The organism is Massilia oculi, assembly GCF_017582745.1.
Lineage (GTDB): Bacteria > Pseudomonadota > Gammaproteobacteria > Burkholderiales > Burkholderiaceae_D > Telluria > Telluria oculi_A.
Map to the genome: position 1 here is coordinate 1 of NZ_JAFVIM010000010.1, position 54,487 is coordinate 54,487.

The 54,487-nt window shown below is 66.3% G+C and carries 53 protein-coding genes and 1 pseudogene (1 of these 54 cut by a window edge); 37 read left to right on the forward strand and 17 right to left on the reverse strand.

Annotated elements, in window-relative coordinates:
- Window positions 1-240 precede the first annotated feature (240 nt).
- The 4 genes from J3U95_RS13130 to J3U95_RS13145 all read left to right on the forward strand — a co-directional run bounded on the left by J3U95_RS13130 (window position 241) and on the right by J3U95_RS13145 (window position 7,284).
- Window positions 241-1,563, forward strand: coding sequence for an efflux RND transporter periplasmic adaptor subunit (locus J3U95_RS13130; RefSeq protein WP_208279029.1), 1,323 nt, complete (start codon window positions 241-243; stop codon window positions 1,561-1,563).
- Window positions 1,564-1,586: 23 nt separating this feature from the next.
- The gene (locus tag J3U95_RS13135; RefSeq protein WP_208279030.1) at window positions 1,587-4,745 is read left to right on the forward strand and encodes an efflux RND transporter permease subunit; all 3,159 of its coding nucleotides are present in this window, start codon (window positions 1,587-1,589) and stop codon (window positions 4,743-4,745) included.
- Window positions 4,742-6,190 carry an efflux transporter outer membrane subunit gene (locus tag J3U95_RS13140; protein WP_208279031.1) on the forward strand — a complete coding sequence of 483 codons (1,449 nt, stop codon included), beginning with the start codon at window positions 4,742-4,744 and terminating at the stop codon, window positions 6,188-6,190. Before J3U95_RS13135 ends, J3U95_RS13140 begins: the two co-directional genes overlap by 4 nt.
- 218 nt (window positions 6,191-6,408) lie before the next feature.
- Window positions 6,409-7,284, forward strand: a complete 876-nt coding sequence (locus tag J3U95_RS13145; protein ID WP_208279032.1) for a zinc-binding metallopeptidase family protein — start codon at window positions 6,409-6,411, stop codon at window positions 7,282-7,284.
- Between the two features lie 3 nt (window positions 7,285-7,287).
- Here J3U95_RS13145 and hemW read toward each other — a convergent pair whose 3' ends face one another.
- From hemW to J3U95_RS13170, 5 genes are all read right to left on the reverse strand, one after another.
- On the reverse strand, window positions 7,288-8,523 hold the full coding sequence (gene hemW, locus J3U95_RS13150) for a radical SAM family heme chaperone HemW (RefSeq protein ID WP_208279033.1): 1,236 nt from the start codon (window positions 8,521-8,523) through the stop codon (window positions 7,288-7,290).
- Window position 8,524: 1 nt separating this feature from the next.
- Complete coding sequence (gene rdgB / locus J3U95_RS13155) at window positions 8,525-9,115, reverse strand: RdgB/HAM1 family non-canonical purine NTP pyrophosphatase (protein WP_208279034.1); 591 nt, start codon at window positions 9,113-9,115, stop codon at window positions 8,525-8,527.
- A gap of 143 nt (window positions 9,116-9,258) precedes the next feature.
- Window positions 9,259-9,990, reverse strand: coding sequence for a ribonuclease PH (rph, locus tag J3U95_RS13160; protein ID WP_208279035.1), 732 nt, complete (start codon window positions 9,988-9,990; stop codon window positions 9,259-9,261).
- Between the two features lie 11 nt (window positions 9,991-10,001).
- Window positions 10,002-10,928 carry a PP2C family protein-serine/threonine phosphatase gene (locus J3U95_RS13165; protein WP_208279036.1) on the reverse strand — a complete coding sequence of 309 codons (927 nt, stop codon included), beginning with the start codon at window positions 10,926-10,928 and terminating at the stop codon, window positions 10,002-10,004.
- 2 nt (window positions 10,929-10,930) lie between these two features.
- On the reverse strand, window positions 10,931-11,938 hold the full coding sequence (locus J3U95_RS13170; RefSeq protein WP_208279037.1) for a serine/threonine protein kinase: 1,008 nt from the start codon (window positions 11,936-11,938) through the stop codon (window positions 10,931-10,933).
- A 94-nt stretch (window positions 11,939-12,032) separates the two neighbouring features.
- Here J3U95_RS13170 and J3U95_RS13175 point away from each other — a divergent pair, with 94 nt between their 5' ends.
- From J3U95_RS13175 to J3U95_RS13190, 4 genes are all read left to right on the forward strand, one after another.
- Window positions 12,033-12,920, forward strand: a complete 888-nt coding sequence (locus J3U95_RS13175) for a YicC/YloC family endoribonuclease (RefSeq protein ID WP_208279038.1) — start codon at window positions 12,033-12,035, stop codon at window positions 12,918-12,920.
- 182 nt (window positions 12,921-13,102) lie between these two features.
- Window positions 13,103-13,750 (forward strand): guanylate kinase, encoded by a 648-nt coding sequence (gmk, locus tag J3U95_RS13180; RefSeq protein ID WP_005665925.1) that lies wholly within the window; start codon window positions 13,103-13,105, stop codon window positions 13,748-13,750.
- 83 nt (window positions 13,751-13,833) lie between these two features.
- Complete coding sequence (gene rpoZ / locus J3U95_RS13185; protein ID WP_005665923.1) at window positions 13,834-14,037, forward strand: DNA-directed RNA polymerase subunit omega; 204 nt, start codon at window positions 13,834-13,836, stop codon at window positions 14,035-14,037.
- Window positions 14,038-14,115: 78 nt separating this feature from the next.
- Window positions 14,116-16,359: a RelA/SpoT family protein gene (locus tag J3U95_RS13190; protein ID WP_208279039.1), complete on the forward strand. Its 2,244-nt coding sequence runs from the start codon at window positions 14,116-14,118 to the stop codon at window positions 16,357-16,359.
- Here J3U95_RS13190 and J3U95_RS13195 read toward each other — a convergent pair whose 3' ends face one another.
- Entirely contained in the window at window positions 16,360-16,944 is a 585-nt protein-coding gene (locus tag J3U95_RS13195) for a biliverdin-producing heme oxygenase (protein WP_208279040.1), read from the reverse strand.
- 28 nt (window positions 16,945-16,972) lie between these two features.
- Window positions 16,973-17,539: a transcription elongation factor GreB gene (gene greB, locus J3U95_RS13200; RefSeq protein ID WP_208279041.1), complete on the reverse strand. Its 567-nt coding sequence runs from the start codon at window positions 17,537-17,539 to the stop codon at window positions 16,973-16,975.
- Between the two features lie 112 nt (window positions 17,540-17,651).
- Between greB and J3U95_RS13205 the strand changes: the two genes are divergently transcribed.
- The 12 genes from J3U95_RS13205 to J3U95_RS13260 all read left to right on the forward strand — a co-directional run bounded on the left by J3U95_RS13205 (window position 17,652) and on the right by J3U95_RS13260 (window position 30,443).
- Entirely contained in the window at window positions 17,652-18,758 is a 1,107-nt protein-coding gene (locus J3U95_RS13205) for a sensor histidine kinase (RefSeq protein ID WP_208279042.1), read from the forward strand.
- Window positions 18,755-19,402: a response regulator gene (locus J3U95_RS13210; protein WP_208279043.1), complete on the forward strand. Its 648-nt coding sequence runs from the start codon at window positions 18,755-18,757 to the stop codon at window positions 19,400-19,402. Before J3U95_RS13205 ends, J3U95_RS13210 begins: the two co-directional genes overlap by 4 nt.
- A gap of 133 nt (window positions 19,403-19,535) precedes the next feature.
- The gene (locus J3U95_RS13215; RefSeq protein WP_208279044.1) at window positions 19,536-21,125 is read left to right on the forward strand and encodes a GGDEF domain-containing protein; all 1,590 of its coding nucleotides are present in this window, start codon (window positions 19,536-19,538) and stop codon (window positions 21,123-21,125) included.
- A gap of 60 nt (window positions 21,126-21,185) precedes the next feature.
- A complete protein-coding gene (gene fliB / locus J3U95_RS13220) occupies window positions 21,186-22,415 on the forward strand; it encodes a flagellin lysine-N-methylase (RefSeq protein WP_208279045.1) in 1,230 nt (409 codons plus the stop codon).
- Between the two features lie 241 nt (window positions 22,416-22,656).
- Window positions 22,657-24,108, forward strand: a complete 1,452-nt coding sequence (locus J3U95_RS13225; protein ID WP_208279046.1) for a flagellin N-terminal helical domain-containing protein — start codon at window positions 22,657-22,659, stop codon at window positions 24,106-24,108.
- 87 nt (window positions 24,109-24,195) lie between these two features.
- Window positions 24,196-24,555 carry a flagellar protein FlaG gene (locus J3U95_RS13230; protein ID WP_208279047.1) on the forward strand — a complete coding sequence of 120 codons (360 nt, stop codon included), beginning with the start codon at window positions 24,196-24,198 and terminating at the stop codon, window positions 24,553-24,555.
- Window positions 24,556-24,735: 180 nt separating this feature from the next.
- Window positions 24,736-27,375: a flagellar filament capping protein FliD gene (gene fliD / locus J3U95_RS28730; protein ID WP_208279048.1), complete on the forward strand. Its 2,640-nt coding sequence runs from the start codon at window positions 24,736-24,738 to the stop codon at window positions 27,373-27,375.
- 22 nt (window positions 27,376-27,397) lie between these two features.
- On the forward strand, window positions 27,398-27,850 hold the full coding sequence (gene fliS, locus J3U95_RS13240) for a flagellar export chaperone FliS (protein WP_208279049.1): 453 nt from the start codon (window positions 27,398-27,400) through the stop codon (window positions 27,848-27,850).
- Between the two features lie 20 nt (window positions 27,851-27,870).
- Entirely contained in the window at window positions 27,871-28,194 is a 324-nt protein-coding gene (locus J3U95_RS13245) for a flagellar protein FliT (protein ID WP_370662069.1), read from the forward strand.
- An 18-nt stretch (window positions 28,195-28,212) separates the two neighbouring features.
- Window positions 28,213-29,349 carry a flagellar hook-length control protein FliK gene (gene fliK / locus J3U95_RS13250; RefSeq protein ID WP_208279051.1) on the forward strand — a complete coding sequence of 379 codons (1,137 nt, stop codon included), beginning with the start codon at window positions 28,213-28,215 and terminating at the stop codon, window positions 29,347-29,349.
- Entirely contained in the window at window positions 29,342-29,701 is a 360-nt protein-coding gene (locus tag J3U95_RS13255) for an EscU/YscU/HrcU family type III secretion system export apparatus switch protein (protein ID WP_208279052.1), read from the forward strand. The genes fliK and J3U95_RS13255 overlap by 8 nt, the downstream gene beginning before the upstream one ends.
- On the forward strand, window positions 29,694-30,443 hold the full coding sequence (locus tag J3U95_RS13260; RefSeq protein ID WP_208279053.1) for a flagellar brake protein: 750 nt from the start codon (window positions 29,694-29,696) through the stop codon (window positions 30,441-30,443). Before J3U95_RS13255 ends, J3U95_RS13260 begins: the two co-directional genes overlap by 8 nt.
- A 15-nt stretch (window positions 30,444-30,458) precedes the next feature.
- Here the strand turns inward: J3U95_RS13260 and J3U95_RS13265 are convergent, their stop codons facing one another.
- Window positions 30,459-31,271, reverse strand: a complete 813-nt coding sequence (locus tag J3U95_RS13265) for an SDR family NAD(P)-dependent oxidoreductase (RefSeq protein WP_208279054.1) — start codon at window positions 31,269-31,271, stop codon at window positions 30,459-30,461.
- A gap of 242 nt (window positions 31,272-31,513) precedes the next feature.
- Between J3U95_RS13265 and J3U95_RS13270 the strand changes: the two genes are divergently transcribed.
- Window positions 31,514-31,972 (forward strand): carboxymuconolactone decarboxylase family protein, encoded by a 459-nt coding sequence (locus tag J3U95_RS13270; RefSeq protein WP_208279055.1) that lies wholly within the window; start codon window positions 31,514-31,516, stop codon window positions 31,970-31,972.
- A 10-nt stretch (window positions 31,973-31,982) separates the two neighbouring features.
- Entirely contained in the window at window positions 31,983-33,506 is a 1,524-nt protein-coding gene (locus tag J3U95_RS13275; RefSeq protein ID WP_208279056.1) for an HD domain-containing phosphohydrolase, read from the forward strand.
- 39 nt (window positions 33,507-33,545) lie between these two features.
- Here the strand turns inward: J3U95_RS13275 and J3U95_RS13280 are convergent.
- Window positions 33,546-33,956 (reverse strand): annotated as a pseudogene (locus tag J3U95_RS13280) (winged helix-turn-helix domain-containing protein); the annotation flags it as partial.
- On the reverse strand, window positions 33,889-34,449 hold the full coding sequence (locus J3U95_RS13285) for an EF-hand domain-containing protein (protein WP_208279057.1): 561 nt from the start codon (window positions 34,447-34,449) through the stop codon (window positions 33,889-33,891). The pseudogene J3U95_RS13280 and the gene J3U95_RS13285, both read right to left, overlap by 68 nt.
- Window positions 34,450-34,691: 242 nt before the next feature.
- On the opposite strand from J3U95_RS13285, the gene pdxR reads away from it, so the two are divergent.
- The 6 genes from pdxR (at window position 34,692) to J3U95_RS13315 (ending at window position 40,347) form a co-directional block, all read left to right on the forward strand.
- Window positions 34,692-36,128: a MocR-like pyridoxine biosynthesis transcription factor PdxR gene (pdxR, locus tag J3U95_RS13290; protein ID WP_208279058.1), complete on the forward strand. Its 1,437-nt coding sequence runs from the start codon at window positions 34,692-34,694 to the stop codon at window positions 36,126-36,128.
- A gap of 174 nt (window positions 36,129-36,302) precedes the next feature.
- Window positions 36,303-37,961 carry a cbb3-type cytochrome c oxidase subunit I gene (locus J3U95_RS13295; RefSeq protein ID WP_208279059.1) on the forward strand — a complete coding sequence of 553 codons (1,659 nt, stop codon included), beginning with the start codon at window positions 36,303-36,305 and terminating at the stop codon, window positions 37,959-37,961.
- 10 nt (window positions 37,962-37,971) lie between these two features.
- Entirely contained in the window at window positions 37,972-38,574 is a 603-nt protein-coding gene (locus J3U95_RS13300) for a cbb3-type cytochrome c oxidase subunit II (RefSeq protein WP_208279060.1), read from the forward strand.
- Window positions 38,571-39,164 (forward strand): c-type cytochrome, encoded by a 594-nt coding sequence (locus tag J3U95_RS13305; RefSeq protein ID WP_208279061.1) that lies wholly within the window; start codon window positions 38,571-38,573, stop codon window positions 39,162-39,164. Before J3U95_RS13300 ends, J3U95_RS13305 begins: the two co-directional genes overlap by 4 nt.
- Window positions 39,142-39,786 carry an SCO family protein gene (locus J3U95_RS13310; protein ID WP_208279062.1) on the forward strand — a complete coding sequence of 215 codons (645 nt, stop codon included), beginning with the start codon at window positions 39,142-39,144 and terminating at the stop codon, window positions 39,784-39,786. Before J3U95_RS13305 ends, J3U95_RS13310 begins: the two co-directional genes overlap by 23 nt.
- A gap of 3 nt (window positions 39,787-39,789) precedes the next feature.
- On the forward strand, window positions 39,790-40,347 hold the full coding sequence (locus tag J3U95_RS13315; RefSeq protein ID WP_208279063.1) for a hypothetical protein: 558 nt from the start codon (window positions 39,790-39,792) through the stop codon (window positions 40,345-40,347).
- 116 nt (window positions 40,348-40,463) lie between these two features.
- Here J3U95_RS13315 and J3U95_RS13320 read toward each other — a convergent pair whose 3' ends face one another.
- The gene (locus J3U95_RS13320) at window positions 40,464-41,090 is read right to left on the reverse strand and encodes a LuxR C-terminal-related transcriptional regulator (protein WP_208279064.1); all 627 of its coding nucleotides are present in this window, start codon (window positions 41,088-41,090) and stop codon (window positions 40,464-40,466) included.
- Window positions 41,091-41,237: 147 nt separating this feature from the next.
- Here J3U95_RS13320 and J3U95_RS13325 point away from each other — a divergent pair, with 147 nt between their 5' ends.
- Complete coding sequence (locus tag J3U95_RS13325; RefSeq protein WP_208279065.1) at window positions 41,238-41,687, forward strand: RrF2 family transcriptional regulator; 450 nt, start codon at window positions 41,238-41,240, stop codon at window positions 41,685-41,687.
- 4 nt (window positions 41,688-41,691) lie between these two features.
- On the opposite strand, the gene J3U95_RS13330 is transcribed toward J3U95_RS13325, so the two are convergent.
- Both J3U95_RS13330 and J3U95_RS13335 read right to left on the reverse strand, forming a co-directional pair.
- On the reverse strand, window positions 41,692-42,111 hold the full coding sequence (locus J3U95_RS13330) for a hemerythrin domain-containing protein (protein ID WP_208279066.1): 420 nt from the start codon (window positions 42,109-42,111) through the stop codon (window positions 41,692-41,694).
- A gap of 136 nt (window positions 42,112-42,247) precedes the next feature.
- Entirely contained in the window at window positions 42,248-43,150 is a 903-nt protein-coding gene (locus tag J3U95_RS13335; protein ID WP_208279067.1) for a LysR family transcriptional regulator, read from the reverse strand.
- Window positions 43,151-43,256: 106 nt separating this feature from the next.
- Between J3U95_RS13335 and sugE the strand changes: the two genes are divergently transcribed.
- Window positions 43,257-43,577 carry a quaternary ammonium compound efflux SMR transporter SugE gene (gene sugE / locus J3U95_RS13340; RefSeq protein ID WP_208279068.1) on the forward strand — a complete coding sequence of 107 codons (321 nt, stop codon included), beginning with the start codon at window positions 43,257-43,259 and terminating at the stop codon, window positions 43,575-43,577.
- A 100-nt stretch (window positions 43,578-43,677) separates the two neighbouring features.
- Window positions 43,678-43,890 (forward strand): DUF4287 domain-containing protein, encoded by a 213-nt coding sequence (locus J3U95_RS13345; RefSeq protein ID WP_208279069.1) that lies wholly within the window; start codon window positions 43,678-43,680, stop codon window positions 43,888-43,890.
- Here the strand turns inward: J3U95_RS13345 and J3U95_RS13350 are convergent.
- Window positions 43,887-44,357, reverse strand: a complete 471-nt coding sequence (locus J3U95_RS13350) for a hypothetical protein (RefSeq protein WP_208279070.1) — start codon at window positions 44,355-44,357, stop codon at window positions 43,887-43,889. The two genes, J3U95_RS13345 and J3U95_RS13350, sit on opposite strands and share 4 nt — an antisense overlap.
- The gene (locus J3U95_RS13355; protein WP_208279071.1) at window positions 44,354-44,938 is read right to left on the reverse strand and encodes an RNA polymerase sigma factor; all 585 of its coding nucleotides are present in this window, start codon (window positions 44,936-44,938) and stop codon (window positions 44,354-44,356) included. The genes J3U95_RS13350 and J3U95_RS13355 overlap by 4 nt, the downstream gene beginning before the upstream one ends.
- A gap of 337 nt (window positions 44,939-45,275) precedes the next feature.
- Here J3U95_RS13355 and J3U95_RS13360 point away from each other — a divergent pair, with 337 nt between their 5' ends.
- Both J3U95_RS13360 and J3U95_RS13365 read left to right on the forward strand, forming a co-directional pair.
- Window positions 45,276-47,456, forward strand: coding sequence for a serine/threonine-protein kinase (locus J3U95_RS13360; protein WP_208279072.1), 2,181 nt, complete (start codon window positions 45,276-45,278; stop codon window positions 47,454-47,456).
- Between the two features lie 44 nt (window positions 47,457-47,500).
- The gene (locus J3U95_RS13365; protein WP_208279073.1) at window positions 47,501-47,908 is read left to right on the forward strand and encodes a hypothetical protein; all 408 of its coding nucleotides are present in this window, start codon (window positions 47,501-47,503) and stop codon (window positions 47,906-47,908) included.
- Here J3U95_RS13365 and J3U95_RS13370 read toward each other — a convergent pair.
- Complete coding sequence (locus tag J3U95_RS13370) at window positions 47,882-49,381, reverse strand: sigma 54-interacting transcriptional regulator (RefSeq protein WP_208279074.1); 1,500 nt, start codon at window positions 49,379-49,381, stop codon at window positions 47,882-47,884. The genes J3U95_RS13365 and J3U95_RS13370 overlap by 27 nt on opposite strands.
- A gap of 314 nt (window positions 49,382-49,695) precedes the next feature.
- Between J3U95_RS13370 and J3U95_RS13375 the strand changes: the two genes are divergently transcribed.
- The gene (locus J3U95_RS13375) at window positions 49,696-51,057 is read left to right on the forward strand and encodes a hypothetical protein (protein WP_208279075.1); all 1,362 of its coding nucleotides are present in this window, start codon (window positions 49,696-49,698) and stop codon (window positions 51,055-51,057) included.
- A 60-nt stretch (window positions 51,058-51,117) separates the two neighbouring features.
- Window positions 51,118-51,345 carry a hypothetical protein gene (locus J3U95_RS13380; RefSeq protein WP_208279076.1) on the forward strand — a complete coding sequence of 76 codons (228 nt, stop codon included), beginning with the start codon at window positions 51,118-51,120 and terminating at the stop codon, window positions 51,343-51,345.
- 60 nt (window positions 51,346-51,405) lie between these two features.
- Here the strand turns inward: J3U95_RS13380 and fliE are convergent, their stop codons facing one another.
- Window positions 51,406-51,783 carry a flagellar hook-basal body complex protein FliE gene (gene fliE, locus J3U95_RS13385; RefSeq protein ID WP_208279077.1) on the reverse strand — a complete coding sequence of 126 codons (378 nt, stop codon included), beginning with the start codon at window positions 51,781-51,783 and terminating at the stop codon, window positions 51,406-51,408.
- A 189-nt stretch (window positions 51,784-51,972) separates the two neighbouring features.
- On the opposite strand from fliE, the gene fliF reads away from it, so the two are divergent.
- Window positions 51,973-53,673, forward strand: a complete 1,701-nt coding sequence (gene fliF, locus J3U95_RS13390; RefSeq protein ID WP_208279078.1) for a flagellar basal-body MS-ring/collar protein FliF — start codon at window positions 51,973-51,975, stop codon at window positions 53,671-53,673.
- On the forward strand, window positions 53,666-54,487 hold the 5' portion of the coding sequence (gene fliG, locus J3U95_RS13395) for a flagellar motor switch protein FliG (protein WP_109346698.1). 183 nt of this gene lie beyond the right edge of the window; the window shows 822 of its 1,005 coding nt (coding positions 1-822); its start codon is at window positions 53,666-53,668; the stop codon falls past the right edge of the window. The genes fliF and fliG overlap by 8 nt, the downstream gene beginning before the upstream one ends.

Sequence of the window (54,487 nt, forward strand, 5' to 3'; positions counted from 1 at the left end):
CCGTGCCGCCATCCTCAATCGCTTCACGCGCTTGGGCACGCCCACGACCGTAGCGGTGACCATGCCGTAAATCCGTCTGGGGTTTGGGGTACTACGCGCTCAATTGATTTATGCAACAAAGCCTCGTGATAGTATATAAAACTATTTGCAAAAGCCAGTGTTGATCTCGCATCCCATGCATATGTTGTTGACCGGGGTGTGACATCGGCAAGTATTTCTAACTAGAAGGATGCACACGTAATGCGCTCTGCCAACTCCTCATCGATGTCCCTCACCCGGGTCGCGGCGGCCACCATGGCTGCGGTGGTCCTGCTGTCCGCCTGCGGCAAGAAAGACGAAGCGCCCAAGGCCGGCGCCCCTGCCGGCCAGCAGATGCCGGCGCCCGAAGTCGGCGTCATCACCGCCACCTTCCAGACCGTCGCGTTGCAAAACGAACTGCCGGCGCGCGTGGAACCGATCCGCACCGCCCAGGTTCGTGCCCGCGTCGACGGCGTGGTGCTCAAGCGCTCCTTCACCGAGGGCAGCATCGTCAAGCAGGGCCAATCGCTGTTCACCATCGATCCGGCGCCTTACCAGGCCCAGCTCGCCGCAGCACGCGCCGACGTCGCGCGCGCCGAAGCCAACCTGGTCGCGTCGCGCGCCATCGCGGAGCGCTACAAGCCGCTGGTGGAAGCCAACGCCGTCAGTAAACAGGAATTCGACAACGCCGTCGCCGCCCAAAAGCAAGGTGAGGCCGAAGTCGCCGCAGCCAAGGCCCAATTGCGTGTTGCGCAGATCAATGTTGGGTACACCAATGTGAACGCTCCGATCACGGGCCGCATCGGCCGTGCGCTGGTGACCGAAGGCGCGCTGGTGTCGGCGACCCAGTCGACCGAGCTGGCCCTGATCCAGCAGACCGACACCATGTACCTCAACATCACCCAGTCGGCCACCGAACTGCAGCGCCTGCGCAAGCAAGGCGGCGGCGCCAACGACGTGCCGGTCACCGTGCTGCTGGAAGACGGCTCTGTCCTGCCGCAACGCGGCAAGCTGCTGTTCTCGGACGTGACGGTCGACCAGGGCACCGGCCAGGTCACCCTGCGCGCCACCGTGCCGAACCCGGACAACGCCCTGCTCCCGGGCCAGTACGTGCGCGTGCGCGTTGCGCAGGCTACGCTGCCGAACGGCATCCTGATTCCCCAGCAGGCAGTCACCCGCGGCGGCCAGAACGGCGACACCGTGACCGTTATCGGCGCCGACAACAAGCCGGTTCCGCGCCAGATCAAGATCGCTTCGCAGCAGGACGAGAGCTGGGTCGTCACCGGCGGCCTGAAGGAAGGCGAAAAAGTGATGGTCGACGGCTTCCAGAAGCTGCAGATGCTGCCGCCAGGTACCCCGGTCAAGCCCGTGCAATGGACGCCGGCTGGCGCGCAGCAGGCCCCGGCCCAGGCGGGCGCACCGGCGGCCCAGCCGAATGCCGCCGGCGCCAAGGCGGCTGCCACCACCGGCGCTGGCGATACCCGCACCCCGGATGCCGGTTCTCCGGCCGCGGGCGCGACCACGCCAGCCGACAGCAGCCGATAAGAACAAAGGAATAGGACTTTCCAATGGCACGTTTTTTTATTGACCGCCCGATTTTTGCATGGGTGATCGCGCTATTCATCATGGTGCTTGGTGGCGTCGCCATCAAGCAGCTGCCGATCGCGCAGTACCCGACCGTCGCGCCACCCTCGATCGTCATCAACGTCGCCTATCCGGGCGCATCGGCGCAGACGCTCGAAGACTCCGTCATCTCGATCATCGAACGCGAGATGAACGGCGCCCAAGGCATGATCTATATGGAATCGACCAGCCAGGCCAACGGCAGCGGCTCGATCACCATCTCGTTCGAGACCGGCACCGACCCGAACCTGGCGCAAGTCGACGTCCAGAACCGCCTGTCGCGCGCCACCCCGCGCCTGCCGCCGGCGGTGACCCAGCAGGGCGTGCGCGTCGACCAGGCACGCTCGAACTTCCTGCTGTTTACGATCCTGTCGTCGGATGACCCGAACATCACCAGCATCGAGCTGGGCGACTACGCTTCGCGTAACGTTCTGCCTGAGATCCAGCGCATCACCGGCGTTGGCCAGGCGCAGCTGTTCGGCACCGAGAAGGCGATGCGCGTCTGGATCGATCCGACCAAGCTGGTCGGCCTGAACCTGTCGCCGGCCGACGTCACCGCCGCGATCTCGCAGCAGAATGCCCAGGTCGCCTCTGGCACCATCGGCGACCTGCCGGTCGCCAAGGGCCAGCAGATCAGCGCCACCGTGATCGTCACCGGCCAGCTGTCGAACGTCGAACAGTTCGGCAACATTGTCCTGCGCGCGAATCCGGACGGCTCCACCGTGCGCCTGAAGGACGTGGCGCGCATCGAAGTCGGCGGCCAGGCCTATGCCACCACGGCGCGCCTGAACGGCAATCCGTCGGCCGGTATCGGCGTACAGCTGGCGCCGTCGGGCAATGCCCTGCAGACCGCCGAGCTGATCAAGGAACGCATGGCGGAACTGCAGAAGTACTTCCCGAAAGGCATGAAGTACTCGATTCCTTACGACTCGACCACCTTCATCGACATCTCGATCGAACAAGTGGTGCACACCCTGTTCGAAGCGATCGTGCTGGTGTTCCTGGTGATGTACCTGTTCCTGCAGAACATCCGCTATACGCTGATCCCGACCATCGTGGTGCCGATCGCACTGCTGGGCTCCTTCGCCTGCCTGCTGGCGCTGGGCTTCTCGATCAACGTGCTGACCATGTTCGGCATGGTGCTGGTGATCGGTATCGTGGTCGACGATGCGATCGTGGTGGTGGAAAACGTCGAGCGCATCATGAGCGAGGAAGGCTTGCCGCCGCTGGAAGCCACGCGCAAGGCGATGGGCCAGATCTCGGGCGCCATCATCGGCGTGACCGTGGTCCTGATTGCGGTGTTCGTGCCGCTGGCCTTCTTCGCCGGCGCGGTCGGCAACATCTATCGCCAGTTCTCGGTCGTGATGGTGACCTCGATCGGCTTCTCCGCCTTCCTGGCGCTGACCCTGACCCCGGCGCTGTGCGCTCACCTGCTCAAGCCCGTCGAAGCCGGCCATCACATGGACAAGAAGGGTTTCTTCGGCTGGTTCAACCGCAACTTCAGCGCCGGCGCAAAGAAATATGAAGGCTTCGTCGGCGCGATTCTCAAGCGCGCGGGCCGCTGGATGGTCGTGTTTGCGTTGCTGGTCGCCATCGTCGCCCTGATGTTCACCCGCATGCCGAACGCATTCCTGCCGAACGAAGACCAGGGCTATGTGATCGCCAACATCCAGCTGCCGCCAGGCGCCACCGCCGAGCGTACCGGCACCGTGCTGCGTTCGCTGGAAGAGTTCGTGATGAAGCAACCCGAGACCGCAAATATCGTGGCCGTGACCGGCTTCTCGTTCTCGGGCCAAGGCCAGAACATGGGCCTGGCGTTCATCCCGATGAAACCATGGGACGACCGCAAGGAAAAAGGCCAGGACGCGCAATCGTTCGCCGGGCGCATCACCGGCCACATGGGTGCGGTGCGCGACTCGTTCATCTTCGTGGTGAGCCCGCCGCCGATCCCGGAACTGGGCACCGGCACCGGCTTCTCGTTCCGTTTGCAGGATCGTGGCGGCAATGGCCACAACGCCCTGCTGGCCGCGCGTAACCAAATGCTGGGCATGGCGTCGCAGAGCAAGATCCTGACCGGCATGCGTCCGGAAGGCCTGGAAGACGCGCCGCAGCTCAAGCTGAACATCGACCGCGACAAGGCGCAAGCCCTGGGCGTGACCTTCGGCGCGATCAATACCGCGCTGTCGACCTCGCTGGGTTCTTCGTATGTGAACGACTTCCCGAACGCCGGCCGCCTGCAGCGCGTGATCGTGCAGGCCGATGCGCCGCAGCGCATGCAGCCGGACGACCTGCTGCGCATCAATGCCCTGAATACCCAGGGCCAGCCGGTGCCGCTGTCGTCGTTCGCGAGCACCGAATGGACCACCGGCCCGATGCAGACCAACCGCTACAACGGCTATCCGGCGATGAAGCTCACCGGCGAACCTGCTCCGGGTTACTCGAGCGGCGACGCGCTGGAAGAAATGCAGCGCCTGGCAGCCCAGCTGCCGGCCGGCTTTGCCTTCGAATGGACCGGCCAGTCGCGCGAAGAGATTCTGTCCGGCTCGACCGCGGGCATCCTAATCGCCTTCTCGCTGCTGGCGGTGTTCCTGGCCCTGGCCGCGCTGTATGAAAGCTGGACGATTCCGGTTTCCGTGATGCTGGTGGTGCCGCTGGGCGTGCTCGGATCGCTGATCGCGGCAAATATGCGCGGCTTGCCGAACGATGTCTACTTCAAGGTGGGCCTGATCACCATCATCGGCCTGGCGGCGAAGAATGCGATCCTGATCGTCGAATTCGCCAAGGACCTGCAGGCCGAGGGCAAGACGCCGTACGAGGCGGCGCTGGAAGCGGCGCACCTGCGCTTCCGTCCGATCATCATGACCTCGCTGGCCTTCATCCTCGGCGTGCTGCCGCTGGTGATCGCGGGCGGCGCCGGTTCGGCATCGCAGCGCGCCATCGGTACCGGCGTGATGGGCGGCATGATCACCGCGACCGTGCTGGGCGTGATCTTCGTGCCGGTCTTCTTCGTGGTGATCCGCACGCTCTTCAAGGGCAGCGACCGCCAGCAGAAGATGTACGCGACTCAACATCAGAAGCACGTAGAAGAAGGAAGCAAACCATGATCAAGCACATCAAACTCGTGACGCCGCTGGCGCTGGCGATGACGCTGGCGGGCTGCATCTCGCTGGCACCGGACTATGAACGCCCGGCGGCCCCGGTGGCGGCCGCCTTCCCGGAAACCCCGAAGGCGGGCACCGAGTCGACCAGCCCGGTGCTGGCCGCGGCGCCGAGCACGGTTGCCTGGCAGTCGTTCTTCGCCGATGCGCGCCTGCGCTCGCTGATCGACGCCGCGCTGGTCAACAACCGTGACCTGCGCGTGGCGATCGCCAACATCGAGCAGGCGCGTGCGCAATACCGCATCACCCGCGCCGACCGCCTGCCGACCGTGGGCCTTGGCGTGAGCGGCAACCGCCGCACCGTGGGCGAAGACGCGCCGATCGAGAGCACCTACCAGGCCGGCCTGCAGGTCTCGGCCTTCGAGCTCGACCTGTTCGGCCGGGTACGCAACCTGTCCGACGCGGCGCTGGCGCAATACCTGGCGACCGAAGAGGCGCGCAAGTCCACGCAGATCAGCCTGATCTCGTCGGTGGCCAGCGCCTGGCTGCAACTGCTGGCCGATGAAGAGCTGCTGCGCATCACGCAAGACACGCTCAATACCCGCCTGGAATCGGACAAGCTGTTCCAGCTGCGCTTCGAGAACGGCGTGGCGTCGCGCCTGGAACTGCAGCAATCGCGTTCGCTGGTCGAGACGGCCCGCGCTACCCTGGCCCAGCAGCAGCGCCTGCGGGCCCAGGACATCAACCTCCTGACGCTGCTGGTCGGCGGCCCGCTGCCGGCCGACGTCAGCGCCGGCGCCACCCTGGCCAAGACCGAGCTCCCGGACATCCCGGCCGGCCTGCCGTCCGACCTGCTGGCCAACCGTCCGGACATCCGTTCGGCCGAGCAGCAGCTGATCGCGGCCAACGCCAACATCGGCGCGGCGCGCGCGAACTTCTTCCCGCGCATCACGCTGACCGGCTCGGCCGGCAGCGCCAGCACCGAGCTGTCGGGCCTGTTCGACAGCGGCACCTGGGGCTGGACCTTCGCGCCGCAGGCGATCCTGCCGATCTTCGACTACGGCCGCAACAGCGCCACGCTGGGCAGCGCCAAGGCACAGCGCGACATCGCGGTAGCGCAGTACGAGCAGTCGATCCAGACCGCGTTCCGCGAAGTGGCGGACGCGCTGGCCGGCCAGGCCACCTACAGCGAACAGCTGCGTGCGCAAGCCGCGGTGACCGAGGCCGAAGCCGACCGCTTCAACCTGTCCGACCTGCGTTACCGCAGCGGCGCGGCCAGCCAGCTCGACCTGCTCGATGCACAGCGTTCGCTGTTCCAGTCGCAGCAGTTGTCGGTGCAGGCGAATCTGCTGAGGTTGCAGAATCAGGTGGTGTTGTATCGCGTGCTGGGTGGGGGATGGACGGAGCCGGCGGCGCCTGCCGAAGGTGGGGCGCCGGTGGCGGCGCGCTAAGCACGACGCGACACCTGTCGTGATCCGAAACCGGGCCCGCGTGGCCCGGTTTTTTTATGGCGCGCCCGTCTCTCCCAAGATCTCGTGCAGCCTGGCCGGGCAAGTCTTGTCCAAGTTGTAACGCGGAATTGCCGGCGCGGCGGCGCAGGCGGCCGGCGATTTGGATACACTGGGTTCACCGACTGCTGCCAATGCGCCCCGCGGCGCAGTGTGACGCCATGCGCAATTTTTTCAACTCACACTGGAAAGTCATCCTCGCGATCCTGCTGGCCATCGTGCTGGCGATGGTGACCATGGACACGAGTTCGGGCGTGCCGCCGCTGGCGGCGCGCCTGCAGGCGCACACCCAGGCGCTGGCGGCCGCCGCGCCGGGCACGCCGCATTACACACGGCAGGGCGCGCTGCGCCATGTCGAAACCTCGCTGCGACGTTACGGCTATTCCCCTCGTGTCAGGCAAGGTGGCGATGCGGCGCATCCGGGCCGCAGCATCGAGGTGACGGTGTCCGGGCTGGCGCCCGGCGAGCGTCCCAGCCGCACTTTCATCGTCGGCGCGCACCTTGGCCACGACGCCGCCGCGGGCAGCGCGGGCAGCGCGGGCGCCGCCGCCGTGCTCGAACTGGCGCGCGCGGCCAGGACGCTGCATCCCGCTTACGGCACCGAGATCCGCTTCGTCTTTTTCGTGAACGACGAACCTTCCGCAAACGCGGAACAGCGCGCCATCGCCGGCCGCCGCGATGGCGGCAACTTCATGGCTTTCATTGGAACGCGTGAATCGTCGGCGCAGGTGCGCCAGGCACTGGCCGCCTTGCGCAGCGATCCGATGCTGGCCCGCGAGGGGCTGGCGGCGCCGGCCCATGTGATGGGACTCACCCTGTCCGGGCACGGCAGCGGGCCGCAAGACGGGCCTGCGCTGGTGATCACGGATGCCGGCTTCCTGCGCTTCCCCTATTTCCAGGCCGAGGCGCCGCCCGGCCAGGCGCAAATCGAGGAGCAAAACCGGATGCAGGACCGCAACGACTACGACGGCATGGCGCGCATCGTCAGCGGCTTGTCCCGCACCCTGGCTGCGCTGGCCGGCGCGGTCGAAACGTAGACCTTACCCAGCCAGGAACATCTCCTGCAGGTCGTTCAGGAAGCGCTGCCCCAGCTCGGTCGGCTTGATCAGCTTGTGATCGCGGTAGATCAATCCTTTCGCCTCGGCGTCGTTGAGCGCCTTGGTAATCGCACCGATATTCATGCCGGTGCGCTCGCCGAACAGGTTCGGATCGAAGCCGCCGGTCAGGCGCAGCGCGTTGAGCATGAATTCGAAGCCCATATCGGCGCGGCCGATCTCGTGTTCTTCCTGCACCGGATTGCCGCGCTTGGCCGCCTCGATGAAGGATGCCGGCTGCTTGAAGCGCGCCTGGCGCAGCACGCGGTGCGGGAACGAGAGCTTCGAGTGGGCGCCGGCGCCGATGCCGAGGTAGTCGCCAAACTTCCAGTAGTTCAGGTTGTGGCGCGCGCGCCGGCCCGGCTGGGCATAGGCCGAAACCTCGTAGTGCTCGTAGCCCGCGGCTCCCGTCACCTCGGCGATCATGTCCTGCATGTCGGCGCTCAGGTCGTCGTCCGGCAGCGCCGGCGGATACTTGGCGAACACCGTGTTCGGTTCCATCGTCAGGTGGTACAGCGACAGGTGCGGCGGCGCGAACGACAGCGCCGTTTCCAGGTCGCGGCGTGCCTCTTCCAATGTCTGCGACGGCAGCGCATACATCAGGTCGAGATTGAAGTTCTCGAAGGTGTTCTTCGCGATCTCGACCGCGCGCAGCGCTTCGTCACCGTCATGGATGCGGCCCAGCGCCTTCAGGTGCGCCGGATTGAAGCTCTGGATGCCGATCGACAGGCGGTTGATGCCGCTCTCGCGGTAGCTCTTGAAGCGCTCGGCCTCGAAGGTGCCGGGATTGGCTTCCATCGTGATCTCGGCGTCCAGCTCCAGCGGCAGCAGGGTGCGCAGGTCGGACATCAGGCGATCGAGGCCGGCGGCCGACATCAGGCTCGGCGTGCCGCCGCCGATGAAGACGGTGTGGATCTTGCGGCCCCAGATCAGCGGCAGCGACTGTTCCAGGTCGAGGCGCAGCGCGTCCAGGTAGGCCTGTTCGGGCAGCTCGCCCTTCGCCTCGTGCGAATTGAAATCGCAGTACGGGCATTTGCGCACGCACCAGGGCCAGTGCACGTACAGCGACAGCGGCGGCAAGGCGCTCAGGTTGAGCGCGCCCGGCTGCAGGTATTGCAGCGCGGCGCTGGCCGGCGAACGCGGCTCGCCCGGCCCTGGTGCGGCGACTTTAATCGGGATCATGTCAGGCGGACTTCAGTTTCTCGACCAGCGCGCGCAGCGCCTGGCCGCGGTGGGACAGTGAATTCTTTTCTTCCGGCGCCAGCTCGGCCGTGGTCTTGCCGAGCGACGGGATCAGGAAATGCGGATCGTAGCCGAAGCCGTTCTCGCCGCGCGGATTGGCGATGATCTCGCCATTCCAACGACCGTCGGCGATCACCGGCTGCGGATCGTCCGGATGGCGCACGTAGACCAGCACGCAATAGTAATAGGCCGATTTGTCGGCGAGCCCCGCCAGGTCGGCGACGAGCTTCTGGTTGTTGCGGGCGTCCGATTTCGGCTCGCCGGCAAATCGCGCCGAATACACGCCCGGCGCGCCACCGAGCGCATTCACGCACACGCCCGAATCGTCGGCCAGCGCCGGCAGGCCGGTCAGGCGCGACGCGTGGCGCGCCTTGGCCAGCGCGTTCTCGACGAAGGTGCCGAACGGCTCTTCCGCCTCCGGCACATCGAATTCGCCCTGCGGATGCAGCTCGAAACCGATGGGGCCGAGCAGCTGGGCGAACTCCTTCAGCTTGCCGGCGTTGTTGGAAGCGAGGATCAGGCGTTGGGTCATGGTTATGCGGATTGGATTGAATGAGCCGGCTATTTTACCGGCTTCACGAGACGGCGGGGTCAGGTCTGACATTCGGACACGGCCTCAGCAATGATCGCTTTGACGGCTGAGATCGTGTCCGATTGTCAGACCTGACCCCGGTGTTATAGAAGCTGCAAGGCCTGCTTCTGCAGGTGGATCAGGTCGGCGATGCCCTGCTGCGCCAGGTCCAGCAGGCGGTTCATGCCGGCGCGGTCGAAGGCCGCGCCCTCGGCCGTGCCCTGCACTTCGATGAAGTGGCCGGCCTCGGTCATCACCACGTTCATGTCGGTATCGCAATCCGAATCTTCCGGATAGTCGAGGTCGAGCACGGGCATGCCGCGGAACACGCCCACCGAGACGGCGGCCACGAAATGGCGCACCGGGATCGCCGGGATCAGGCCGGCCGCCACCAGCTTGCCGAAGGCGTCGTACGCCGCCACCATGGCGCCCGTGATGGCTGCGGTGCGGGTGCCGCCGTCGGCCTGGATCACGTCGCAATCGAGGTGCAGGGTGCGCTCGCCGAAGGCTTCCAGGTCGAAGGCGGCGCGCAGCGAGCGGCCGATCAGGCGCTGGATTTCCTGGGTGCGGCCGCTCTGCTTGCCGCGCGCGGCTTCGCGGTCCATGCGGCTGTGGGTCGAACGCGGCAGCATGCCGTATTCGGCGGTCAGCCAGCCCTGGCCCTTCCCTTTCAGGAAGCCCGGCACCTTCTCTTCGATGCTGGCTGTGCAGATCACCTTGGTGTCTCCGAACTCGATCAGCACCGAGCCTTCGGCGTGACGCGTGTAGTTGCGGGTGATGGCGACGGGACGCAGCTGGTCGACCGCGCGGCCGCTGGGGCGCTGTTCAAATGTCATGGTGTGCTTTCTTATTTGATGACTTGGGATGACTTTTCGATCGCCGCACGGATCTCGGCGATCGCTTTCTCGATATCGTCGTCGCCGAAGGCATCCGCGCCTCCAGGGCCCGCATCGGCCTCGACGATGGTCGACCTGACCATGTCCTCGCCCAGCAGCTGGGTCGAGATCACATTGGGCAGGTCCGCATGCGCGGTGTCGGCGCCCTGCCAGGCGATGGCCAGCGCGGTCGTGTTGTCGGCCTGGGCGCCGCCGACGGCGGCCGCCATCTGCACCATCTCGGGCACCGCCTGCACCACGCTGCCGGTGGCCAGGCGGTGCACGATCTCGGCCTCTGACAGCATCGACCACAGGCCGTCGGAGCACAGCAGCAGCACGTCGCCCGGCTGCAGGCTGACCTGGTGCGACAGCTCGATCTTCGGCGCGCTCGAAGCGCCCAGGCAGTTGTACAGCTTGTTGCGGTCGGGGTGGGTCGCGCGCTCGTTCGGATCGGCGCGGCCGCGGTCGACCAGGTACTCGAAATGCGAATGGTCGCGCGTGCGCGCCAGCACCTGGTTGCGCCGCACCCAGTACAGGCGCGAGTCGCCGGCATGCGCCCATACCGCGCAGTTGTGCTGCACCAGGCAGGCCACGACGGTCGTGCGCGGCATCTCGGGCAGGCCGTGGGTGGCGGCATAGGCCTGGATGTCGTGGTGGGCCTGCAGCAGCGCTTCTTCAAGGAAGCGCTCGGGCCGTTTGACGTAGGGACGCGCCTGCATGCGGAACATCATCGACACCGTCTGCAGCGCGATGGTCGCGGCGATCTCGCCGTTCATGTGCCCACCCATGCCGTCGGCCAGCAGGAGCAGCAGCGAATCGCGCGTGAAGCAGTAGCCCATGCGGTCCTGGTTGACCTTGCGGCCGCCGATATGGCTTTGCTGGTAGACGGAAAATTGCATGATTACCCCTGGCCGCGCCCGAATGCGCCGAGACGGTCGACGAGTCCGCGCCAGCCGCAGCGCGCCTCGCCTCGATGCGCCGATCCCTTCATCGACACCGATGCGGACGCCGCCGCGAGCGGCTTCGCCGGCGCGGCCTGTAGCGCTTTCTGGATCGCGAACACGCTCTGCGGACGCGCGAGCGGATCGAGCGCCAGGCAGGCTTGCACGAGGTCGATCAGCTCGGGCGAATACCGGCCCACCAGTGTGTCCAGCTGCTCGAGCAATTTATCGCCGGCGCGGCGCGCCTCGACCGATTGCGGGGTCGAACAACTCATGCAGGCCAGCATGGCGGCGCCCAGGCTGTAGATATCGGTCCACGGCCCGAGGCTGGCGCCGCGCGTGGACAGCTCGGGCGCCGCAAAACCCGGCGTGTACATCGGCGCCAGCATCGGCGCATCGCTGTGCAGGGTCTGGCGCGCGGCGCCGAAGTCCAGCAGCAAGGGAGAGCCGTCGGTGCGCAGGTAGATGTTGGCGGGCTTGAGGTCGAGGTGCAGCAGCTTGTTGGCATGCACCTCGCGCAGGCCGGCGCAGACGCCCGTAAATACCTGGCGCACGAACTGTTCGCCGGGGCGGCTGCCCTTGGCTGCGGCGCGCGCGATGTGTTCCTGCAGCGAGTGGCCGGATTCGTAGGCCATCACCATGTATACGGTGTCGTGGGCGCGGAAAAAGTTCAATACGCGCACCACGTTCGGGTGCACGATGCGCGCCAGCGCCCTGCCCTCTTCGAAGAAACACTTGAGGCCGATACGGAACACGGCCAGGTGTGGCTTGGCGACGACGGGCACCAGTTCGCCCGGCTGGCGCAGCGCGAGCGCGCTCGGCAAATACTCCTTGATGGCGACCGCATTGCCCTCGCCGTCATAGGCAAGGTAAACAATACTGAACCCACCGGACGCAATTTTCTTTACAATGCGGTATCCGGCAATGTCCAGCCCATCGGGCAGGGGAGCGTTATTCTGTGCAGCCATCCAAGTGGGTTTCCTTGCTAAACAGGGCGATTGTGTGGATAAATGTCGGCTTTGTAAAGAATAAAAACCGGGGATCCCATTGAGCATTTCAAGCATGACAGGTTATGCGGTCGCCACCAGCGAAGGCGCTGCCGGAACCCTCACGATCGAAATCAAGAGCGTCAACTCGCGCTTCCTCGATCTGCAGTTCCGCATCAATGACGAATTGCGCGCGCTGGAACCCGACCTGCGTTCGGCGATCATGGCCGCGATCACGCGCGGCAAGGTCGAGGTACGCCTGTCGTTCGGCCGCAAGGTCAGCGGCGGCTCTTCGGCACTGAACCAGGAACTGCTGGCCGACCTCGCCCGCCTGCAGGGCGAAGTGACGCGTCACTTTGCCCAGGCATCCCCGATGACGGTGGCCGAGCTGCTGCGCTGGCCCGGCGTCATCGAAGAATCGACGATCGGCCAGGAATCGCTGCAGGCCGATGTGGCCGCCCTCACCGCCACCACCATCGCCGCTTTCGTCGACAGCCGCAAGCGCGAAGGCGCGGCGCTCGAGACGATGCTGCAATCGCGGATCGAATCGATGGAAGCGATCGTCAAGCGCATCACGCCGCTGATCCCGCAAGTCATTTCGCAATTCCAGCACAAGGCCATCGAGCGCATGCAGGATGCATTGGGCCTGGCCGGCCACGGCAATCCCTCCACGCTCACGCGCCAGGAAGTGCTGGAGCGGATCAGGCAAGAAGTGACGCTGTACGGCATCCGCATCGACGTCTCCGAAGAGCTGTCGCGCCTGTCGGCCCACCTGAACGAAACCCGCCACATCCTGAAAAAAGGCGGCCAGGTCGGCAAGCGCCTCGACTTCATGATGCAGGAACTGAACCGCGAAGCGAACACGCTGGGCGCCAAGGCCTCGGTCAAGGAGCTGGCGGATGCGTCGATGGAACTGAAGCTGCTCATCGAGCAGATGCGGGAACAGGTGCAGAATCTGGAATAAACGGCCACGTTTCGAATCAATGAATTTCCGGCCGTGCCAAGGCCGGTTGGACGCGTGGACGGGGGCCCCGTCCACCCTACGTCGGTGACCGATGTAGGGTGGACGGCTCTGCCGTCCACGCGTTCAACGTAAACACGAACCATCGCGTTACACGCAACAAACGTACTGACAAAGGAACCACCATGCTCCCACACGCCTTCTCCGGCAGCCTGTTCATCGTCGCCGCCCCATCCGGCGCCGGCAAGTCGAGCCTGGTCAACGCCCTGCTGGCGCAGGAACCCGGCATCAAGCTGTCGATCTCGACCACGACCCGCAAGCCGCGTCCGGGCGAGCTGGATGGCGAGCATTATCACTTCACCACCGCCGAGGATTTCGTCACCCGCGCCGAACGCGGCGAATTCCTGGAATGGGCCGAGGTGCACGGCAATTACTACGGCACGAGCCGCCTGACCGTCGAACAAGAGATGAAAAACGGCACCGACATCCTGCTCGAGATCGACTGGCAGGGCGCCCGCCAGGTGAAGAAACTGTTCCCGGACGCAGCCGGCATCTTCATCTTGCCGCCGTCGATCGAGGCGCTGGAAGAACGCCTGCACAAGCGTGGCACCGACGAGCCGCACATCATCACGCGCCGCCTGCTGGCGGCCGGCGGCGAGATGGCTCACGCTCCCGAGTTCGAATATGCTATCATCAACGAAGAGTTTAACGTCGCCCTGGCCGAACTGCAGGCGATTGTCAAAGCGACACGTTGCCGGTTCGCCCAACAGGCTGCCCGCAACGCTACGCTGTTTGCCCAGCTGGGAATCCACGCGCATCAACCTCAATCCTGATCAGCGCGCCATTGCGGCGCGCTTTCACCGTTGTCGTTTTTGGCGTTTTGAACTGAATTTTTTCGTATATCAGGAGCACACACATGGCCCGCATCACCATCGAAGACTGCCTCAAGAACGTCCCGAACCGCTTCCAGCTGACCCTGGCCGCTACCTACCGTGCCCGCCAGCTGCTGCAAGGCCACACCCCGAAGGTCGAAGCCAAGGACAAGCCGACCGTCGTCGCCCTGCGCGAAATCGCCGCCGGTAAGGTCGGCCTGGAAATGCTGAAAAAAGTGCCTATGTAATTCCCTTCGGGGTTGCCTGAATTAGCGTCATCCCGTCTTCTGTTATTCTGTACCTACTGCGGCTTGACGATTAACGTAATGAACCTGTTTCCTCCAGATTCGACCAATTCACGCAACCCCGCTCAGCGCGAGCGACGCGCCGACAATCGTCCACCGGACATCGTCGAACCAGTCGCGCCCGGCGTGGCGTCCGTCACGCAGCTGATCGCGAAGCTGTCCGAATACCTCACGCCCGCCGAACTCAAGAAGGTCAAGGAAGCCTACCGCTTCTCCGACGAGATGCACCTGGGCCAGGTCCGCAAGTCGGGCGAGCCCTATATCTCCCATCCGATCGCCGTCGCCGAGATCTGCGCCGAGTGGAAGCTCGATGCGCAAGCCATCATGGCCGCCCTGCTGCACGACGTGATCGAAGACCAGGACGTCAAGAAAGACGAACTGATCGAGCGCTTCGGCGCCCAGGTCGCCAACCTCGTCGACGGCCTGTCCAAGCTCGAAAAGATCGAGTTCCAGAGCCAGCTCGAAGCGCAGGCGGAAAACTTCCGCAAGATGCTGCTGGCGATGGCGTCCGACGTGCGCGTGATCCTGATCAAGCTGGCCGACCGCCTGCACAATATGCGCACCCTGGGCGTCATGGTCCCGGCCAAGAAGCGCCGCATCGCCGGCGAGACGATGGAAGTGTATGTGCCGATCGCCCACCGCCTCGGCCTGAACAATATCTACCGCGAGCTGCAAGACCTCTCGTTCTCGCACCTGTATCCGCTGCGCTACCAGACCCTGTCGAAGGCGATCAAGGCCGCGCGCGGCAACCGCCGCGAAGTGGTCAAGAAAATCCTCGAGGCGGTCAAGAACCAGCTGGCCTCGAGCGGACTGCAGTTCGAAGTCGACGGCCGCGAAAAGACGCTGTACGGCATCTATAAAAAGATGCGCAACAAGCACCTGTCGTTCTCGCAGGTGCTGGACGTATATGGCTTCCGCGTCGTCGTCGACAGCGTGCCCAACTGTTATGTGGCGCTCGGCACCCTGCATGCCCTGTACAAGCCGATGCCCGGCAAGTTCAAGGACTACATCGCAATCGGCAAGATCAACGGCTACCAGTCGCTGCACACAACCCTGATCGGCCCCTACGGCACCCCGGTCGAATTCCAGATCCGCACGCAAGAAATGCACCGCACCGCCGAAAGCGGCGTGGCGGCGCACTGGCTGTACAAGACGGGCGACTCCAACATCACCGACCTGCAGCACCGCACCCATGCCTGGCTGCAGTCGCTGCTCGACATCCAGCAGCAGACCGGCGACTCGGCCGAGTTCCTGGAGCACGTGAAAGTCGACCTGTTCCCGGATTCGGTCTACGTGTTCACGCCCAAGTCGAAGATCATCGCCCTGCCGCGCGGCGCCACGGCGCTGGACTTCGCCTACTCGATCCACACCGGCATCGGCGACCACACGGTGGGCGTCAAGATCAACAACGAAGACCAGCCGCTGCGCACCGAGCTGCACAACGGCGACATCGTCGAGATCATCACCGACCCGGAATCGCGTCCGAGCCCGACCTGGCTCACGTTTGTGCGCACCGGCAAGGCGCGCTCGGCGATCCGCCACCACCTGCGCGCGATCGACGTCAACGAATCGGTCGAACTGGGCCAGGAACTGCTGGCCCAGGCGCTCGCGGTGCGCAATATCAAGCCGGACCTGTCGGATGCCGTCATCGAGCGCCTGCTGGCCGAGACCTCGGCCAAGTCGATGGAAGAAATGTATGCCGACATCGGCATCGGCAAGCGCATGCCGGCCCTGGTGGCGCGCCACATCTTCGGCCTGATGGAAGGCGACCCCGAGCTGCTGCCGTCGAGCAAACCGCTGCCAGCCAGCGAGATCGCGCCGGTCACGATCTACGGCAGCGAAGGCGTTGCGGTGCAACTGGCGCCGTGCTGCCTGCCGATTCCGGGCGACCAGATCACCGGCCAGTTGCGGCGCGACCAGGCGCTGGTGGTTCACACCTGCGACTGCCTGCCGGCCAAGCGCATCCGCGCCAAGGAACCCGACCGCTGGATCGCGGTGCAATGGGGCGACGAGCTCAACCGCCGCTTCGACTGTCGCATCCGCCTGTTGATCAACAACGAAAAAGGCATTCTCGCCCGCGTGGCCGCCGAGATCGGCGAGTCGGACGCCAACATCACCTATGTGGGCATGGACGAGGATGACGAGCACAGCATGACGCAGCTGCGCTTCACGATCCAGATCAAGGATCGGGTGCATCTGGCGCAGTTGATTCGCAATCTGCGCCGGGTGGCTGGGGTCAATCGCGTGGAGCGGGAGCGGTCGTAATTACCGCAGCGGCGCCAGCTCCAGGATGCTGTCGAACGCCGCACACGCCCCCGCGCACGCGTCGGCGATTTCGTCGGGCGACTTCACGTGCTCTTTCAGCGCCAGCATGAACGCGCGCCAGCGTGGTCCGGGGCCTTCGTCGGCCCCGCGCAGGTAGCGCAGCGGATGCGGCGCCAGCCGCTCCGAGAGCTTCCCGTACAACACCTTCCCGCCCAGCTGCGATCCTTCGATCACGTACGCCACGCCCCAGCGGTAGGCGGCGCTGGCATCCTGCGGCCAGGCATGCGGTGTCGAAGGCACGCGTACTGGCGGCATACCTGGTTCGTTCAGATCGGCATCGATCAGCGCCAGCCGCCCGACCGCCGGCAGCACTTGTTGCGGACCGTCGGCGAAGCCGTCCAGCCAGGCCTGCAGCGGCGCCAGCCAGTCGCGCACCATGGTCAGGTGGGTCGCGTAATCGTTGAGGTCGGGGGCGGGCCCGGACAGCGGCAGGCCGCTGTCGAGTCGTTCGTGGCGTTCGGAAGTGGCGGCGCGCAGCGCGGCCAGGGCGTCCAGATCTGGCGCCGGTTGGTGAGGTCGATTCATGACCTCATCTTAGCAGCGAACCAGAAAATCAGTCGGCGATGGGTTCGGGATAATCGACCGAAACAATCTCCAATTCGTCCATGCCGAGCGGCGTCTGCAGCGGCACCACGTCGCCCTCGCGGCACTTGGTGAGCGCCCGCGCCACCGGCGACACCCAGCTGATCTTGCCCTTCAAGGGATCGAGCTCGTCCACGCCGACGATGGTGACGGTGTGCTCCTCGCCCGCCTTGTTGATGTAGCTCACCGTGGCCCCGAAAAACACCTGGTCGTTGCCGTAGTGAACAGTTGGATCGACCACGAAGGCCGAATCCATGCGCTTGGTGAGAAAGCGGATGCGGCGGTCGATCTCGCGCAGGCGGCGCTTGCCGTAGATGTAGTCGCCGTTCTCGGAACGGTCGCCGTTCGACGCGGCCCAGTGCACGATGCGCACCACCTCGGGACGGTCGACGTCGATCAGCTGCAGCAGCTCGTCCTTGATGCGCTGGTAGCCGGCCGGGGTGATGTAGTTCTTGGCGCCGGCGGGAATCGCCTGCGCCAGGGCCAATGCTTCTTCATCGTCCTCGTTGTCGGACTCTTTAACAAATGCCTTATTCATGACCTTATTGTAACGAGACTTGGCGTCACCTGCGCCGGGATTCGCGCGCTTTTATCGTATGATGCGGACAAGCCAAAAGCAGTGCACGAAAAAAGAAGCGACGAGACAAACAATGAGCCTGCCCTCCTCTTTCCACACCGAACATCCTCCCACCTCCGGCCTGGTCTACCAGTTCGTCCTGCACCCCGACGGCGGCACCAGCTTCCCCTGCCTGAACGACGGCTGCAGCGCGCTGCTCGGCCTGGCGCCCGGCGAGCTGCAGGACGATCCGTCCCTGTTCGAAGGCCTGATCCTGCCGGAAGACCGCCGCGCCTATCACGAGGCGATGCAGATGTCGGCCGCCGCCCTGGCGGCCTGGAACTGGGAAGGACGGATCCGCATTCCAGCCTGGAACGACGTCAAGTGGATCAACCTGCGCGCCACCCCGCACACCCGCGAGGACGGTGCAGTTCAGTGGGATGGCATCATGACCAATATCACGGCAAGCAAGCAGGAGCAGGAAGAATCGCACCGTTCGCGCGAGCGCCTGGCCGAGCTGACCGCGCATATCGAGCAGGCCAAGGAAGACGAGCGCACCCGCATCGCGCGCGAGATCCACGACGACCTGGGCGGCAATCTCACCGCGATCAAGATGGCGCTGGCGATGCTGTCGGCGCGCCTGCCTCAAGACCAGCCAGACCTGATCGACAAGGCCAATTATGTCGACGACCTGGTCGACCGCACCATCGAGGCCGTGCACCGCATCTCGCTCGACCTGCGCCCGAGCACGCTCGACCTCGGCATCGTCGCTGCACTCGAATGGCAGGCGCGCGAGTTCGAGAAGCAGATGGGCATCGCCGTCATCATGCGCTGTCCCGATAAAGACCTGGAGCTCGAGCCCGACCATGCTAGCGCGCTGTTCCGCATCTTCCAGGAAGCGCTCACGAACATCGCCAAGCATGCCGATGCAACCCGCGTCACGGTGTCGCTGCGGCGCCAGCGCAACCTGCTCACCCTGTCGATCTGCGACAACGGCCGCGGCATCCAGCCCGCAGACCGCCTCAAGCCGCAATCGTTCGGCCTGCGCGGCATGAGCGAGCGCGCCAGCGCGCTGGGCGGCACGCTGGCCTTGTCGTCCGCGCCCGGAGGTGGCACGATGGTGACCATCAAGACCAGGCTGGCGCCCAGGCCCTCCGCGCAGCAGGCGGCGAGCCACAAGACAGCACAAGAAGAAGAATGACCGAGAAAATATCCATCCGCGTTTTCATTGCCGATGACCATGCCATCGTGCGCGAGGGCCTGAAGCAGATCCTGGCCGAGCAGCGCGACATCAACGTCGCCGGCGAGGCCGAGAACGGCGTCGACGCCGCCCGGCTGATAGGCAAATCCAAGGCCAATGTGATGCTGCTCGATATCTCGCTGCCCGACCGCAACGGCATCGACGTGTTGAAACAGATAAAGAAAGACAAACCCGAACTGGCGGTGCTGATGCTGTCGATGCACCGCGAAGACCAGTACGCGATCCGCGCGCTGAAGGCCGGCGCGTCCGGTTATCTCACCAAGCAGAGCGCGCCGCGCGAGCTGGTGACGGCGATCCGCCAGGTGGCGGGCGGCCAGAAATACGTGAGCGCGGCGCTGGCCCAGACCCTGGCCAGCTCGATCGGCGCGGACCACGAGGCAGCGGTGCACGAAGGCCTGTCCGACCGCGAATACCAGACCCTGACCATGATCGCCTCCGGCATGACGGTCACCGAGATCGCGCGCGAGCTGTCGCTGTCGGTCAAGACCATCAGCGAATACCGCGCGCGATTGTTAGTCAAAATGAAACTCAAGTCCAGTGCCGAGCTGACGACCTACGCCATCCGTAACGGTTTGGTGGACTGAATGTGACATTCCGTTGCGCCGCGGCGGCAACCGGTGCGATCAAGGGCTGTGTTACCGTTTTTTAATTGATACACGGCAAAAAAGCTGATTATCATGTCGCCAATCCCGCGAATTCGTCACTGCGCAGTAATCCATGTCCATCTCAACTCCCGCCGCGCCCGCCGTGAACCAGCCCGCCAACCCCGCTGAGATTGCACGCGAGGCCTTCCGCCGCCTCGCCGCGCGCCGCCTCGCACCGACGCCGGACAATTACCGCGCCATCTATGACGAAATCGCCGGCATCCCGCCGGCGCCGCCCGCATCGGCGCCCGCAGCGGCTCCAGACACGGGCGCGATCGAGGTCCTGGCCGGCTTCGCGCGCCGCATGGCCGAGACGCCGGGCGAGCTGTCGGAGTATGGCCGGCGCATGGCGCGCGCGGTCAAGCTCGAGGACTGGACCGGCTATACCCAGGCGCTGGGACAGATGTCAGAGCGTCATTTGCGCCGCAACACCCCCGTGATGGCCCTGGGCGACGAGGAACCGGATACCGTCCTGCTGCGCGAGATGCTGGCGCGCACCCTGTCCTTCGCCTGCGCCTCGCTGCTGAGCGGCGACGCCGAACTGTCGGCCGAGGCCGAGGCGCTGGGCGCGGCGGTCAAGACCGCCGTCGGCGAATCCGAACTGCAGGACATCGCGGCGCGCCTGAAGCAGTTGTGCTTCCAGATCGAGCTGCGCAAGGACGACGGCGCCGAACAGCAGGAATTGCTGCTGCGCCTGTTCCGCCTGCTGCTCGACAATATCGAAGGCCTGCTCGACGACGACAACTATATGCGCGGCCAGGTGCTGGTGGTGCAGGACCTGATCAAGGGCCCGCTCGACACGCGCGCGCTGGAAGACGCGACCCGTGGCCTGAAGGACGTGATCATCAAGCAGGGCCACCTCAAGCACGGCATCGACGACGTGCGGGGGGCCATGAAGAACATGATGATGACCTTCATCGACCGCCTGGGCTCGGCCGCTGCCTCCACCAGCGATTACCACGCCAGGCTGGGCGGCTTCTCGGACCGCATCGGCCGCGCCACCGACGTCAATGAGATCAACGGCGTGCTCGACGAAGTGCTGCGCGAGATGCGCAACGCACAGGACGAGGCGCTGGCCTCGCGCGACCGCATGGTCGGCGCGCATAAAGAGGTGCAGGAGGCCGAGCAGCGCATCCGCGAGCTGGAAGCCGAGCTGCAGCATATGAGCGAGCTGGTGCGCGAAGACCAGCTGACCGGCAGCCTCAACCGGCGCGGCCTGGACGATGTGTTCGAGCGCGAGAGCGCGCGCGCCGACCGGAGAAAGACGCCGCTGTGCGTGGCCCTGCTCGACCTCGACAATTTTAAACGGCTCAATGACACCTATGGCCATATGGCGGGCGACGCCGCGCTGAAGCACCTGGTGAAGGTGGTGCGCGAGACGCTGCGCTCGATGGACGTCATCGCCCGTTTCGGCGGCGAGGAGTTCCTGATCCTGCTGCCGGAGACCACGGTCGACGCGGCGGCAGCGGCCATGGTGCGGGTGCAGCGCGAGCTGACCAAGCACTTCTTCTTGCACGATAACGAGAAGATGCTCATTACGTTCTCGTGCGGGGTGGCGCTCAGGGTGCCCAACGAAGACCAGGCGTCGCTCATGGCGCGCGCCGACAAGGCGATGTACCAAGCCAAGAATAGCGGGAAGAATCGGGTGGTGATCGCGGATTGAGCCAGGTCATGTCGTGTTTATACTGCGCTGCAACTTTGTAATCTTTTAAGCAGCCAGTCCATGCCCATCCTGCACCGCACACAGACCCTGACCGCACTCAAGCCCCGCTTCGTCGAGCGGTTCCGCTGCATCGGCGCCAGTTGCGAGGACACCTGCTGTTCCGGCTGGACGGTGCATGTCGACAAGAAGACCTATAAGGCCTACCGCAAGGAATCGGTCCCGGCCCTCGAGCGCATGATGGCCAATATGACGCGCCTGGAAGGCATGGGCGATCGCGCCTATGGGGCGATCAGGACGGTCGGCGAGCAGCAGCGATGCCCGGCGCTCCACGACGGCATCTGCTCGGTGCAGGCCCACCTCGGCGAATCCTACCTGCCCGAAGTCTGCCACGAATACCCGCGCACCAACCGCAGCCTGGATGGCCAGTTCGAGCAGGCGATCACCCTTTCCTGCCCCGAGGCCGCGCGCCTGGCCCTGCTGGCCGAAGACGCTTTCGATTTCGTCGAGGCCCCGATCCATGTCCGGCAGTCGGCCGTGCTCGGCGTCGGGCCGCGTTGCGGCGTGCCCCCGGCGCTGATGGCCGAGATCCGCATCTTTTGCCTGAATCTCTTGCGTACCCACGAGCTGGCCCTGTGGCAGCGCCTGGCGCTGCTGGGGACGTTCTGCGACATGCTGGACGGACTGTGCGAACGAGGCGAGCAGGAGACCATTCCGGCCATGATCGAAGATTTCGTGCGCCTGGTCGAGGACGGCGGGCTGCTCGCGACGCTGGACCTGATCCAGCCCGACCACGATGCCCAGGCCATGGTGTTCGCCACTTTGTGGGCGACCAAGGGCTTCGAGTCGACGTCGCCGCACGAGCAGGCGCTGATGCAGCAGGTCGCCGCCAGGTTCGGCGCCGACGCCCAGGGTCAGGTGAGCGCCGAGGGGCTGGTCGGCGCCTACCGGCGCGGCCTGGGCCGCCTCGACGAGGCCCTGGCGGGCGCTCCCTGGCTGCTCGAACACTACCTGGTGAACGAGGTGTTCTCCGAGCTCTTCCCGTTCAACGGCGCCACCCCCTATCAAAGCTATGTGCAGCTGATGGCGCGCTTCGGCCTGCTGCGCCTGATTCTTGCGGTGCAGTGCAACACCGAGGGCGAAGTGCCGCCGATCGCCACCATGGTATCGACAGTGCAACTGCATTGCCGGCGCTTCCAGCACGTGCCCGGCTATACCAGGCGCGTCAACGCATCCTTGCATGAAAGCGGCTGGGCGGAGCTGGGCAAACTGTACACATTGCTCAAGACCTGAGCGCAAAAATAAAATTTATTTTGCCCTCAAGTTCCTTTTTTGCCTGCCGCCAAGGCCAGCGTTTTTTGACCGCGCCTTCCTCGCAGGCCAATTTTTTCGAAATGGAGCCCTAAACTTTTTCCATAGGGCACCGTTACCAGCAACAACAGCGGTTTGAACGTCACGAAACAGCGCGACGGACCAAAGTACACAGCAGCAAGGTCGCTGCACCCCGTAAGACCACGTCTCTGGAGTAGACACCATGGCATCCGTAATCAATACCAACGTCGCATCCCTCAACTCGCAGCGTAACCTGTCGACCTCGCAGTCGCAGCTGAACACCTCGATCCAGCGCCTGTCGTCGGGCCTGCGCATCAACAGCGCCAAGGATGACGCCGCTGGTCTCGCGATCTCCGATCGCATGAACGCGCAAATCAAGGGCATGACCCAGGCCACCCGCAACGCCAACGATGGCGTGTCGATGGCACAAACCGCCGAAGGCGCCCTGTCGAGCTCGGGCGACATCCTGCAGCGTATCCGCGAACTGGCAGTGCAGTCGTCGAACTCGTCGAACTCGGCCAGCGACCGTAAAGCGCTGCAGACCGAAGTCACCCAGCTGACCTCGGAACTGAACCGCATCGCCAACACCACCGAGTTCAACGGCCAGAAGCTGATGGACGGCACGATGGGCACCGCGAACTTCCAGGTCGGCGCCAATGCAGGCCAGCTGATCTCGATGGGCGGCTCGAACTTCACCACCTCGACCTACGGCAACAACAGCACCGACATCGCCGCCAAGGCAGCCAACGCCAGCGCGACCAACGGCGTGGTGGCCGGCACCGTGACCATCAACGGCTCGCAAGGCACGAAAGGCATCGACGTCAGCGCAGGTGATACCGCCAAGTCCACCGTCGCCAAGATCAACACCGTCAGCGGCGACACCGGCGTGACCGCCACCGCCAAGACCGACGCCAACCTGGACCTGACTGCAAACAAGTCGTTCACGATGACGCTGGCGTCGGATAACGCTACCGCCGTGACGATCTCGTTCTCGGTGGGCACCGACGACGCCAACGGCCATGCCGGTGCCATCAGCGCCTTCAATGCCCAATCGGCGAAGACCGGCGTCACCGCATCGTATGACTCCGTCAACGGCGGCATCAAGCTGACCCACGCCGACGGCAACGACATCAAGCTGAAGAATACCTCGAGCGACGCTGCCGCAGGCCAAGCCATGCTGTCGACCTACACCACCGCCGGCGGCAAGAGCGCTGCAGCCGAAACGAACGGCGCCAACGGCGCCACCGCGATGGGCAAGATCACCATGGACTCCGACAAGAGCTTCTCGGTGGTCGATGCAACCACCACCATGGGCCTGGCCGGCAATTCGAAGCTGAAAGCAGTGGCCGACCTCGACATCAGCACCTTCGAGGGCGCCCAGGCTGCGATCAAGACCGCCGATGCAGCACTCTCCGCGGTCAACAGCCAGCGCGCAGAATACGGCGCACTGCAGTCGCGTTTCGAATCGGCGATCTCGAACCTGGGCTCGTCGACCGAGAACCTGTCGGCATCGCGCAGCCGCATCGTCGACACCGACTTCGCTGCTGAAACCGCAAAGATGACCCGCGGTCAGATCCTGCAGCAGGCTGGTACCTCGATGCTGGCCCAGGCCAACTCGCTGCCGAACGGTGTCCTGTCGCTGCTGCGTGGCTAATCGCTAACGCGTAGTAACAACATCGCAAGGTAAGTGGTTCCTCGGCTGAAGAAATTCAGCCGGGGAATTTTTACTAGGGAAATCGACATGCAGATCCAATCACTTGGTTCGTCGCCCGCTCCGAAACTGGACGAACGTCCAGCTGCGGTGACCGGGCAAGCTGCGGTCGCGGGCCGCCAGCCGGTCCCTGACACGCCAGCCTCGGTCGTGGAGTCAACACCGGATCGGGAAGAAGTGTCGGCCGCAGTCAAGAAGCTCAACGAGGCGATGCCGCCCTCTGCCCAGAGCCTGGAATTCGAGATCGACGAAGAAAGCAAGGAAGTCGTCGTCAAGATCATCGACCAGAACACCCGGGAAGTGGTGCGCCAGATGCCGAGCAAGGAAGCGTTGGAAATGGCGAAAGCCATCGACAAGATGCAAGGCTTGCTGATCCGGCAAACCGCCTGATCCGCCAGCTCCGCCACGAAGCGCCGCACCCGCGAGGGTGTGGCGCTTTTTTCATCGGCCTTCATCCCGCAAGGCCGGATACCGTCCTGCAAAATCTAAATAAAGCCGCATTTACCGCTCTTAAGTCCGGTTTGTTTCTGTCGATAATCACTTACGATATCGCTTTCACGGGAGAAACAAGTGGCCGTCAGTTCATCTTCACTCGACATCAACAGCATCGTCAGCCAGCTGATGCAGGCTGAGTCCGCGCCGCTTGCCGCCTATGACAAGAAGACGGCGGCGTTCCAGGCCCGCAGCGCCGCGCTGGCCCAGGTCAGCGCCGCGGTCGGCACCTTCCAGGGCGCGCTGACGAAGCTCAACACCCCAGCCACGTTCCAGGGCCTCGGCGCCACCGCGAGCAACAAGGACGTCCTGAGCGGCACCGCCGGCGCCGGCGCCGTACCGGGCAAGTACAAGATCAACGTCACCCAGCTGGCGCAGGCACAAAGCCTGAAGACCAACGGCTACGCCAGCACGTCGTCGACCATCGGCGCCGGCGCTCCGACCACCCTGACCTTCCAGTTCGGCACCGTCACTGGCGGCACCTTCGGCGCCACCGGCAATGCGCTGAGCCTGGCCGCCGCATCGAGCGGTATCGGCAACGGTTCGCTGAGCCTGAACGGCATCTCCATCGGCACTGGCCCAACCACGCGCAGCGCCCGCGCCCTGGCCGAGGCCATCAATGCGCAGGCCGACAAGACCGGCGTGGTCGCCACCGCCGGCGCCACCACCACCGCCGCCGGCCTGTTCGAGAATTTCGGCCAGGTCAGCGTCGATGCGGGCTCCAGCTATGCGCTCTCGGTTGGCGGCGTGCAGCTGGCCAACCTGACCCCGGGCAGCGCACCGCTGACGGGCGCAGCCCTCGACACCGCACTGACCAGCACCAATACCCGCAATGCGCTGGCCGCCGCCAACATCACCGTCACCGGCAGCGCCGCCGACGGCACGCTGCAGTTCAGCGCCGCCGACGGTTCGACCATCGACGTAACCGAAACCGTCACCGGCACCGTGCGCGGCGGCATCGGTCACGCCGCTAACGCCGCGAATACCGGCTCGACCAGCACGGCGACCGCCGGCGTGACGCTGCGCTCGAACGACGGCAACCAGATCGTGGTCGGCGGCACCAATCCGGCCGCCGCCGGTTTCACCGCGGGCAGCATCGGCAGCCATATGGATTCCGGCTTTTCGCTCAACGGCGCCATCAACAGCAAGACCATCACGCTCGGCGCCGGCGACCAGTCGCTGCAGGGCATCCGCGACGCCATCAACAAGGCCGACATGGGCGTGACCGCCACCATCGTGTCGGACGGCAGCGCCAAGCCCTATCACCTGGTGCTGACCTCCAACAAGACTGGCGAAGCGACGACGATGAAGATCACCGTCGGCGGCGAAGACGGCGCGCCGGCAGATCCGGCCATCGCCGCGATGCTCGGCTACGATCCGGCCGGCGTGCAGGGCATGACGCAGACGGCCGGCGCCCAGAGCACCAAGCTGAACATGAACGGCATCGAGATCAAGAGCGACAGCACCAGCGTCTCGGAAGCGATCCAGGGCGTGACGCTCGACGTCACCGCGCTCGGCAGCTCGACGCTCACGGTGTCCAAGGACACCGCGTCGATCACCACCGCGGTCAACGACTTCGTCAAGGCTTATAACGAACTCAACAAGACGATCGTCGGCCTGACCTCGTTCAACTCCGAGACCGGCAAGGGCGCCATCCTGCAGGGCGACGCCAGCGTGCGCTCGATCCAGAGCCAGCTGCGGCGCCAGATCAGCGCCGTGATGGAGGGCACGGGCGGCAAGCTGAACTCGCTGAGCCAGATCGGCATCGGCTTCCAGCAGGACGGCAGCCTGAAGGTCGACTCCACCAAGCTCAACAAGGCGATCACCGAAAACGCCGCCGACTTCGGCGGCCTGTTCGCGGCCATGGGCTCGACCACCGACAATATGATCAAGTTCGACAAGTCGAGCGCCGCCACCAAGCCCGGCACCTACCCGATCAACATCACCAGCCTGGCGACCCGGGGCAACCTGGTCAGCAGCGCGGCGCTCAGCGGCTCGACCACGATCGCCCCGAATACCGTCTGGCGCGTGACGCTGAACCAGACCGATCCGGTCACCGAAAGCAAGACCCAGGAGGTCAAGCTCCAGGCCGGCACCTACAGCAACGAGGACCTGGCGGCGCTGATCCGCTCGGCGATCAACGGCAACTCCACCTTCGCCGGCGCCGGCGACACGGTCGAGTCCGAGGTTGGCGAGGACGGCAAGCTGACGCTGTCGTCGAGCAAGTATGGCGAGGTGTCGAACATCTCGATCGCCGGCGTCAGCGGCAGCTCGGTCGACAGCATCTTCGGCGGCGCCACGCCGACCAAGGGCACCGACGTCGAAGGCACCATCGGCGGCGTGGCCGCCACCGGCAACGGCCAGTCGCTGACCGCGGCCGCCGGCTCGGCGGCCGAAGGCATCCAGGTGTCGATCACCGGCGGCCTGGTCGGCGATCGCGGCACCGTCACCTTCTCGCAAGGCTTCGCCTACCAGCTGACCAACCTGGCGGCCGGCTTCATCGGCAAGGACAGTCTGCTCAAGAGCAAGACCGATGGCCTGGACGCCTCGATCAAGTCGGTCGCCGAACAACGCGCACGCTTCGAACTGCGCCTGGAAAGCATGGAAAAACGCTACCGCGCGCAGTTCGTCGCGCTCGACGCCATGCTGTCCTCGATGCAGTCGACTTCTAACTATCTCACCCAGCAGCTGGCCGCCCTGTCGACCAACTACGGTTAATTAAGCATTACTGGAGAATCACATGTTTGGAACCCCTAAACGCGGTGTGGGCGCTTATGCCACGGTCGGCCTGGAAACCGGCGTCGCCGCCGCGTCGCCGCACAAGCTGGTGGTCATGCTGTACGACGGCGTGATCGTCGCCCTGCTCAGCGCCATCAACGGCATCAAGTCGTCGAACATCGGCATCAAGGGCGCCTCGATCTCGAAGGCCATCACGATCATCGACAACGGCCTGCGCGCCTCGCTCGACAAGAAAGCCGGCGGCGAGATCGCCCAGAACCTGGACGCGCTGTACGACTACATGAGCCGCCGCCTGCTGGAAGCGAACATCAAGAACGATGCGGCGATCGTCGAGGAAGTCCACGGCCTGATGGCCGACCTGCGCGGCGCCTGGGTCCAGATCGGCGAGCAGCAGGAAGCGCCCGAGCCGATGCCGCCCGCGATCCAGAAAGCCCCCACCCTGATGAGCGTTTGAGGATGATGACGACAATGACGATGAGCGGACAGGAAGTCGTGACCACCTACGAAACCATGGTCGGCATCACCGAGCGCATGCTGGATGCGGCCAGCGCCAACGAGTGGGACCGCCTGGCCGAGCTGGAGCAGGAATGCGCGCGCCATGCAAATCGCCTGAAGGCCAATGAAGGCGGCGCGCCGCTGGGCGGCCAGGAGCGCCTGCGCAAGGTCGACGCGATTCGCCGCATGCTCGACTTCGACCGCCAGATCCGCGACCTCACCACGCCATGGATGGCGCACCTGTCGTCGCTGATGAAGAGCACCTCGACCGAACGCCGCGTCGTGCGCGCCTACGGCGTCTGATCATGATGAGAGGGCCCGATGCTGCCGCGTGAACTCGTCGGCAGCGTCGCGCCCGTCACCCCGGCGCGGCCGGCCGAGCAGGCCGCCGACCCGCGCCAGCAAGCCTTTGCGCGCGAGATGGCGCCCTTCCTGGGCAAGGCCATCCAGGGCGCGGTCCAGGCCCGGCTGACTGACGGTACCTTCGTCGTCAAGTTCGCCGACACCCAGGCCCGCATGCAGCTGCCTCCTGGCGCCCAGGTCGGCGCCGACGTGCCAATGACCCTGGTCGGCCTGCATCCGCGTCCCACCTTCCAGGTCGGTTCGCAAACCACGACCGCCTTTGCCGAAGCCGGCCCCGCGCCGCAAGAAGATGCCGACGGCGCGCATGCGCCGCTGTCGTACCGCGAAGGCGCCGCCATCGGCCGCGCCAGCGCCCTGCTGGCGTCCGGCGCTGCGCTCGGCGCGCAAGCCTTCGCCGGCGGCACCGAAGCGAAGAACACCACCCTGAGTCCCACCGCCCAGGCCCTGGCCGGCGTGCTGGCTGCGGCCCAGAAGGCCGACAGCCAGCTGTCCGCCATCGTCGGCCGCGCGCCGCTGGTGGGCGGCCCCGGGGCCGATCCGGCGGCGCTGGCGGCCGGCCTGCAGCAGGCCTTCGGAAAGAGCGGGCTATTCTACGAATCGCACGTGGCGGAATGGGCGCGCGGCGCCCTGCCCCTGTCCGAACTGGCGAACGAACCGCAGCAGCAGGCCGCGCAGGGCGGCGTGCGCCCCAATCCGCAGGATCCCGCCACCGCCCAGTTCATCAGCATGCAGCTGGCGGCCCAGGAACAGTCGCAGCTGGCCTGGAAAGGCCAGCTGTGGCCGGGCCAGCCGATGGAATGGGACGTGCAGCGCGAGGCCCATGGCGGCAAGGATGGCGAGGGCGAGCAGGCGATCTGGCACTCGCGCCTGCGCCTGCGCTTTCCGCAACTGGGCGAACTCGAGGCGCAGCTGCGCATGGTGAACGGCGCCCTGCAGGTGCAGTTCGCGGCGGCCGACGACGCCACCGCCGGCCTGCTGCGCGAGCACATGCCGCAACTGGCCGGAGCGCTCGAGGCGGTGGGCACGCCGCTGGCCGGCTTCGATGCGCGCGCGCGTGCCGGCACGCCGGATTCGAAGGATGCGGGCGATGACTGAATCGGCCGACAAGCGGCGCCAGAACGCCGTGGCGCTGGCCTACGGCGCCGGCGAGCGCGCGCCGACCGTCGTGGCCAAGGGGTCCGGCATGGTGGCCGAACAGATCATCCGGCGCGCCCAGGACGCCGGCGTGTTCGTGCACGAATCGAAGGAGTTGGTGTCGCTGCTGATGCAGGTCGATCTCGACCGCGAGATTCCGCCGGCCCTGTACCGGGCAATTGCGGAACTGTTGGCATGGCTATATCATATAGAGTCGGCTCGACAACATGGTGGGCTGTTGCCTCCCGCGCCCGATCCGACGCCCCACCTCCCAACGGACTTAGCGGCAAGGACAGATGCAAGCGATGATTGAAGCAGAACTGGAAGACTGGCACGACTACGAAGTCGGATCGCGCCGCGAGATCGTGGCGCTGCTGCGCCAGATCGGAGAAAAGAACCAGCTGATTCGCATGCTGATCAAGGGCGAGGCCGACGTCTGCGTGACCTCGATCCTGGCGGTCGACGAAGACAGCGGCACCGTGGTGCTGGACCGCTCGGTCGACCGCGCCCAGAACGAGCGCATCGTGGCCGCCGGCCGCGTCAAGTGCGAGACTTCGCTCGACAAGATCCGCATCCTGTTCGGCGCCGACGGCCTGGGCCCCACCACCTGGCGCGGCGAGCCCGCGCTGCGCGCCGACATCCCGCCCACCCTGATCCGCCTGCAGCGGCGCGAGTACTACCGCATGCCCACGCCGGTCAGCAATCCGGTGCGCGCGCTGGTGCCGGTGCCGATCGACGCCGGCGGCGGCATGGGCGTGTTCCCGCTGCACGACATCAGCGTCGGCGGCATCGCCCTGCTCGACAACAAGCTCCAGCTGGGCGCCAGCATCGGCCGCGTGATCGAGGGCTGCCGCATCGAACTGCCCGAGATCGGTCCGATCGCGACCTCGCTCGAGATCCGCAACTCGCTCGACCTCACCCTCCTGAACCACAAGACCAGCCGCCGCCTGGGCTGCCAGTTCGTCGACATTTCTCGCGGCGGCCTGGCTGCCGTGCAGCGCTACATCACCAAGCTCGAGCGCGAGCGCAACGCCAAGCTGGCCGGTTTGGCCTGAAATTGGCCTGAACCTTCAGGCGGCCTGCCGCGCCGGCACGGCGTAGCGCGGCGCCGGCGCGGCATTGCCGAACAGCCCTGCCAGCTCGCGCCGCGCCGCATCGTAGGCAGTCCATTTTTCTCCATCGTGCAGGCCCGGAATGGTGACCTGCTCGCCCTGCGCCAGGCCCGCCAGCGCGGCGTCGACCAGGTCGTCCACGCTCATCACGACCTCCGCCGGCAGGCGCGCCAAAGGATGGCCCAGCGTGTCCCAGAAGCCGGTGGCGGTCACGCCCGGCAGCACTGCCTGGATGCGCAGGCCCTTGTCCCCGAACTGGTGCTGCAGCGCCTGGGTAAACGCCAGCACATAGGATTTGCTGGCGCCGTACACCCCATTCATCATCTCGGTCGCGATCGCGACGATCGACGACACGTTGACGATGGCGCCGGCGCCGCGCGCCGCCATGCCCGGCGCCACCGCATAGGTCAGGCGGGTCAGCGCGGTGACGTTCAGCGCGATCATCCGGTCCATCGCATCGACGTCGTCGCCGTGCAGCGGCGCGACCGACCCGATGCCGGCGTTGTTCACCATCAGCGTGACGTCGCCGCGCACGCGCAGCAGCGCTTCGACGCGGCGCAGCGCCTGCGGATCGACCAGGTCGGCGGCCAGCACTTCGACCCGGCGGTCGGTGGCGGCGCGCACCAGGCTGGCCACGCGCGCCAGCCGCTCTTCGTCGCGCGCGATCAGCACCAGGTCGTAGCCCTGGCGCGCCAGGCGGTCCGCGTACACGGCACCCATGCCCGTCGATGCGCCGGTGATGACGGCGGTTCCCTTGTTCGTTTGCGTCATTGGATGTCCCTTTCAAAATTGGCGGGACCAGTGTAGCGAGCCGCCCATAAAGGTGCAATCTCGATACCTCTTTAATCGGAGGGAGGCCGGCATCGCGCATCGGCAGGCCCGGGACGGCGCGCTCCTCCTTTTGGGAGAGCCGCAAAGAAAAATCGCCTCCCATGTCACAGCCGCGCATGCTGGCTCGTCTTATCAGCAAGAAGGCCGCACAGTGCGCCCTCGCCACCTGAAAGGAACCCATCATGTCCGCACGTCTGAACCTGTTCACCCTGGCCCCCGCCAACCTGAAAGCCATGGTCAACCTGTCGATGACCAACCGCCAGAGCTCGATCGGCGAGCGCCTGTTCGAGCTGGTGCAGCTGCGCGTCTCGCAGCTCAATGGCTGCGGCGTCTGCATCGACATGCACTGGCGCGACCTGATCAAGCAGGGCGCCGATCCACGCCACCTGAACTCCCTGGCCGCATGGCGCGAGTCGCCCTTCTTCAGCGAGCGCGAACGCGCCGCCCTGGCCTGGGCCGACGCCGTCAATGCGCTGCCGCACCGCGACGATACCGACGCCGCCTGGCCGGCCCTGCGCGAGCATTTCAGCGAGAACGAGATCGCCGAACTTGGCTATACTATCGCGGCGATTCGTGGTTGGAACGTCATCAACCTGAGTCTGCGCAACCAGATCCCGGTGCATCCCGCCCCGGGCATGTAAACGACGATCGATGGACACGGCCGCGCGCGAAACTTCTTCTTCCCTGTCGCTTCCCTCGGCCTGCCTGCACGGCCACGACACCGCCACCCTGTCCCAGGCGATGGCACTGCTCGCCATCGTCGGCGACCTGAGCATGGGCCAGCCGATCGACGGTTCGGAGCGCGCCGCGCGCCTGGCCGTGCGCGTGGCCGCGGCAGCCGGAGCCGATGCCGCGGCGTGCGAGCATGCGCGCATGGTGGCGCTGCTGCGCTGGTCGGGCTGTACCGCCAACGCGGCCGGCTTCGCCGCGATGATGGGCGACGACGTCGGCGCGCGCCATGCGCTGGTAAGCCGCACCCTCAATGCCCAGCAGGTGGCGCGCCTCTCCGACACCACCGAGCTGGCCGAAGTCCACTGCGAAGTCGCGGGCGACATCGCCGCCATGATGGGATTGCCGGCCGCGGTCGAAAGCGGCTTGCGCCACGTGTGGGAGCACTACGACGGCAGCGGCCTTCCGCTCCACCTGCGCGGCGACGAAGTGCCGACCGTGGTGTACCACGCGGTGCTGGGCGGGGACCTCGAGATCCTGGCGCGCGTGCATGGCATCGAGCGCGCGCTGGAGATGATCGCGCAGCTGGGCGACGTCAAGTATCCGGCGCGCCTGGTGGCGCTCGTGGCGTCGCACGCGCGCGCCTGGCTCGACGAGCTGGAGGCCGCCGAAACGCCATCGCCGCCATCGGATTTTCTTCCGGTATCGGTGCCGCTCACCCTGGTGGCCGACATGATCGAACTGAAGCTGCCCTGGCTGGCCGGCTATTCGCGCCGCGTCGCGCTGCTGGCGCAGGAGGCGGCGCAGCTGGCGGGCCTGCCCGAGGCACAGCAGCGCGGCCTGGCACGCGCCGCCCTGCTGCACGGGATCGGGCGCGCGGCGGTGACCAACACGGTATGGGAGCGCAACGGCAAATTGAGCGCCGCCGACTGGGAAGCGGTGCGCCTGGTGCCCTACTGGACCGCGCGCGCCGGCAGCCGCATCGACGGCCTGGGGCCGGATGCGCAACTGGCCTCGCACGTCTACGAGCGACTCGACGGCAGCGGGTATTTCCGCAGCCTGGACGCGAGCGCCCTCGGCGCGCCGCAGCGCCTGCTGGGCGTGGCCGCCGCCTGGGTGGCGCTGCGCTCGCCGCGGCCATGGCGCGCGGCCCACGAGCCGGTGGCGGCCACCGCCCTGCTCGAGGCCCAGGTGACGGGCGGCCGCTTCGACCGCGCCACGGTGGACGCCGTGCTGGCCGCGGCGACGGGCGTTCGCACGGCGCCAGGCAATGGTGCGAATGGTGCGAACGGCACCACCGGCGCGCCGGTGCGCGCCACGCTGTCGGCGCGCGAAGCCGAGGTCTTGCAGCGCATCAGCCTCGGGGAGAGCAACAAGGAGGCCGCGCGCGCGATGCGCATCAGCCCCAGCACCGTGCGCACCCACGTCGAGAGCATCTTCCGCAAGCTCGACTGCTCGACCCGCGCCGCCGCCACCCTCAAGGCCCTGACCCTGGGCCTGATCTGAGGTCGGAATCGGTTCGAGCGGACCGCGGAACATATAGCCGCGCAGCGGCACGTTGACGATCCAGGCGCCGGCATCGGGCGCCACCGCGCCCAGCGCCTTGCGCAGGTTCGAGACGTGCACGCGCACGTTCGCTTCTTCCACCACCAGGCCCGGCCACACCTGGCGCAGCAGTTCATCCTTGCCCACCACCTCGCCGGCGCGCCGTACCAGGCACACCAGCAGGTCGAAGGCGCGCGAGCCCAGCGCCACTTCGCGCCCGCAGGCTTCGAGCCGGCGCCGGCGCGGGAACAGCACGCATGGTCCGATGCGCCAACCTGTCTTCACTATCGCTCTCCTGCATGACGCTGCATGGCCGCGCCATGCAGCGTCATAAATCATCATGCTATGCGGCGGTATCGATCGCGCGCGCCATCGCCCCCAGCACCGCCGCGGCGTCGTACTGCGCCGCATGGCGCCGGTGCAGCGCGCCGATCGCGGTCGGATCCATGGCGCCGCGCTGTTCGAGCTGGCGGCGAAAATCCGCGTCGCGGAACGGGTCGCGCACGCTGTCGCCGAATTCGTCCAGCCCGATACGGCCGTCGCCATCGACGTCGAGCAAGGAATGAAGCTGCCTGGCGCGCTCCATGCTTTCATTGCCGCCAAGCCCGCTCGCCAGTTCGTCGACGCCGATGATGCCGTCGCCATCGGAATCGATCGACTTCGCCACCTCCTGCTTGTACAGCATGGTGTAGGAGCCCTGGGTCATGGTCAGGCCCTGGCTGGCGAAACTGGCGATGGCGTCGGCATGGCGCGCCGCGTTCTCTTCGAGGCGGTGCCGGTCTTCTGCCGAGTCGGCGCGCGCCTGGGCGATCGCGAACGGAACCTGGCTGGCCGACGGCTTCGCACCCGCGACGCGGGGCATCGCCGACGACAGCGCCGACGACAGGCTGGAAGAAATCTGCATGGCTGCTCCATCATGGATGAGGGACTGTCATCGTCGCGCCGAATGCGACCTGGATAAAGAGCCAAGATCGAGCCAATGACTGGGTCCATCGCGCCGGCGATGCGAAGTCGCGCGGGGCGCTACCGGCGCGCTGGACCAAGATCTGCATTTAAGGCTGAGCCAAGCCGTTCTTGGACCAGTCCGCGCTTCCGTGACAACCGGTCCAAGTGCATAATCGACCACAAAGGAGGAAACGTAAGCACATGCAAGACCTGTCCGTCAGCGACTACCTGACATTCGACGCCGGCAGCCCAATCCCGCTGTACCGCCAGATCCATGCCCGCGTGCGCCAAGCGGTCGACACGGGCGTGCTCAAGGCAGGAGACCGCATCCCCGCCACCCGCGTGCTGGCCGAGGAACTCGGCCTGGCGCGCGGCACGGTGGCCGCCGCCTATGCCCTGTTGTCGGCCGAGGGTTACCTGGAAGTGCGCGGCGCGGCCGGTTCGGTGGTCGCACGACGCGATCCCCCGCAGCGAGCGCCGGCGCGCGCCAAGGTGACGCCGCGCGCACGCCCGCTGCCGCTGGACGTCGGCGGCGCCGTCGCGCCGCTGCCGTTCCAGATGGGATTGCCGGCGCTGGACGCCTTTCCGCGCAAGGTGTGGGCGCGCATGGCCGCGCGCACCGCGCGTTCGCTGCAGACGCGCCACCTGCTGAAGGAATCGAGCTTCGGCGCGCCCGCCCTGCGCACCGCCATCACCAGCTACCTCAAGCTCTCGCGCGGGATCGACTGCATGCCGTGCCAGGTATTCGTCAGCGCCGGCTACCGCGAGGTCCTGGGCCTGGTTGCGCACGCCCTGCTCACGCCCGGCGACATGGTGTGGACCGAGGAGCCGGGCTTTCCGCCCACGCGCCACCTGCTGGCGGGCCTGGGCTACGTGCCGCGTCCGGCCCCGGTCGACGAGCACGGCCTGGACGTGGCGCGCGCCGCGCTGCTGGCGCCGGGCGCGCGCATGGCGGTGGTCACGCCGGGTCACCAGTGCCCGCTCACGGTCAGCATGCCGCCGGCGCGGCGCCAGGCTTTGCTCGACTGGGCCGGCGCCCACGATGCCTGGATCGTCGAGGACGACTACGACGGCGAGTTCCGCCACAGCGGACGTCCGCTGCCGGCCCTGGCAAGCATGGACCGCGCCGGCCGCGTGATCTATAGCGGCAGCTTCAGCAAGGTGATGTTCCCGGGGCTGCGCCTGTCCTACGTGGTGGTGCCGCCCGAGCTGGTCGAGCGCTTCGAGGACGCCGCCAGCCTGCTCAGCAACGGCTGCCCGGCGCTCACCCAGTCCATCCTGTGCGAGTTCATGCAGGACGGCCATTTCGTGCGCCACGTCCAGGCCATGCGCCGCCTGTATGCCGAGCGTTGCGAGTTCACGGCGCGCGCGCTGGCCCCGGCCTTCGGCGCGCGCGCCACCATCCTGCCCCAGGCCGGCGGCCTGCACCTGGTGCTTGAAGTCGCGCCCGGCGCCGACCGCCTGCTCGCCGCACGCCTGCGCGAGCACGGCCTGGCGCCGCTGGCGCTGGCCGATTTCCACGCCGGCACGCCCACGCGCAGCGCGCTCCTGATGAACTTCGCCAACGTCGCCAGCGAAGGCCAGGCCGAAGAACTGGCGCGGCGCGTGGCGCAAGCGCTGGACGGCGCCATGCCGTAAGGGAGAGCACAGAGGCCGATCCATGCTGCCGCGCGAGGGTAGCGTAGTCGCCCTCCACCTGGCGTCTTCCCTAAGGCGTATTGCGGCGGCCCCGTCCCATTTCGTATCTTTGAAGCATCTTTTTACGGCCTGCGCACCCGCGCCTGGGCCGACCTTCTCTCGCCCGGACCCGCCATGAATACCATGACCATCCTGCTGTCCTCGTTCATCCTCTCGGTGACGGGATTGGCGATCTTCATCTGGTCGCTGCGCAACCGCCTGTTCGAGGCCAGCCCCGCCGCGGCCCGCACCATCTTCTCGGAAGGCGAGATCGGCCGCAGCGACGACCCCGCCGCCACGCCGAGACAAGCCGCCGCCCAGGCCGCGCACGACGCCGCGCCGCCTCTCACCGAGGACGAGGCGCGGCAGTTGAACGAGGAACTGCAGGCGCGGGTCGAGGCCGACCGTTCCAGTTCGCTCGTGACCTTCCTGTTCCTGGCCTGCGCCGTCGTGTGGCTGCTGGTGGCGACTGCCGCGGGCCTGCTCAGCTCCATCAAATTGCACGAGCCCGACCTGCTGGTGAACCAGGCCTGGCTCACCTTCGGACGCATGCGCACCATCCACCTGAACGCGGTGGCCTATGGCTGGGCGCCGATGGCGGCGCTGGGACTGGCGATGTGGCTGCTGCCACGCCTGCTCAAGACGCCGCTGGTCGGCGTGCGCTACGCGATCGCCGGCGCCATGGTGTGGAACGCGGGCCTGATTGCGGGCCTGGGTTGCATCGCGGTGGGTCTGAGCGACGGCATGGAGTGGCTCGAGATACCGTGGCAGGTCGACATCCTGTTCGTGCTTGGCGGCGCCCTGGTCGGCCTGCCGCTGGTCTACACGCTGCAGGCGCGCACCGTGCGCCACCTGTACGTGTCGGTCTGGTACATGGGCGCGGCGCTGTTCTGGTTCCCCACCCTGTTCCTGGTCGGTAACCTGCCGGCGATGCACTTCGGCGTGCAGCAGGCGGCCATGAACTGGTGGTTCGGCCACAACGTGCTGGGCCTGTTCTACACGCCGATGGCGCTGGCCTGCGTGTATTACTTCCTGCCGAAAATCATCGGACGCCCGATCCAGTCGTACAACCTGTCGCTGGTGGGCTTCTGGTCGCTGGCCTTCTTCTATGGCCAGGTCGGCGGCCACCACCTGATCGGCGGCCCAGTGCCGGGCTGGCTGATCACGCTGTCGATCGTGCAGAGCGTGATGATGATCGTGCCGGTGCTGGCGTTCTCGATCAACCAGCACCTGACCATGCGGGGCCACTTCAGGCGCCTGTGGGATTCGCCCACGCTGCGCTTCATCGTCCTGGGCGGGATGATGTACACCCTGAGTTCCATCCAGGGCTCCATCGAAGCGCTGCGCAGCGTGAACACGGTGGCCCACTTCACCCACTTTACGGTGGCCCACGCCCACCTCGGCCTGTACGGCTTCTTCACCCTCGTGATGTTCGGCGCGGTGTACTTCGTGATGCCGCGCGTGATGGACTGGGAGTGGCCATATCCGAACCTGATCTCGCTCCACTTCTGGCTGGTGGTGGTCGGTTTCGGCATCTATTTCGTCGGCCTGTCGATCGGCGGCTGGCTGCAGGGCCTGGCCATGCTGGACGCGGCGAAGCCGTTCATGGATTCGGTCAACGTGACCATCCCCTGGCTCAAGAGCCGCTCGGTGGGGGGCGCCGTCATGGCCCTCGGCCACCTGGTGTTCGCGATCCACTTCGTGCTGATGGCGACCCGCCGCGGCGTGGCGCGCGAAGGCGCGGCGCTGCTGAACGAGCCTCTGAAGGCCACTACGGTTCCCAAGGCCGCCTGAAAGGAAGACCATGCAAGACGAACTCAAACTGCTGGGCGGCGCGATGGTGACGCTGGCGCTGGCGACATCGGCGCTGGTCGTGGTGCCGCACATGCAGCTCAAGGACGGCGAGCCGCCGCCGGGCCTGAAGCCCTATTCCTCGGCCGAGCTGCGCGGACGCCAGGTGTACATCGCCAACGGCTGCATCTATTGCCACTCGCAGCAGCCGCGCGACCCGATCCAGGCGCCGGACGACAAGCGCGGCTGGGGCCGCGCCTCGGTGGCGGCCGACTACCACTACGACAAGCCGCACCTGCTGGGCACCATGCGCACCGGCCCTGACCTGTTCAACATCGGCGCGCGCCAGCCCAGCGTCGACTGGCATTTGGGCCATATGTACCAGCCGCGCGCCTACGTCGCCGGCTCGATCATGCCGGCCTACCCCTACCTGTTCGAGGTCAAGGACAAGGCGGACGAAGGCGACCGCGTGGTGACGCTGCCACGCGGCTATACGCCGGCCGGCAAGGTGGTGGTGGCGCGCCAGGAGGCGCTCGACCTGGTGGCCTACCTGGTGGGCCTGGATCACACCTATCCGGCGGTCGAGACCCTGGGTACGCAGAGGGAACGCAAATGAGTGAGCAACAACGTGAGCACGAGCGCGCCCAGCGCCGCGAGAACCCGGATCCGACCGAAGGCGAGCGCCCGTTCCCGAAACCGCTGATGGCCGTGGTGATCGGCCTGGTGGCCTGGGGCATCGGCTATATCTACGTCACCCAGAGCAACGACGACGCCGCCTTCGGCGACCACCGCACCCTGGCCACCCTGCAGGGGCCGGCGCCGGGCGCCAAGGTCGACGGCGCCCAGATCTACAACGCCCAGTGCGTGGCCTGCCACCAGGCCAGCGGCCTGGGCCTGGCCGGCGTGTTCCCGCCGCTGGCGGAATCCGAATGGGTGACGGGCGACCCGAAGCGCCTGGCGCAGATCGTGCTGCATGGCGTCTCCGGCACCCTGACGGTGAAAGGCGCCGCCTACAACGGCATGATGCCGTCCTTCAAGGACAAGCTGGACGACGCCGAGATGGCGGCGCTGCTGACCCATATCCGCAGCCAGTTCGGCAACCGTGCCCAAGCCGTCGACGTCAAGCTGGTGGCGGAGGCGCGCAGCGCCAGCAGCGCGCGCACGGCGCCATGGAAGGGCGACGATGAACTCGCCTCTTTCAAGTAGCCGTGCAACCGTTCTTGCCGTGCTGGCCGTGCTGCTTGCCGGCAGCGGCGCGCTGTATTACGGCAGCAGCGGCTTTCGCGCGATCTCGACCGAGGCCGCGCGCCGCATCGAGGTGGCCGAACGTCCGCTGCGACTGCCGGCGGCGACCCTGAGCGGCGCCGACGGCGCGACGCGCCCGCTCGCCGACGAGCTGGCCCGCGACGGCCGCATCACCCTGGTCACCTTCATCTATGCGCGCTGCCAGTCGGTCTGCCGCGTGGTGGGCAGCGAACTGCAGCAGATGCAGGAGCAGATCCGCGCGCGCGGCGTGGCGGACAAGGTGCGCCTGGTGACGATCAGCTTCGATCCGCGCGACGATGCCCGCACGCTGACCCGGTACGGCCGCATGATGAACAGCGATCCCGGCGTGTGGCGCCTGTATGGGATACCGATCGAATCCGAACGGCGCCGCCTGCTCGACGCCTTCGGCGTGATCGTGGTGCCGGCGCCGCTGGGCGAGTTCGAGCACAATGCGGCCTTCCACGTGGTCGACCGCGACGGGCGCCTGGTGCGCATCCTCGACTATACCGAGCCCGCCCTGGCGCTCGACGACGCGCTGGCGCGCGCCGCGGAAAGGACGTAGGCGATGGCGCGCCTGATGGGCTGGAGCGGCCCCGCGCTGCTAGGGGTGTTGCTGGCCACCCGCGCGCCGCTCGAGGCGTCGATGCTGCGCCACATGCTGGTGCAGCTGCCGCTGCTGGTGCTGTGCGGCGCGCTGCTGCGGCCCTGGCTGCGCCTGCCGGCGGGCCTGGCGCGCTGGGACGCGCATGGACTGGCGACCTTCACCGCGGCGGCCTTCATCACCACCTACTGGATGATCCCGCGGGCGCTGGAACAAGCGCTGTTCGAGCCGCTCGCGGCCAGCGCCAAGTTCGCCAGCCTGCTGCTGCTCGGCGCCGCCCTGCCGGGCGCCCTGCGCCGGGCCCACGTGGTGGTCCAGCTGTTTTTTGTCGCCAATATCTGCGCCATGATGGCGATCGCCGGCATGCTGTACCGGGAGCTGCCGCAGCGCCTGTGCAACGCCTATCTGCTGGACGACCAGACCGTCACCGGCACCGCCCTCGTGACCCTGGCGCTGCTGCTGGGCGTGGCCTGGTGCGTCGTCAACGCACGCCATTTCGCCGACCCGCCGGAGAAGTTGTAGGGCCCGCAGCCTTCGCACTTCATTCCCGCCTGCGCGGGAATGACGTGCGAAGGCTGCGGGCTACCGACGATGTGCTGGGGCTGCGGGCCTGTCGAGAACACGCAGCGCCACGTCCTTCAGTTATACGCGCTGCGGATGCCGCTGCCGGGACGGATCAGGCCGCGCTGGGTCGCGACCACCACCGCATGGGTGCGCGCGGTGGCGTCGAGCTTGCTCATCACGCCCTTCACATGGGTCTTGACGGTGCCGACGCCGATGCCCAGCTTGCGGGCGATCGACTTGTTGCAGCAGCCTTCGGCCAGCAATTGCAGCACGTCGGTCTCGCGGCCGGTCAGGGTTTCGCGGCTGAGGCTGTCGGCCACGCTGCGCGTCACCGATTCGCTCAGGTAGCGCTGGCCCTGGGCCAGCGAGGCGACCGCCTTGAGCAGCTCGTCCTGGCTGCACGACTGCAGCACGTAGCCATGCACGCCCGCGTCCATCGCGAGGCGCACTTCCCATTCCTTGTCGAGCTGGGTGACGATCAGGACACTGGGTCGGCGCAGGCCCGCGTGCTCGGGCTGGCGCGCCAGCGCGAGGCCGGTGTCGTAGTCGGCGACCAGCACCCGCGCCACCTGCCGCGCCTCGGGCTGGCTCAGGTGGGTGCTGACGCGCCATTCGGGGCGGTCGGCGAGGATGGCGTGCAGGCCGGCGGTCATCACCGGATCGGTATGGATGATATGAACGGCGGATGGAATGGTAGGCATGGTGTACTCCTGATTTAGCTGCGTCGGGCTCGCTACCCGTTCGTTCATATTGGAACGACAAGTTAAGTCCGGCAAGTTAATACATGTAAAAATTGCGCCTGTCGGTATCGGTCGGCGCTACGTCGGATGCGTTATACTTGGGCGATCATGCGTCTGACCTCCTTCACCGATTACACGTTGCGCACGCTGCTGCACCTGGGCAGCAACCCCGGTCGCCTGGTGACGATCCAGGAGATCGCAGACCTGCACAACATTTCTAAAAACCACCTGATGAAGGTGGTGAACGAGCTCGCACGTAACGGTACGATCGAAACCATTCGTGGCCGCAACGGCGGTTTCCGCCTGGCACACGATCCGAAGGACATCAACGTCGGCGCCATCGTGCGCATGAGCGAGAGCGACTTCTACATGGCCGAGTGCTTCGACCCCAACGGCACGCCCTGCGGCCTGGTCAAGGCTTGCGGCCTGAAGGGCGTGCTGGGCAATGCCACCGCCGCCTATCTGGCCGAACTCGACCGCCACACCCTCGCTTCCCTGCTGCCCGAGCCGCGTCCGCGCGAAGTGCCGGTCACGGTGCACCGGCGCAAGGCCGCCTGAGCCTTCAGGCGACTACCTCTCCGGCCTCGATCGCCGGATAGAACTCCCGGTCCTCGCGCCGGATGCGCTGGTACAGCTTGCGCAGCACCCGGTTCGCCTCTTGCCTGAACTGTTCTGGCGCCTTGACCAGCCGGCTGGCCAGGTTCCAGCGCCCGGCGAACGCCAGGTAGTCGGCGGCGATGTCACCCATCTCGTTCTGGTAGGCCTGGCTCATGCGCGCCAGGCGCAGGTCGCCCTTGGCCAAGGCCGGATACAAGGTGTCGTTCTCGACCGCCAGGTGCAGCCGCACCACGCCGCTCATCGCGACGATCTGCGCGGCGATCTCTTCCGCATGCTCGGCCACGCCCTCCTGGCTGCTGGCGCGCAGGCGGTCGATGCCGTCGAGGATGTCGAGGTGCTGATGCTTGAATCTGTCGATGTTCATGATCGCTTCCTTCGTCTATCTACCGAGGCTTGTGCTCAGCAGTTAACCAAGTGTAATGCGATTTCCGTAAAGATGCAAACATTATGCTTGTTTTGATGCGCAGCGCGTTCGGCCAGCCCTGCGGCCCGCCCCGGCCTCAGGTCGAATGGATGCGGCGCTCGTTCAGCAGCGCCACGAAGCGCCGCGCCGCCAATCCTTGCGGACGGTTGTTGGCCCACACCACGTCGACGAACAGCTTCATGATGTTGGTGAAGTTGGCGGAAGGGATTTGCACCAGCTGGCCGTCCGCCAGCGGCGCGCGCACGAAGCCGGCGGGCAGCCAGGCCCAGCCCAGGCCGGCGCTGACGAGGCTGAGCGCCGCGACCGGGTTGTCGGTCTTCCACTGCAGGCGCGACATGGCGATCCGCTTGTCGACCTGGTCGGCATGGCGGCCGGCCATCACGATCTGGCGCTCGCCCAGCAGGTGCTGGTCGCGGATCGCGCCGGCCGGCACCCGCGCCAGCAAGGGATGATCGGACGCCAGCACCGCCACCAGCGTTTCCTGGGCCACTTCCTGGAAGCCTTCGCGCGGGTCCATCCCATAGCGCTCGAACACCAGCGCCAGGTCGGCGCGGCCATCCTGCAACATCGCCAGCGCATCGGCTTGCGCCGCGCTCAGGACGTTCACCTCCAGCAAGGGGAACTCGTCGGACAGCGCGCGCAAGGCGTCGTGCCAGGGCGCGGCGGCCATCAGCTCGGGCACCAGCACCAGGGTCAGGGAAGGTTCGAGGTCCTGGCTCAGCGACAGCGCATGCTGGTTCAGCAGCCGCAGTTGCTCGACCAGCAGGCGCGCCTGCGGCAGCAAGGCCAGCGCGTGCCCGGTGGGCCGCGGCTCGCGGCCGCTGCGGTCGAACAGCTCCAGGCCGAGTTCGGCTTCCAGGTTGGCGATGGCCATGCTGACGGCGGACGGAACGCGTCCCAGTGCGCGCGCTGCAGCGGAGAAGGAGCCGTGGTCGACGGCGGCGAGCAGGATGCGCAGGTGGTCGAGATCGAAAGCCATCTATCAATCATACTGATAGCTTCTGACTTTTTCCATCATCCTGATTCACATAAGATGCCTTGCATATCGACGGCAATGTCTGCCGTATCTATTCGAGGAGAGCATCATGGTGTGGCTGGTCTTGTTTTTGGCGGGCTTGTTCGAGGTGTGCTGGGCCGTCGGCCTGAAGTACACGGAAGGTTTCACCCGCCTGTGGCCGACGGTCGGCACGGTAGCGGCGATGGCGATCAGCTTCGGCCTGCTGTCCCAGGCCATGAAGACGCTGCCGCTGGGTACGGCGTATGCGATCTGGACCGGCATCGGCGCGGTCGGCACCGCCCTGGTCGGCATCGTCCTGTTCGGCGAGTCGGCCAACCCGGCTCGCCTGGCCTGCATCGGCCTGATCGCGGCGGGCATCGTCGGCCTCAAGCTGGCCAGCCCCGCCTGAATATTTTTCTGGAAGAATGTCGATTTCCTGGTGCACCATTCGTCGCAGGGATGCATGCCAGGTTTCTGCCCTCGGCGGCCCCACTACCCAGGAGAACAAGATGTCCCAAGAACCCGTCAAAGGCCCGGCCTCGTACTTTCCATCGATCGAGAAAAAATATGGCCAGCCCGTCGATCACTGGCTGGGCCTGCTGGCCGCCCAGGCGCCCATGAAGCACATGGAACTGGTGGCCTGGCTCAAGAGCGAGCACGCGCTGGGCCACGGGCATGCGAACGCCCTGGTTGCCCATCACCTGGCCAGGAGCGGGGCCTAGTCCGGCCGGCCGAGCTGGCGCTCCAGCTCGGCCTTCCGCACAGACAACGCCCGGTAATGGCGCCGCGCCCGCGCCAGCAAGAAGCCCGCCACCACGGTCATGACGGCGAACACGGCGCAAGCCGGACGGGCCGCCGCGATGCCCTCTTCCACCACCAGATACAGGCTGCCGGCGGTCGCCGCCGTGCAGAAGGTGAAGGCGATGCGGGTCGCGACCACCCGCTGCAGGGCCAGCAGGCGGAAGCGCCGGCGCAAGACGTACACGGCGTAGGCGGCCCAACACAGGCCCATCGCGGTCAGCGCCGCGAAGGCGATCGACGTGCGCTCCGGCAAGCCGGGTTCGGTCAGGCATAGCGATCCGGTGATCGTACTCATGCACAAGCTGCCCAGCAACAGGGCGACGTGCCCGGCGCGGGCCTTGACGGACAGTTCCTGGTCGGACAGCGTGGAAAGCGGCGAGGTGGTCATGCGCGGACTCCTTTACGGTCTAGGTGTTGACGTAACATCTTGCGGGCACGATGCAGGCGCGACTTGACGGTCCCGGGCGGGATCCCGAGCACCTGCGACACGTCGTCGAGGCTGAGCTCGCGCAGGTAGAACAAGGTCAGCACTTCCTGCTCGAGCAGCGGCAGGCGGCCCAGTTCGTCCATCAGGACGCTCAGCGCTAGTTCGTGAAGAATGGTTTCGTGCTCGTCCGGGGCCGGATTGTCGTCGGGCACGGCGTCGGCGCACTCGAGACGTCCATACTGCTTGCGCAGGCGGCTCATCAGGACCCGGTGGCCGATGCCGAACAGCCAGGAACGCAACCTGGCGCCGTCGCGCAGGCCGTCGATGCCGCGCAATGCGCCGACCCAGATGTCCTGGGTGGCGTCGTCCGCCGCCGCATCGTTGCCGGTCAGGTTGCGCGCGTAGCGCCATAGAGGCTGGTACCAGCGCGCCGCCAGCGCATCGAAGGCGGCGCGTTCGCCGAGCTGGCAGCGCACGACCAGCAACTCATCGGCGCGCGTGTCGCTACTCTGTTGCTGGATGAAATCGGTCGACTTGTCCAAGGCATGTCCTTTGGCTGCGGGGAGCGGTGGAGGGAGCGATGCGCAGCCAGCGGCCGGCGATCATGCTCCTGTAGTCGGCCATGCCCGCAAAAGGTTCATTCCAGGCTCCCGCCACGTGTTCGGATATTAAACCGAGTCGACATCGCACTCGGCAGTATTACGCCAGGACAGACATCGGTACTGGCCGCATGCCCTGAAAACGGTGGCTTTTGATAAAAATCAACAGTCCATCTGGCAAAACTTTCCCCCGAGCCGGTTTTCCGTACCATGCATCTTGACCTCGATACTCCGGAATCCGACCCTGTCCATGATCGCAAGGATCTGCTCTTTCAGCGCAATGCCAACGGAGGCGCCCCCGGCAAACAGCCCGCTTCCCAGCCATTACGAACTGGGCGCGCACCTCGGCGCCGGCGGCTATGGCGAAGTGTACGAAGCCTGGGACAACAAGCTGCAGCGCCGGGTGGCGATCAAGCGCATCGAACGCGCTGCCCATGCGGGCGGCCACGCCGACCCGCTGCATGAAGCGCGCATGGCGGCGTCGCTGCACCACCCGTCGTTCGTCACCGTGTATGCCATCGAAGAGGATGCGTCCGGCGCATCGATCGTGATGGAGCTGGTGCACGGCCGCACCATCGGGCAACTGGCCCAGAAAAGCCCCATCGCCCGCGCCACGGCGCTCGACTGGATCGGCCAGACCGCCGCCGCCATGCAGGATGCCCACGCGGCAGGCCTGGTGCACGGCGACCTGAAACCCTCCAACCTGATGATCGAGCCATCCGGCAAGGTGCGGATACTCGACTTCGGCCTGGCCTCGCGCTGCGACGCTCTGGCCACCGGCGCGGTCGAATCGACCGGGCCGATCGGGACCATCGCCTACATGGCGCCGGAACGCCTGACCGGACACCGCGCCGACGCACTGTGCGACATCTACGCCGTCGGCGTGCTGCTGTACGAACTGCTGGCAGGATCCCGCCCGCACAGCCACCTCAGCGGCCTGGCGCTGGCGGCGGCGCACATGCAGTCGAGCTCGGCCAGCTGGCACTATCCCGACACCATCGATGCTCCGCTGGTGGCCCTGATCAGGGACATGACGGCGCAGCAGCCCGCGCAGCGGCTGCCGAGCATGGCGCAGGTGGTGCAGCGGCTGGGCGAGATCGCGCACCTGCAGGCGCCGCATCCGCATCCGCCGCCGTCCCCGTCCCCGCGCCGCCGCTGGCAGGGTTCGGTGTCCGTGCTGGTGGCGGTCGTGCTGGCGGGCGGCGCATGGCGGCTCGCGCCGGCGCCGGTCCATTCGGCGGCGCCGGCGCCGGTCCATTCGGCGGCGCCGGCGCCAGTCCATCCGCCGGCGCCCGTGCCGGTGCATTCGCCGGCGCATGAGATGCAGCGGGGGTTGGCCGCCTTGAAGAATTTCGACCGCCCGGGCAACCTGGACGCGGCCGAGCGTCACTTCAGCGCGGTGCTGGCGCGCGACGGCGCCCATGCGGCGGCGGTGGCCGGCATGGCCCTGGTGCAGACACTGCGCTACCGCGGCGACACCCAGGACGAGGTCTGGCTGCGCAAGGCCGACGCCAGCGCCCAGCAAGCCATGAAGCTGAACGACCAGCTGGCGCTGGCGCACATCGCCCTGGGCTGGGTGCAGGGCAGCCAGAAACAGTACGAGCGCGCCGGGCAGGCTTTCGAGCGCGCGCTCCAGCTCGACCCGGCCGATTTCTTCGCCTGGTACGGCAAGGCCCAATTGCTGCGCCACGCCGGGCACGATGCGCAGGCATTCGAGACGCTGCGGCTGGCCCAGGCCGGCTTTCCGCGCGAGCGCGTGTTCGTCGACGAATTGGGCAGCCTGCTCTACGAGCGCGGCGACCTCGCCGGCGCCGAGCAAGCCTTCCGCCGCAGCATCGCCCTGCAGCCCGACGCGGTCACCGGCTACGCCAACCTGAACGCCGCCCTCCTGCGCCAGGGCCGCGCCGACGAGGCCCTGCGCGTGCTGCAGCAGGGATTGCAGGTGCGCCCGAGCGCCACCCTGTACGGGAACCTCGGCAACGCGCTGTTCCTGCGCGGCGACTACGTCGGCGCCGCCGCCGCCTTCGAGCATGCGGTGTCGCCGCTGCATGGGGCGCCGGGCGAATACCTCAACTGGGCCAACCTGGCCGATACCCTGCTCTGGATTCCGGGACGCGAAGCCGAGGCCAGGCAAGCCTACGGCGAGGCGCGCCGCCTGCTCGCGCCCATCCTGCAGCGCGCGCCGCACGATGCGACCCTGGTCTCGCGCATGGGGTTGTACGCCGCCCGCAGCGGCGACCGGGACGCGGGCATGCAGCTGTCGGCGCGCGCTACAAAGCTCGCGCCCCGCAGCGCCGACGTGCAGTTCCGCGCCGGCCTGGCGCGTGAACTGCTGGGCGAGCGCGAGCTGGCCCTGGCGTCGATCGCCAGCGCCCGGCGGCTGGGATATCCCGCCGCCTTCATCGACGCGGAACCCGACCTGGTCGCGCTGCGGCGTGACCTGCGCTATCCCCGTCCCTGAGCGCCCGGCCCACTCCATTTCCCACCCACCAGAAAGGCATGACCATGAGCGACGTCAGTCAAGCAGTCCCAACCGACCATACCTTCCAGGTCTACTACAGCAAGGCCGACCGGCAGATCCGCTGGAAATTCGATGGCGCCGACGACATCGAGACATGCAAGGTGTACACCAGCGACAGCATCGCCTTCTCCTTCCAGCCCGAATCCGACGACGGTGGCGGCACCGTGGTGCAATCCGTGCTGCTGTCCGGCTCCCAGTCCGACAAGACCAAGGGCGCGCCGTTCGAGGAAGGTTCGCTGATCGACCTGAGCAAGTCGATGAACCTCAAGGTCGGCACGTCGACCGGGCTGTGGGGATTCAGCATCGCGTTCACCGTCGCCCACGGGGACAGCAGCACCTCGTTCTATTTCGTGCCCGATCCGGAACTACAGGTCGGTTCGATTCGCGCGTGAGCGCTCCAGCAAGCCCAGCTTGTTGAGCTGGCGGCGCAGCGGCCCGGCCAGCGTCTTCAGGGCCGCGGCGCAGCGCTCCACATCGCCCTGTGCCCCGGCCCAGGCACGGCCGATCTCCCCGGGCTCGATGCCTTCGGCACGCCGGATCGACGGGTGCCGGTCGAGCCGCTTGTACAGGCTGGGACGGGAGATGCCGAGGAACTCGGCGGTGCTGCGCAGGATCCAGCCGTGGCGCGCCAGCGCCTCGACCAGCTCATCGTCGCTCAGCTCGGATGGCTTGCGGCGCGGCGCGCGCTTGCCGGCATCGGCCGCAGGCAGCGCCTGCACCAGTTGGTCGAAGCGCAGCGTGACGCCACCCTTGACCATCAGCGCGGCCCGCTGCAGGACGCGCGCCAGCTGGCGCACATTGCCCGGCCAGTCGTAGCACGCCAGTTCGGCCACCAGCGAGCAAGGCAGGTCCACGCGGCCATCGTCGGCCGGATACAGTTGCTGGATCAGCACGCCGATGTCCTCGCGCCGGCTGCGCAGCGGCGCCAGCTGGATCACCACGCCTTCCAGGCGGCGCAGCAAGGCCTGGTTGAAATGGGCGCCATCCAGGCGCTGGTCGGTCGCCGCCAGGATGCGCGCGGTCGAGCGCAGCTCTTGCGCCGCGCCCAGCGGCCGATAGTCGCCGCCCTCCAGCACCCGCAGCAGCATCGGCTGGACGCAGGCGGGGGCGTTGCCGATTTCATCGAGGAACAGGGTCGCCCCGCTGGCTTCGCCGAACAGCCCCTTGCGCTCGCCCAGGGCGCCGGTGTAGGCCCCCCTGGCGGCGCCGAACAGTTCGGCCGCGGCCAGCGACTCGTTCAGGGCCGCCATATTGACCGTCACCAGCCTGGCGCCGGCGCGTGCGCCGAGCGCATGGATGGCGCGCGCCACCACTTCCTTGCCGGTTCCGGTTTCCCCTAGCAGCAGCACCGGCAAATCGCTGCGGGCGACCATGCGGACCTGGTCGCGCAGCATGACGGCGGTGCTGCCGACGCCGTGCAGGCCCTGCACCTCGTTCGCTTTGGGCAGCACCGTACTCCAGTGCAGGCACAGCAGCACGGTCCGTCCCAGCGCGATCACCTGGCCGCGTTCGAGGTCGGCGTGGTCGAGCGCCACGCTGGCGCCGATCTCGCGGCCGTTCAATTCGGTGGTCATGCGGCTCAGCGGCGCCTGCAGCGAGACGCCGTCGTCGATGCGCGCGATGCGCAGCGGCTCGCGCGAGATGCTGCCATGCCCGAGCGGCAAGCCTTCGGCGCCGGGACGGCTGAACAGCGGTGTGTAGCGGCTCAGCTCCAGCACGCCGCCGGGCGCGCCGGCGATGCACTGCTCGCCGATGCGGGACGAGTCAGGATGCCAGAGGATGGTCAGGGTCAGCAAACGGCTGGCGGCGCCGTCCGCATGCATCAACGGCGCGGTCAGCGTACGGGAGTCACTGAGCTCATGCATGCGCGATCCTCACAGCGGCCATGTCCGGGTCCCTGGCGGTGTATATGGCGTGGAAACGGGAAGTCAATTTTACACTTCCTTGACAATGCCGACAGCGGTAAACCAGCCACATAAGGCCCTGTTCGCATGCCCCGCGCATGAAATGGCGTTTTCATGCGCGCACAAGCCTTGCCCGCGGCGCTGGCACACCCCTTGCGATAGATGGCCTGCGGACCGCGCCTGGCGGCCGCACCATCCAGGCCGGTAGCTTGACGCCGGCCCATTCCAACCACTGGGGAACACACGAAGTCCTCGCAACTTTCTGGAGAACGATCATGTCTGTCAATCAAGCAAGCATCATGTGGCAAAAATTCGTCCAGGGACTGAATTCGTCGAGCGCCGGGGCCGGCCTCGACCCGGCAACCTTGATGCCCACCGGCGGGCTCGCCAACGCCGACTGGCAGTATATGGACGTGACCGGCCTGCCCGCAGCCGCCGGCACCCCGCCAACGCCGGGCAGCACCCTGGTAGCCGGGCTGGAGAACTGGTCCAACGTCATGCCGGCGTGGTCGCCGTCGTATGCGCCGTCGTCGATGAATTTCTATGACCAGTACAAGGCCTTCCTGTTCGCCATCGCTCTCAAGGGCGGCAATCCGGCCCTGCAGCAGATCGCCGATGGCTATGGGGCCAAGGTCACCGCTGCCCAGAAGGCACTGTCGACTGCAAACACCAATTGCGTGACCGCCTGGGCCGCCTTCAACACGGCCCAGTCCAGCCTGCCGCCGTCGGCCCAGTCCACCTATACCCAGTGGTACCAGGCGAACGGCTGGAATCAGGTGATCACCAGCGCCCAGAACGCGCTCGCTGCCCAGGTTACCCTGTACAACCAGGCCCTGGCGCAGGTCGGCGGCCCGGACTACCAGACCATTTCCGGCGCCCAGGCCAAAGTGGTGCTGAGCCCCGCGTCGGGCAACGGCGTCGCCGATGCATCGGGTAACCTGCAGCCGGCGTACGTCATCACTCCCGGCCTCAATGACTGGTACGTGAGCGCACTGCAGACCCTGGCCAGCAGCGCGCCGCCGCAGATCTCGATGACCATCAAGCTCGACGATTCCAACAGCAGCAATCTGGTGGTCAGCAACTTCCTGGACGTCTCGGCCTCCGGCACCTACGACGCGTTTTTCTGGGGCGGCTCGGCCTCGACCTCGTATTCGCAATCGAGCGACGCCCAGGATTACACGAGCCTGGTCCAGGGCATGACCATGACCTATACCGCACAGGCCGCCGAACTGTTTTCCATCGCCCCCGGCGCCTGGTTCGATTCGAGCATCGTGGCCGACTTCTACGACCAGGTCTCGCCGACCTCGGCCCTGGCCAACAAGCAGCTGTTCGGCCCCGACGGCATGCTGAACCTGCGCGCCGGCAAGCTGCTGGTGGTGCTCAAGCCCTCGGTGACCCTGACCTCGGACACCCAGAGCATCCAGGCCTTGTATTCGCGGATGTCGCAAAACAGCTCGGCCAGCATTTCCATCGGCGGCTTCTGCTGGAGCGCCCAGGCCAATATGTCGCAAGGCGCCAGCAGCTTCAGCCAGGATGTGAAGATGTCCTCCGACAAGACTTCGATCACCATCACCGACAACACCAACGCGCCCAAGGTCATCGCGGTGGTGCCGATCAGCATGGGTAAGAGCAAGTGAGCCCGATCGAGCACGGCGTCTTTTTCACTCTCTTCGCTCGTCAGGCATCAAGGAGATGACATGCCTCTTTACATGACGCAGAAAACCAGTTCCGGCGTCCTGCCGGCAATCACCTACTACCGGCGCCAGACCCAGCCTCACGTATCGCACGTCGAGAGCGGCGCCTTCACCCAGGCGGCCCGACTGGCTTATGCGACCGCCAAGCAGGTGCCCGTCGGGGCCGTCGAGCTGGGGGCCTACAAGTCTGGCCAGGGCGTACCCACCGGCGGTAATGTCGAGCAGATCTAGGAAATAGCACGACAGGAAGGTTCGCCATGGCTGGCTTGCCCCGCCATGGCGCCGCCGGTATCACACCTGCATATTCATGATGTCGTGATAGGCCGACACCAGCTTGTTACGCACCTGCACCGTCACCTGGAAGGCGATGCTCGATTTCTGCATCGCGACCATGGTGTCCGACAGGCTGACCGTGTCGTCGCCCATCGTGAACCGCTTGCTGAGCGCCTGCGCCTCGGCCGAACGGTTGCTCACGCCCTGCAAGGAATTGTGCAGCGCTTCCGCGAAGTCGAGCTTGACCGCGGACTTGCCGCCGACCGCGCTGGCATTGCCCAGCCCACTAGGGGCAACCGGCCCCGCCGAGTCCGGCTTGGTGGCCGCCGCCTTGAGCTGCTCCATCATGGCCTGGATGCGGCTGCTGTCGATGCCGCCGATACCGCCAATACTCATGTTACCCTCCTGCATGTTATTGCCTTGTAGAATCATCTACAAATGCACTCAGGAAAGCAGAATATCAGCGCAGGAGCCATTTTCACCCGTGAGTTAGGCCGGTAAACGCCCCCTATTTCGGGGTTTGAATGTTGCCCCACAGCTCCATAATTCTGCCTGTCCCCACCCATTCACCTGAATCCATCGAACATGGCAGCAACTGCGGAAGACCTTCTCGACACCACCCAGGGCCAGCCTCCGGCAGCGCCCCCGTCGTTTTTCCAGACGACCATGGGCAAGCGCGTCGCCATCGGCGGCGGCATCGCGCTGATCCTGGCGCTGATGATCGCTGTCTGGATGTGGAGCCAGGCGCCCGAGTATCGCGTGCTGTTCTCGAACTACAGCGATCGCGACGGCGGCGCCATTACCGCCTCGCTCGACCAGATGGGTGTGCAATACAAGTTTTCCGAAGGCGGCAGCGCGATCCTCGTGCCGGCCGAGCAGATCCACGACCTGCGCCTGAAGCTGGCCGCGCAAGGCCTGCCGAAGGGCGGCAACGTCGGTTTCGAGCTGATGGAAAACCAGAAGCTGGGCGTGTCCCAGTTCCTGGAACAGGTCAACTACCAGCGTTCGCTCGAAGGCGAGCTGGCGCGCTCGATCCAGTCGCTGGGTTCGGTGAGCGCCGCGCGCGTCCACCTGGCGCTGCCGAAGCCGTCCGTGTTCGTGCGCGACCAGCAAAAGCCGACCGCCTCGGTGCTGCTCAACCTGCAGCCGGGCCGCGCCCTCGACCAGGGCCAGGTCAACGCCATCGTCCACCTGGTCGCTTCCAGCGTGCCTGAGCTGCCTATCGGCAACGTGACCGTGGTCGACCAGACCGGCGCCCTGCTGTCGGAACAGCCGGGCAAGGGCGCGGGCAACAAGATGCTCGATGCCACCCAGCTGAAATACGTGGACCAGGTGCAGGAAAACATCATCAAGCAGGTCGAAGCGATGATCAAGCCGCTGGTCGGCGAGGGCAATGTGCGCGCCCAGGCGACCGCCGAGATCGACTTCGCCCAGGTGGATACCGCGGCCGAGATGTACAAGCCGAACTCGCCGCCCGAGCCGCAGGCGATCCGCAGCCAGCAGACTTCGGAAACACAAGGCGCCGGCGCCGGCCCGTCGGGCATCCCGGGCGCGCTGTCCAACCAGCCGCCGGGCGTGAACACCGCGCCGATCGATGGCGAGCCGCCGGCCGAAGCGCCTGCCGCCACCGGCCCGAGCACCAAGAATTCGACGACCAATTTCGAAGTCGACAAGACCATCCGCTACGAACAGCGTCCGATGGGCGGCATCAAGCGCCTGACGGTCGGCGTGGTGGTGAACTACCGCCGCATCGTCGACCCGGCCACCGGCAAGGTCACCGTGCGTCCGCTGGCAGCCAACGAAGTGGCCCAGATCAACGAACTGGTCAAGCAGGCAATGGGTTACAGCGAGGCACGCGGCGACACCATGAATGTGACCAACGCACCGTTCGACGGTGTGGACAAGCCGGCCGATCCAGTGGTAGAACCGGACTGGTGGCGTGACCCGGCAAATATGCCGCTGTTCAAGGACCTGGCCCGCTACGCTTTCGTGTTCGCCGTGATCGCCTTCCTGTACTACCGCTTCCTGCGCCCGCTGCTGCGTCCGGCGATCAAGAAGTTCGACGAAGCGACCGCAATGCCGGAAGAGCCGAAGGAAGAAGAAGAGGCCGAGGGCGAGGCAGAGGACAACGACGCCGAGCCGGACGAGGAAGACCTCGAGGAAGAAGAAAAGATTCGCCGGGACATGGGTTACCGCGCCAACCTGAAGCTGGCGAAAGACCTGGCAAACGAAGATCCGCGCATCGTCGCAAACGTCATCAAAGCATGGTTGGGTTCAAATGAGTGATAAAGACAAGGACGGCACGAACAAGGCAGCAATCCTGATGCTGGCCCTGGGTGAAGCCGAAGCGGCCGAGGTGATGAAGTTCCTCGGCCCGCGCGAAGTGCTCAAGCTGGGCGCCGCGATGGCGCAGATGAAGGCGGTCCAGCACGGCCAGGTGGTCACGGTGCTCGAAGAGTTCGTCGAAGAGACCAATCTGCACTCGACCGTCGGCCTCGACTCGGACGAGTACATCCGCCAGGTGCTGACCAAGGCGCTGGGCGACGACAAGGCGGCCGTTCTGCTCAACCGTATCCTGGGCGGCAAGGACGCATCCGGCATCGAGAGCCTGAAGTGGATGGACTCGGTCTCGGTGGCCGAACTCATCCGCAACGAGCACCCGCAGATCATCGCCACCATCCTGGTCCACCTCGAGCGCGACCAGGCGTGCGAAATTCTGGCAAACTTTACCGAACGACTGCGCAACGACGTCGTGCTGCGCATCGCCACCCTGGACGGCGTGCAGCCGGCCGCGCTGCGCGAGCTGAACGACGTGCTGACCAAGCTGTTGTCGGGTAATGAACACATCAAGAAGTCCTCGCTGGGCGGCGTGCGCACTGCGGCCGAGATCCTGAACTTCATGAGCGGCGAGCAAGAGCAAGCCGTGATGGACAATATCAAGAACTACGACAACGACATGGCGCAGAAGATCATGGACGAGATGTTCGTGTTCGACAACATCATCGACATCGACGATCGCGGCATCCAGTTGCTGCTCCGTGAAGTGCAGTCCGAGATGCTGATCATCGCACTGAAGGGCGCCTCGCAGGATCTGCGCGAG

What these genes read in the sequence shown, in the direction of transcription:
- J3U95_RS13210 (WP_208279043.1), top strand. Translation starts at nt 18,755, where the DNA reads ATGACCGAGAAAATATCCATCCGCGTTTTCATTGCCGATGACCATGCC.
- J3U95_RS13260 (WP_208279053.1), top strand. Translation starts at nt 29,694, where the DNA reads ATGATTGAAGCAGAACTGGAAGACTGGCACGACTACGAAGTCGGATCG.
- J3U95_RS13135 (WP_208279030.1), top strand. Translation starts at nt 1,587, where the DNA reads ATGGCACGTTTTTTTATTGACCGCCCGATTTTTGCATGGGTGATCGCG.
- hemW (WP_208279033.1), bottom strand. Translation starts at nt 8,523, where the DNA reads ATGATCCCGATTAAAGTCGCCGCACCAGGGCCGGGCGAGCCGCGTTCG.
- pdxR (WP_208279058.1), top strand. Translation starts at nt 34,692, where the DNA reads ATGCAAGACCTGTCCGTCAGCGACTACCTGACATTCGACGCCGGCAGC.
- fliE (WP_208279077.1), bottom strand. Translation starts at nt 51,783, where the DNA reads ATGAGTATTGGCGGTATCGGCGGCATCGACAGCAGCCGCATCCAGGCC.
- J3U95_RS13380 (WP_208279076.1), top strand. Translation starts at nt 51,118, where the DNA reads ATGCCTCTTTACATGACGCAGAAAACCAGTTCCGGCGTCCTGCCGGCA.
- J3U95_RS13170 (WP_208279037.1), bottom strand. Translation starts at nt 11,938, where the DNA reads ATGGCTGCACAGAATAACGCTCCCCTGCCCGATGGGCTGGACATTGCC.
- J3U95_RS13225 (WP_208279046.1), top strand. Translation starts at nt 22,657, where the DNA reads ATGGCATCCGTAATCAATACCAACGTCGCATCCCTCAACTCGCAGCGT.
- J3U95_RS13305 (WP_208279061.1), top strand. Translation starts at nt 38,571, where the DNA reads ATGAGTGAGCAACAACGTGAGCACGAGCGCGCCCAGCGCCGCGAGAAC.
- J3U95_RS13205 (WP_208279042.1), top strand. Translation starts at nt 17,652, where the DNA reads ATGAGCCTGCCCTCCTCTTTCCACACCGAACATCCTCCCACCTCCGGC.
- J3U95_RS13330 (WP_208279066.1), bottom strand. Translation starts at nt 42,111, where the DNA reads ATGAACATCGACAGATTCAAGCATCAGCACCTCGACATCCTCGACGGC.
- fliF (WP_208279078.1), top strand. Translation starts at nt 51,973, where the DNA reads ATGGCAGCAACTGCGGAAGACCTTCTCGACACCACCCAGGGCCAGCCT.
- sugE (WP_208279068.1), top strand. Translation starts at nt 43,257, where the DNA reads ATGGTGTGGCTGGTCTTGTTTTTGGCGGGCTTGTTCGAGGTGTGCTGG.
- J3U95_RS13245 (WP_370662069.1), top strand. Translation starts at nt 27,871, where the DNA reads ATGAGCGGACAGGAAGTCGTGACCACCTACGAAACCATGGTCGGCATC.
- J3U95_RS13230 (WP_208279047.1), top strand. Translation starts at nt 24,196, where the DNA reads ATGCAGATCCAATCACTTGGTTCGTCGCCCGCTCCGAAACTGGACGAA.
- J3U95_RS13275 (WP_208279056.1), top strand. Translation starts at nt 31,983, where the DNA reads ATGGACACGGCCGCGCGCGAAACTTCTTCTTCCCTGTCGCTTCCCTCG.
- J3U95_RS13335 (WP_208279067.1), bottom strand. Translation starts at nt 43,150, where the DNA reads ATGGCTTTCGATCTCGACCACCTGCGCATCCTGCTCGCCGCCGTCGAC.
- rdgB (WP_208279034.1), bottom strand. Translation starts at nt 9,115, where the DNA reads ATGACCCAACGCCTGATCCTCGCTTCCAACAACGCCGGCAAGCTGAAG.
- J3U95_RS13360 (WP_208279072.1), top strand. Translation starts at nt 45,276, where the DNA reads ATGCCAACGGAGGCGCCCCCGGCAAACAGCCCGCTTCCCAGCCATTAC.
- J3U95_RS13300 (WP_208279060.1), top strand. Translation starts at nt 37,972, where the DNA reads ATGCAAGACGAACTCAAACTGCTGGGCGGCGCGATGGTGACGCTGGCG.
- J3U95_RS13375 (WP_208279075.1), top strand. Translation starts at nt 49,696, where the DNA reads ATGTCTGTCAATCAAGCAAGCATCATGTGGCAAAAATTCGTCCAGGGA.
- J3U95_RS13255 (WP_208279052.1), top strand. Translation starts at nt 29,342, where the DNA reads ATGACTGAATCGGCCGACAAGCGGCGCCAGAACGCCGTGGCGCTGGCC.
- J3U95_RS13320 (WP_208279064.1), bottom strand. Translation starts at nt 41,090, where the DNA reads ATGCCTACCATTCCATCCGCCGTTCATATCATCCATACCGATCCGGTG.
- rpoZ (WP_005665923.1), top strand. Translation starts at nt 13,834, where the DNA reads ATGGCCCGCATCACCATCGAAGACTGCCTCAAGAACGTCCCGAACCGC.
- rph (WP_208279035.1), bottom strand. Translation starts at nt 9,990, where the DNA reads ATGACATTTGAACAGCGCCCCAGCGGCCGCGCGGTCGACCAGCTGCGT.
- J3U95_RS13195 (WP_208279040.1), bottom strand. Translation starts at nt 16,944, where the DNA reads ATGAATCGACCTCACCAACCGGCGCCAGATCTGGACGCCCTGGCCGCG.
- J3U95_RS13315 (WP_208279063.1), top strand. Translation starts at nt 39,790, where the DNA reads ATGGCGCGCCTGATGGGCTGGAGCGGCCCCGCGCTGCTAGGGGTGTTG.
- J3U95_RS13165 (WP_208279036.1), bottom strand. Translation starts at nt 10,928, where the DNA reads ATGCAATTTTCCGTCTACCAGCAAAGCCATATCGGCGGCCGCAAGGTC.
- fliK (WP_208279051.1), top strand. Translation starts at nt 28,213, where the DNA reads ATGCTGCCGCGTGAACTCGTCGGCAGCGTCGCGCCCGTCACCCCGGCG.
- J3U95_RS13145 (WP_208279032.1), top strand. Translation starts at nt 6,409, where the DNA reads ATGCGCAATTTTTTCAACTCACACTGGAAAGTCATCCTCGCGATCCTG.
- J3U95_RS13215 (WP_208279044.1), top strand. Translation starts at nt 19,536, where the DNA reads ATGTCCATCTCAACTCCCGCCGCGCCCGCCGTGAACCAGCCCGCCAAC.
- J3U95_RS13175 (WP_208279038.1), top strand. Translation starts at nt 12,033, where the DNA reads ATGACAGGTTATGCGGTCGCCACCAGCGAAGGCGCTGCCGGAACCCTC.
- J3U95_RS13130 (WP_208279029.1), top strand. Translation starts at nt 241, where the DNA reads ATGCGCTCTGCCAACTCCTCATCGATGTCCCTCACCCGGGTCGCGGCG.
- J3U95_RS13285 (WP_208279057.1), bottom strand. Translation starts at nt 34,449, where the DNA reads ATGCAGATTTCTTCCAGCCTGTCGTCGGCGCTGTCGTCGGCGATGCCC.
- fliS (WP_208279049.1), top strand. Translation starts at nt 27,398, where the DNA reads ATGTTTGGAACCCCTAAACGCGGTGTGGGCGCTTATGCCACGGTCGGC.
- greB (WP_208279041.1), bottom strand. Translation starts at nt 17,539, where the DNA reads ATGAATAAGGCATTTGTTAAAGAGTCCGACAACGAGGACGATGAAGAA.
- J3U95_RS13350 (WP_208279070.1), bottom strand. Translation starts at nt 44,357, where the DNA reads ATGACCACCTCGCCGCTTTCCACGCTGTCCGACCAGGAACTGTCCGTC.
- fliB (WP_208279045.1), top strand. Translation starts at nt 21,186, where the DNA reads ATGCCCATCCTGCACCGCACACAGACCCTGACCGCACTCAAGCCCCGC.
- J3U95_RS13325 (WP_208279065.1), top strand. Translation starts at nt 41,238, where the DNA reads ATGCGTCTGACCTCCTTCACCGATTACACGTTGCGCACGCTGCTGCAC.
- gmk (WP_005665925.1), top strand. Translation starts at nt 13,103, where the DNA reads ATGCTCCCACACGCCTTCTCCGGCAGCCTGTTCATCGTCGCCGCCCCA.
- J3U95_RS13345 (WP_208279069.1), top strand. Translation starts at nt 43,678, where the DNA reads ATGTCCCAAGAACCCGTCAAAGGCCCGGCCTCGTACTTTCCATCGATC.
- J3U95_RS13365 (WP_208279073.1), top strand. Translation starts at nt 47,501, where the DNA reads ATGAGCGACGTCAGTCAAGCAGTCCCAACCGACCATACCTTCCAGGTC.
- J3U95_RS13370 (WP_208279074.1), bottom strand. Translation starts at nt 49,381, where the DNA reads ATGCATGAGCTCAGTGACTCCCGTACGCTGACCGCGCCGTTGATGCAT.
- J3U95_RS13270 (WP_208279055.1), top strand. Translation starts at nt 31,514, where the DNA reads ATGTCCGCACGTCTGAACCTGTTCACCCTGGCCCCCGCCAACCTGAAA.
- J3U95_RS13190 (WP_208279039.1), top strand. Translation starts at nt 14,116, where the DNA reads ATGAACCTGTTTCCTCCAGATTCGACCAATTCACGCAACCCCGCTCAG.
- J3U95_RS13265 (WP_208279054.1), bottom strand. Translation starts at nt 31,271, where the DNA reads ATGACGCAAACGAACAAGGGAACCGCCGTCATCACCGGCGCATCGACG.
- J3U95_RS13310 (WP_208279062.1), top strand. Translation starts at nt 39,142, where the DNA reads ATGAACTCGCCTCTTTCAAGTAGCCGTGCAACCGTTCTTGCCGTGCTG.
- J3U95_RS13140 (WP_208279031.1), top strand. Translation starts at nt 4,742, where the DNA reads ATGATCAAGCACATCAAACTCGTGACGCCGCTGGCGCTGGCGATGACG.
- J3U95_RS13295 (WP_208279059.1), top strand. Translation starts at nt 36,303, where the DNA reads ATGAATACCATGACCATCCTGCTGTCCTCGTTCATCCTCTCGGTGACG.